Source organism: Paenibacillus solisilvae (assembly GCF_042656405.1).
Lineage (GTDB): Bacteria > Bacillota > Bacilli > Paenibacillales > Paenibacillaceae > Paenibacillus_Z > Paenibacillus_Z solisilvae.
In genome coordinates this window covers 1-57,671 of the sequence record NZ_JBHSOW010000041.1, presented here as the reverse complement: position 1 = coordinate 57,671, position 57,671 = coordinate 1, and the positions used below count along the sequence as shown (strand labels likewise).

At 51.8% G+C, this 57,671-nt stretch carries 46 protein-coding genes and 1 pseudogene (1 of these 47 running past the window's edge); 8 read left to right on the top strand and 39 right to left on the bottom strand.

What is annotated here, in order from left to right; genetic code table 11:
* Nucleotides 1–1,269, top strand: partial view of an MATE family efflux transporter gene (locus ACFPYJ_RS11785; RefSeq protein ID WP_379188332.1) — the 3' portion only. It extends 126 nt beyond the left edge of the window; 1,269 of the gene's 1,395 nt are visible here — the last part of the coding sequence; its start codon lies off the left edge, out of view; the stop codon is at nucleotides 1,267–1,269.
* Between the two features lie 321 nt (nucleotides 1,270–1,590).
* On the opposite strand, the gene ACFPYJ_RS11780 is transcribed toward ACFPYJ_RS11785, so the two are convergent.
* The 7 genes and pseudogenes from ACFPYJ_RS11780 to pyk form a co-directional block, all read right to left on the bottom strand.
* Nucleotides 1,591–5,190 (bottom strand): S-layer homology domain-containing protein, encoded by a 3,600-nt coding sequence (locus ACFPYJ_RS11780; protein WP_379188331.1) that lies wholly within the window; start codon nucleotides 5,188–5,190, stop codon nucleotides 1,591–1,593.
* 104 nt (nucleotides 5,191–5,294) lie between these two features.
* Nucleotides 5,295–5,813: a phage tail protein gene (locus ACFPYJ_RS11775; protein ID WP_379188330.1), complete on the bottom strand. Its 519-nt coding sequence runs from the start codon at nucleotides 5,811–5,813 to the stop codon at nucleotides 5,295–5,297.
* A gap of 11 nt (nucleotides 5,814–5,824) precedes the next feature.
* The gene (locus tag ACFPYJ_RS11770; protein WP_379188329.1) at nucleotides 5,825–6,322 is read right to left on the bottom strand and encodes a phage tail protein; all 498 of its coding nucleotides are present in this window, start codon (nucleotides 6,320–6,322) and stop codon (nucleotides 5,825–5,827) included.
* A gap of 30 nt (nucleotides 6,323–6,352) precedes the next feature.
* Entirely contained in the window at nucleotides 6,353–6,874 is a 522-nt protein-coding gene (locus ACFPYJ_RS11765; RefSeq protein ID WP_379188328.1) for a phage tail protein, read from the bottom strand.
* A 14-nt stretch (nucleotides 6,875–6,888) separates the two neighbouring features.
* Entirely contained in the window at nucleotides 6,889–7,371 is a 483-nt protein-coding gene (locus ACFPYJ_RS11760) for a GNAT family N-acetyltransferase (RefSeq protein WP_379188327.1), read from the bottom strand.
* A gap of 611 nt (nucleotides 7,372–7,982) precedes the next feature.
* Nucleotides 7,983–9,965: an ABC-F family ATP-binding cassette domain-containing protein gene (locus ACFPYJ_RS11755; RefSeq protein WP_379188325.1), complete on the bottom strand. Its 1,983-nt coding sequence runs from the start codon at nucleotides 9,963–9,965 to the stop codon at nucleotides 7,983–7,985.
* Between the two features lie 113 nt (nucleotides 9,966–10,078).
* Nucleotides 10,079–11,095 (bottom strand): annotated as a pseudogene (gene pyk, locus ACFPYJ_RS11750) (pyruvate kinase); the annotation flags it as partial.
* Nucleotides 11,096–11,216: 121 nt separating this feature from the next.
* Between pyk and ACFPYJ_RS11745 the strand changes: the two are divergent.
* Nucleotides 11,217–12,005 (top strand): AraC family transcriptional regulator, encoded by a 789-nt coding sequence (locus ACFPYJ_RS11745; RefSeq protein ID WP_379188324.1) that lies wholly within the window; start codon nucleotides 11,217–11,219, stop codon nucleotides 12,003–12,005.
* A 78-nt stretch (nucleotides 12,006–12,083) separates the two neighbouring features.
* On the opposite strand, the gene ACFPYJ_RS11740 is transcribed toward ACFPYJ_RS11745, so the two are convergent.
* The 9 genes from ACFPYJ_RS11740 to ACFPYJ_RS11700 all read right to left on the bottom strand — a co-directional run bounded on the left by ACFPYJ_RS11740 (nucleotide 12,084) and on the right by ACFPYJ_RS11700 (nucleotide 28,041).
* The gene (locus ACFPYJ_RS11740; protein WP_379188323.1) at nucleotides 12,084–14,681 is read right to left on the bottom strand and encodes a Calx-beta domain-containing protein; all 2,598 of its coding nucleotides are present in this window, start codon (nucleotides 14,679–14,681) and stop codon (nucleotides 12,084–12,086) included.
* Between the two features lie 642 nt (nucleotides 14,682–15,323).
* Nucleotides 15,324–17,003, bottom strand: coding sequence for a GMC oxidoreductase (locus ACFPYJ_RS11735; RefSeq protein ID WP_379188322.1), 1,680 nt, complete (start codon nucleotides 17,001–17,003; stop codon nucleotides 15,324–15,326).
* Nucleotides 17,004–17,196: 193 nt separating this feature from the next.
* Nucleotides 17,197–18,879, bottom strand: coding sequence for an extracellular solute-binding protein (locus tag ACFPYJ_RS11730; RefSeq protein WP_379188321.1), 1,683 nt, complete (start codon nucleotides 18,877–18,879; stop codon nucleotides 17,197–17,199).
* A 67-nt stretch (nucleotides 18,880–18,946) separates the two neighbouring features.
* Entirely contained in the window at nucleotides 18,947–19,840 is an 894-nt protein-coding gene (locus ACFPYJ_RS11725) for a carbohydrate ABC transporter permease (protein WP_379188320.1), read from the bottom strand.
* Nucleotides 19,841–19,853: 13 nt separating this feature from the next.
* A complete protein-coding gene (locus ACFPYJ_RS11720) occupies nucleotides 19,854–20,768 on the bottom strand; it encodes an ABC transporter permease (protein WP_379188319.1) in 915 nt (304 codons plus the stop codon).
* A gap of 81 nt (nucleotides 20,769–20,849) precedes the next feature.
* Nucleotides 20,850–23,873 carry an alpha-mannosidase gene (locus ACFPYJ_RS11715; RefSeq protein WP_379188318.1) on the bottom strand — a complete coding sequence of 1,008 codons (3,024 nt, stop codon included), beginning with the start codon at nucleotides 23,871–23,873 and terminating at the stop codon, nucleotides 20,850–20,852.
* Between the two features lie 225 nt (nucleotides 23,874–24,098).
* Nucleotides 24,099–25,256: a substrate-binding domain-containing protein gene (locus ACFPYJ_RS11710; RefSeq protein ID WP_379188317.1), complete on the bottom strand. Its 1,158-nt coding sequence runs from the start codon at nucleotides 25,254–25,256 to the stop codon at nucleotides 24,099–24,101.
* A 244-nt stretch (nucleotides 25,257–25,500) separates the two neighbouring features.
* Nucleotides 25,501–27,231, bottom strand: coding sequence for a stalk domain-containing protein (locus ACFPYJ_RS11705; RefSeq protein ID WP_379188316.1), 1,731 nt, complete (start codon nucleotides 27,229–27,231; stop codon nucleotides 25,501–25,503).
* 165 nt (nucleotides 27,232–27,396) lie between these two features.
* Nucleotides 27,397–28,041, bottom strand: a complete 645-nt coding sequence (locus ACFPYJ_RS11700) for an SOS response-associated peptidase (RefSeq protein ID WP_379188315.1) — start codon at nucleotides 28,039–28,041, stop codon at nucleotides 27,397–27,399.
* A 390-nt stretch (nucleotides 28,042–28,431) separates the two neighbouring features.
* On the opposite strand from ACFPYJ_RS11700, the gene ACFPYJ_RS11695 reads away from it, so the two are divergent.
* Entirely contained in the window at nucleotides 28,432–29,202 is a 771-nt protein-coding gene (locus ACFPYJ_RS11695; RefSeq protein ID WP_379188314.1) for a fibronectin type III domain-containing protein, read from the top strand.
* Nucleotides 29,203–30,283: 1,081 nt separating this feature from the next.
* Here the strand turns inward: ACFPYJ_RS11695 and ACFPYJ_RS11690 are convergent.
* The 10 genes from ACFPYJ_RS11690 to ACFPYJ_RS11645 all read right to left on the bottom strand — a co-directional run bounded on the left by ACFPYJ_RS11690 (nucleotide 30,284) and on the right by ACFPYJ_RS11645 (nucleotide 43,989).
* Nucleotides 30,284–31,012 (bottom strand): response regulator, encoded by a 729-nt coding sequence (locus ACFPYJ_RS11690; protein ID WP_379188371.1) that lies wholly within the window; start codon nucleotides 31,010–31,012, stop codon nucleotides 30,284–30,286.
* Between the two features lie 169 nt (nucleotides 31,013–31,181).
* The gene (locus ACFPYJ_RS11685; RefSeq protein WP_379188313.1) at nucleotides 31,182–31,616 is read right to left on the bottom strand and encodes a hypothetical protein; all 435 of its coding nucleotides are present in this window, start codon (nucleotides 31,614–31,616) and stop codon (nucleotides 31,182–31,184) included.
* A 466-nt stretch (nucleotides 31,617–32,082) separates the two neighbouring features.
* Nucleotides 32,083–32,271 carry a hypothetical protein gene (locus ACFPYJ_RS11680; protein ID WP_379188312.1) on the bottom strand — a complete coding sequence of 63 codons (189 nt, stop codon included), beginning with the start codon at nucleotides 32,269–32,271 and terminating at the stop codon, nucleotides 32,083–32,085.
* 227 nt (nucleotides 32,272–32,498) lie between these two features.
* Nucleotides 32,499–32,705 (bottom strand): hypothetical protein, encoded by a 207-nt coding sequence (locus ACFPYJ_RS11675; protein ID WP_379188311.1) that lies wholly within the window; start codon nucleotides 32,703–32,705, stop codon nucleotides 32,499–32,501.
* 116 nt (nucleotides 32,706–32,821) lie between these two features.
* On the bottom strand, nucleotides 32,822–33,256 hold the full coding sequence (locus tag ACFPYJ_RS11670; protein ID WP_379188310.1) for a PaaI family thioesterase: 435 nt from the start codon (nucleotides 33,254–33,256) through the stop codon (nucleotides 32,822–32,824).
* Nucleotides 33,253–34,998, bottom strand: coding sequence for a long-chain-fatty-acid--CoA ligase (locus ACFPYJ_RS11665; RefSeq protein ID WP_379188309.1), 1,746 nt, complete (start codon nucleotides 34,996–34,998; stop codon nucleotides 33,253–33,255). Before ACFPYJ_RS11665 ends, ACFPYJ_RS11670 begins: the two co-directional genes overlap by 4 nt.
* A gap of 93 nt (nucleotides 34,999–35,091) precedes the next feature.
* Complete coding sequence (locus ACFPYJ_RS11660) at nucleotides 35,092–36,876, bottom strand: acyl-CoA dehydrogenase family protein (protein WP_379188308.1); 1,785 nt, start codon at nucleotides 36,874–36,876, stop codon at nucleotides 35,092–35,094.
* Nucleotides 36,877–37,913: 1,037 nt separating this feature from the next.
* On the bottom strand, nucleotides 37,914–39,110 hold the full coding sequence (locus tag ACFPYJ_RS11655) for an acetyl-CoA C-acyltransferase (RefSeq protein WP_379188307.1): 1,197 nt from the start codon (nucleotides 39,108–39,110) through the stop codon (nucleotides 37,914–37,916).
* A 91-nt stretch (nucleotides 39,111–39,201) separates the two neighbouring features.
* Entirely contained in the window at nucleotides 39,202–41,622 is a 2,421-nt protein-coding gene (locus ACFPYJ_RS11650; RefSeq protein WP_379188306.1) for a 3-hydroxyacyl-CoA dehydrogenase/enoyl-CoA hydratase family protein, read from the bottom strand.
* A 6-nt stretch (nucleotides 41,623–41,628) separates the two neighbouring features.
* Nucleotides 41,629–43,989, bottom strand: a complete 2,361-nt coding sequence (locus ACFPYJ_RS11645; protein WP_417629233.1) for a (Fe-S)-binding protein — start codon at nucleotides 43,987–43,989, stop codon at nucleotides 41,629–41,631.
* 1,284 nt (nucleotides 43,990–45,273) lie between these two features.
* On the opposite strand from ACFPYJ_RS11645, the gene ACFPYJ_RS11640 reads away from it, so the two are divergent.
* Together ACFPYJ_RS11640 and ACFPYJ_RS11635 are read left to right on the top strand one after the other, a co-directional pair.
* Nucleotides 45,274–46,059, top strand: coding sequence for an electron transfer flavoprotein subunit beta/FixA family protein (locus ACFPYJ_RS11640; protein ID WP_379188304.1), 786 nt, complete (start codon nucleotides 45,274–45,276; stop codon nucleotides 46,057–46,059).
* A 35-nt stretch (nucleotides 46,060–46,094) separates the two neighbouring features.
* A complete protein-coding gene (locus ACFPYJ_RS11635) occupies nucleotides 46,095–47,102 on the top strand; it encodes an electron transfer flavoprotein subunit alpha/FixB family protein (protein WP_379188303.1) in 1,008 nt (335 codons plus the stop codon).
* A gap of 68 nt (nucleotides 47,103–47,170) precedes the next feature.
* Here the strand turns inward: ACFPYJ_RS11635 and ACFPYJ_RS11630 are convergent, their stop codons facing one another.
* The 4 genes from ACFPYJ_RS11630 to ACFPYJ_RS11615 all read right to left on the bottom strand — a co-directional run bounded on the left by ACFPYJ_RS11630 (nucleotide 47,171) and on the right by ACFPYJ_RS11615 (nucleotide 49,471).
* On the bottom strand, nucleotides 47,171–47,452 hold the full coding sequence (locus ACFPYJ_RS11630) for a Dabb family protein (protein ID WP_379188370.1): 282 nt from the start codon (nucleotides 47,450–47,452) through the stop codon (nucleotides 47,171–47,173).
* Nucleotides 47,453–47,571: 119 nt separating this feature from the next.
* Nucleotides 47,572–47,967, bottom strand: coding sequence for a hypothetical protein (locus ACFPYJ_RS11625; RefSeq protein ID WP_379188302.1), 396 nt, complete (start codon nucleotides 47,965–47,967; stop codon nucleotides 47,572–47,574).
* Nucleotides 47,968–47,997: 30 nt separating this feature from the next.
* Entirely contained in the window at nucleotides 47,998–48,222 is a 225-nt protein-coding gene (locus tag ACFPYJ_RS11620) for a hypothetical protein (RefSeq protein WP_379188301.1), read from the bottom strand.
* A 226-nt stretch (nucleotides 48,223–48,448) separates the two neighbouring features.
* On the bottom strand, nucleotides 48,449–49,471 hold the full coding sequence (locus tag ACFPYJ_RS11615) for a potassium channel family protein (RefSeq protein WP_379188300.1): 1,023 nt from the start codon (nucleotides 49,469–49,471) through the stop codon (nucleotides 48,449–48,451).
* A 130-nt stretch (nucleotides 49,472–49,601) separates the two neighbouring features.
* Between ACFPYJ_RS11615 and ACFPYJ_RS11610 the strand changes: the two genes are divergently transcribed.
* Complete coding sequence (locus tag ACFPYJ_RS11610; RefSeq protein ID WP_379188299.1) at nucleotides 49,602–50,276, top strand: PspA/IM30 family protein; 675 nt, start codon at nucleotides 49,602–49,604, stop codon at nucleotides 50,274–50,276.
* 12 nt (nucleotides 50,277–50,288) lie between these two features.
* A complete protein-coding gene (locus ACFPYJ_RS11605) occupies nucleotides 50,289–50,795 on the top strand; it encodes a DUF4178 domain-containing protein (RefSeq protein WP_379188298.1) in 507 nt (168 codons plus the stop codon).
* A gap of 80 nt (nucleotides 50,796–50,875) precedes the next feature.
* Here ACFPYJ_RS11605 and ACFPYJ_RS11600 read toward each other — a convergent pair whose 3' ends face one another.
* From ACFPYJ_RS11600 to ACFPYJ_RS11560, 9 genes are all read right to left on the bottom strand, one after another.
* On the bottom strand, nucleotides 50,876–51,268 hold the full coding sequence (locus tag ACFPYJ_RS11600; RefSeq protein WP_379188297.1) for a DUF350 domain-containing protein: 393 nt from the start codon (nucleotides 51,266–51,268) through the stop codon (nucleotides 50,876–50,878).
* On the bottom strand, nucleotides 51,265–51,885 hold the full coding sequence (locus ACFPYJ_RS11595; protein WP_379188296.1) for a signal peptide protein: 621 nt from the start codon (nucleotides 51,883–51,885) through the stop codon (nucleotides 51,265–51,267). The genes ACFPYJ_RS11600 and ACFPYJ_RS11595 overlap by 4 nt, the downstream gene beginning before the upstream one ends.
* Nucleotides 51,886–53,082 (bottom strand): glutathionylspermidine synthase family protein, encoded by a 1,197-nt coding sequence (locus ACFPYJ_RS11590; protein WP_379188295.1) that lies wholly within the window; start codon nucleotides 53,080–53,082, stop codon nucleotides 51,886–51,888.
* Nucleotides 53,079–53,744 (bottom strand): hypothetical protein, encoded by a 666-nt coding sequence (locus ACFPYJ_RS11585; protein ID WP_379188294.1) that lies wholly within the window; start codon nucleotides 53,742–53,744, stop codon nucleotides 53,079–53,081. Before ACFPYJ_RS11585 ends, ACFPYJ_RS11590 begins: the two co-directional genes overlap by 4 nt.
* Before the next feature lie 20 nt (nucleotides 53,745–53,764).
* The gene (locus ACFPYJ_RS11580) at nucleotides 53,765–53,980 is read right to left on the bottom strand and encodes a hypothetical protein (RefSeq protein WP_379188293.1); all 216 of its coding nucleotides are present in this window, start codon (nucleotides 53,978–53,980) and stop codon (nucleotides 53,765–53,767) included.
* A gap of 192 nt (nucleotides 53,981–54,172) precedes the next feature.
* On the bottom strand, nucleotides 54,173–54,943 hold the full coding sequence (locus ACFPYJ_RS11575) for a glycerophosphodiester phosphodiesterase family protein (protein WP_379188292.1): 771 nt from the start codon (nucleotides 54,941–54,943) through the stop codon (nucleotides 54,173–54,175).
* Between the two features lie 29 nt (nucleotides 54,944–54,972).
* A complete protein-coding gene (locus ACFPYJ_RS11570; RefSeq protein ID WP_379188290.1) occupies nucleotides 54,973–55,167 on the bottom strand; it encodes a hypothetical protein in 195 nt (64 codons plus the stop codon).
* Nucleotides 55,148–55,561 carry a GNAT family N-acetyltransferase gene (locus tag ACFPYJ_RS11565; RefSeq protein WP_379188289.1) on the bottom strand — a complete coding sequence of 138 codons (414 nt, stop codon included), beginning with the start codon at nucleotides 55,559–55,561 and terminating at the stop codon, nucleotides 55,148–55,150. Before ACFPYJ_RS11565 ends, ACFPYJ_RS11570 begins: the two co-directional genes overlap by 20 nt.
* Nucleotides 55,552–56,121 carry a histidine phosphatase family protein gene (locus ACFPYJ_RS11560; protein WP_379188288.1) on the bottom strand — a complete coding sequence of 190 codons (570 nt, stop codon included), beginning with the start codon at nucleotides 56,119–56,121 and terminating at the stop codon, nucleotides 55,552–55,554. Before ACFPYJ_RS11560 ends, ACFPYJ_RS11565 begins: the two co-directional genes overlap by 10 nt.
* A gap of 126 nt (nucleotides 56,122–56,247) precedes the next feature.
* Here ACFPYJ_RS11560 and ACFPYJ_RS11555 point away from each other — a divergent pair, with 126 nt between their 5' ends.
* Nucleotides 56,248–57,078: a PPK2 family polyphosphate kinase gene (locus tag ACFPYJ_RS11555; protein WP_379188287.1), complete on the top strand. Its 831-nt coding sequence runs from the start codon at nucleotides 56,248–56,250 to the stop codon at nucleotides 57,076–57,078.
* Nucleotides 57,079–57,671 lie beyond the last annotated feature (593 nt).

Below are 57,671 nucleotides of genomic sequence, written 5' to 3'. Positions count from 1 at the left end.
GACGCGGTTGCGGTGGTAGGCTTTTCCAACCAGCTCTTTAATGCGTTAACTACCTTGTTTATAACCATTGCCGGCGGTGCCGGTATTCTGATCGCGCAGAAGCTCGGGTCCAAACGCTCCGAGGAAGCGCGTACGATTGCAATCATCGCGGTAAAAGTCAGCGGGATGATCGGCTTGGCACTGAGTGTCCTGCTTTATCTGGAACCGCATTTCATCGCACGGCTGCTTAATTTGCCTGAACGGCTGCTTCCGCTCTCGGATACGTATATCTCGATCGCTGGTGGCGGAATGGTCCTGACAGCGCTTATGGCTGCACTCAGCACCGTTATCCGCAATACAGGCAATACTCGAGGGCCTATGTACACGGCAGTCGGCATCAACATCGTCCACGTACTGCTCAATTATGCTTTTATCTTCGGAGCATTCGGCTTCCCGCAATGGGGATTAACGGGTGTGTCCATCTCTACGTTAGTCAGCCGGCTGCTCGCCGTTATTTTGTTATTCTACATGTTCATCCACTCGTTTGAACGCAAGGTTGGAATCGCGGATATCCGGCTCAAAGACCGTAAGCTGTTCAAGGAGGTTCTGCGCATTGGGTGGCCGCTTGGCGTCAATATGTCCTGCTGGGTATTCTCGCAGCTGGCGATCTATACGTTTCTGGCTGTGCTTGGAACGAAGGAGCTGGCTGCTCGAACCTATATGAATACGCTGGAATCCTTTTGCTTCATGCTCGGATATGCTTTTGCCCTCGCCGTGCAGATTCAAATCGCGCATCTTTATGGCGCCAAGAGAACCAAAGAAGCCTATCAGAGCGCCTATAAGGCACTGGGTATCGGACTTATCGTCGTATCCTTTAATGCCCTGCTGCTGTTTCTACTCGGCAAGCAGCTGCTCGGACTGTTCACAGACGACAAGGAAATTGTCGCGATGGGGATATCGCTGCTCGCTCTCAACTTCCTCCTCCAGCCCGGCAAAATGCTGAATATGGCCCTCGGCAATGCCCTTAATGCGGTCGGGGATACCCGCTATATGATGATCATCTCCATCGTATCAATGGGAATCGTCGCAACTGGCTGCTCGTATGTACTCGGCATTCATCTCGGATGGGGATTGATCGGCATTTACTGCTGTATGATTGCCGACGAATATGTTCGGGGCATTCTGATTCTCTTCAGGTGGAAGGAAAGGAAGTATCTCAGGAAAGTGGAGGATGGTTCGCCGGTTAACCATTTGGATGCTCCACGGGGCGGGGTTCGTTTGGAGGTTTAGTTTGGATTCCTGCCTAGGGAGATTAAGAGATGAAGTGATTAAGAGAGTAGAAGATGAAGTGCATAAAAGATTAAGAGCAAGAATGTCCGGGGCTGTGCGTGGGCTCCAATCGCTGTTGAAGTCGTGTTCTTATCCGAATTTATCATAAGGGTAGAACTCGACTTCAAAGGCGATACGTAAACTTTCCGCTCCACACTCATCCCCTCCCATTCCCAAATACAAACGCTTAAGATCATCCAATCAAAACTTATTGTGATAGCAGAAAGAAGGGCTGTATCCCGGTGAATATTTCGGGATACAGCCCTTTTGATTAAAGGAAAATTAAATCAATTTCGCTTGCTGCAGGAACAGTTGAATGATTGCTGCGGTTTCCGCTCTGGTGATCGTTTTTCCAGGCATCGCATAACCATTGTACCCTTGGATGATTCCGAATTTAACCGTCAGCGCGGCTGCCAATCTTGACGCTGGTTTGAATTGACCGGCGTCTTTAAATACACTAAGCTTGCCGCTTATTTCCTGCTCGGAGATTTCCAGATTCATCCCGGCTAATTTCATGGCTTTGTAGATTATAATCATCGCTTCTTCTCGGGTCAGCTTCTGATTCGGTTTGAAGGTATTGTCTGTATTCCCTTCAACCAGACCGTATGCTGCAGCGATGGAGACGGCATCATAGAACCAATCTTTCTCGTGCACATCCTTGAACTGGGCAGGCTGATCATTGGCATGCAGGCCTAATGCCCTGACAACAATCGTTGTAAATTCCGCGCGTGTGACCTCTTTATTCGGCTGGAACTGCTTCTCATTCACACCTTGCAGAATCAGTCTTGCAGCCATGTCTTCGATGCTGCTGCGCGCCCAATGGTTCGTAATATCAATAAAAGATTTTTCATTATAGATAACCGTGTAAATGCCGTTAGTCAGACTCCGGATGACAGCATAATATTTGCCATCCTTTTGAATAATCCGGGTAGGTACAGCAGTGACTTTACCATTCTCCGCCACAACTACACCCGTCGTAATTTTCTTCGGATCCATATCGTCCAGGATCGTTATCGTTCGCTGCGCGAAGGAATTGAATTTATTAATTTCAACGGTTTTGTCATTGTAAGCCGCTGTGATGCTGAAATTCACCGCCGGTGCGACTAAGGTGATTTTACCCGCTTGATTGCGGATGAAATCCACTTTATCGTCCGGTAATTTAGTCATTTCAATACTTATCTTTTTGATATCCTGCAGGTGGATGTTAGGGCCGAGATTCTTCAGTACTTGGTTCAGATTAAACTGGTTCGCAGAAATCGTATAAGAAGCATTCTCGTTTTGAACTTGAATAGAAGCATTCTTATTATTCAGAGTTTGAATAATGCTTCCATTTAGCTCAACAATTACAACGTCAGCAGTATTGTTAACCCGTATAATTATTTCCGGCTTATTCGATGTATTCTGGAGCTCCTTCGTTAATTTGTTTTCATCTATGGTGATTGTTGTTACAAGATTGCCGTCAGTTGTCTTAGTCGAACAAGAAGCAATTTGATCATGAACAACCCCATTAATGATTAATTCTACACAATCGTCAGATCCATCTGAGCCTGGATTAGGATCAGTTACCGGACCCGGATTAGGATATACGATTCTAAAGGCGATGGTTGCTTCGTTAGTCGCTGGATCTGTAACAACAAGCTTATACTCCCCGCCTGTGCTGATGGTAGTTCCCGAAGTAAAGGGGGAACCATTCAGCGTTGCCGTGCCTTCGTTAAAAGTGACGGTTGTATTAGTGGAGTAGCTCTCCCCGTCAACAACACCTGTCACCACAGGCTTCGTCTTATCGATCGTGAAGGAAACGGTGGTGCTGTTTCCTGCCGCATCAATTACGATTAACTCGTAATCGTCCTCAGCTGTGATCGTCGTGCCTGATGTGAATGCTGCGCCGTTCAGGGTCGCCGTTCCTTCGCTATAGGTGACGGTCTTATCGGAATTGTAGCTGGCACCGTCTGTTACTCCCGATACCGTCGGAGCCGTCTTATCGATGGTGAAATGCACAGTCGTGCTGTTGCCCGCTCCATCCGTTACGATAAGCGTGTGCGGTGTCTCCGCACTCACCGTTGTCCCGGATGTGAACGCATTGCCATCCAAGGTCGCGGTGCCTTCGTTGAAGGTAATGGACTTGTCGCTGTTATACACTCCGCCTTCAACTACCCCTGTCACCACAGGATTCGACTTATCAATCGTGAAAGATACGGTCGTGCTGTTGCCTGCCGCATCAGCCACAACAAGCGTATAGTCGTCTTCAACTGTAATCGTAGTGCCTGAACTAAAAGCTGTACCGTTCAGCGTCGCCGTCCCATCACTATAAGTAACGGTCTTATCGGCATTGTAGCTGGCACCGTCTGTTACTCCCGTTACCATTGGGGCCGTCTTATCGATGGTGAAATGCACAGTCGTGCTGTTGCCCGCTCCATCCGTTACGATAAGCGTGTGCGGTGTCTCTGCACTCACCATTGTCCCGGACGTGAACGCATTGCCATCCAAGGCCGCGGTGCCTTCGTTAAAGGTGACGGTCTTGTCGCTGTTATACACTCCGCCTTCAACTACGCCTGTCACCACAGGATTCGTTTTATCAACGGTGAAGCCTACGGTCATGCTGTTACCTGCCGCATCAGTCACAACAAGCGTATAGCCGTCCTCAACTGTAATCGTAGTGCCTGAACTAAAAGCTGTACCGTTCAGCGTCGCCGTCCCATCGCTAAAAGTAACCGTCTTATCGGAATTGTAGCTGGCACCGTCTGTTACTCCCGTTACCGTCGGGGCTGTCTTATCAATCGTGAAGTGAACCGTCGTGCTGTTGCCTGCCGCATCCGTCACGACAAGTGTATGCGGATCCGGCGCCTCTGCACTAACCGATGTTCCAGACGTGAACGCATTGCCATCCAAGGTCGCGGTACCTTCGTTAAAGGTGACGGTCTTATTGACGGTATATAACCCGCCTTCAGCAACACCCGATACTAGAGGTGCAGCTGTATCCAATGTAATCGTGTCACTATAAACCGGAGAGGCCGCTAAAGAAGGATCCCGGAGCTGATAATATACCGTTTTAGCGCCATCACCGCTGCTAAGTGTCCAAGACTTCGTGGAATTGTAGGGCTCCCAGCTGGACCAAGTCTTGTTATCGTTGGAAACTTGCATCTCCATGGCGTCGCCGTCAGGATCATTTCCTGCAAGATTCAAAGTCACTGCTGTTGAATTCGCAGCTGCCGCAGCACTATTAATTGAAATTGAGCCGGTTGGAGGTTGGTTGACTGTGTAGGTAATAACTAGTTTGGGACGATAAAGTACGTTCGACTCTTCTTTCAAACCGCCGATGATTCTTGAATCATCCAGCGACTCATTTCCCGTGATCACAAAAGTAACGTTCCGATCGCTTGCATTTGTATGATCTTCAACGAGACTTGTAACGTCGAACAATAAATTTTGCCCTCCGATTATCTCACTGTCTTCTTTGCGGACGTTCTCGGCATTGCTCCAGCTTGGGAAGGTCGAATCGGTGTCCAGCATGGCGTTATCTGATGAACCCCAGACATCTAAGTGAAAGCTGTTTCCCGCCGGATTTTCTTTTGTAATCACATGAATCTGCAGTTCATATTTAATTACCGTTCCGGGAATTGGACCGCTTGAGTCGAGATTGAAACGAATAGCCCCGCGTGAAATATAGTGTACGCCGCCATATAAATCCCTTCCTGCATAAAATCGCCCGGCTGTATCGTTATCTAAGACACCAAACTCTTCATCGTACATTAAGTCTGCCTGAGCATCCAAGGCCAGAGTCACTGGGGGGGCGGCGCTTACTCGCTGGCTCAACCAAGAATGAGGGAATAATCCGATTAGCAGAGCAGCAATTAGAATGATTGCTATCTTTCTTAGACTCATTACAAACCTCCCATTTCATAGGAATACTGAGATTAAAAACAACAATGACCTGAGGTCCATATTGGAGTCAGGTCATGAAGGCTGGAAGCGACGTGCAAAAGGTGTTATTGTCTTGGCGGGTATATCCCAGTAAGCGAAATTATATAATTTACCCCTACATAAGGCTGCATGTTATTATGCGGCTGGCTTCCGCCCGAGACTTGAACAGCCTGCGGGCTCATCGAATGATCCGGAGCTGCACTGTATATTTGCGGTCCTCTGAGGCCTGCCGTGTTCGTCCAAATTGCGTTTGTAGGATCGGCTGCACCTTGTGAAGACTGAGCATTAGGCACATGGGTATGGGCAGGAATTTCATTAATATTCAGTACAACCGAGGAGCCTCCACCGCTCTCCCCTACGGTTCTGGCTGTCAAACCCGGTCCTTCTCCTTGGTGCAGTGGAGCGCGGCCCTGTAAATCCGGCAGAGCAAAGGTAACCCTTCCATCTCCGCCATATTGAGTTCCCAGTAAAGAAAATAACGCTGTATTTTGCGCGATCGATAGCAATTGTCCATTGCATAACGCCCAGTTCCTGGGGGCAAAGCTGCCTGCGAATAATCGAATCTCTCCAATATAGGAATCCATTAGCTTACCTCCTAGTTCCGCGAAGGGAATATTCCGGTTAATGCAATACAATAATTTAAAGCAAGGTAGGGCTGCATATTCGGGTGAGCCTGGCTTCCTCCCGCATTCGATAAAGCATTAGGACTCATTGATGTATTCGGACTGGCCGTATATGAATTCTCCTGTGCAGGTCCCCATACATTCCCCGCCGGCTTGTTAGAAGTAGAGCTGCTCGTATTGGCCATGACTTGATGGTTATGCTGAGGCATTTCGTTGGCAGTTAAGGTATGCGCCTCTTCCCCTGCCGCTTGGCCGAGCGAGACGCCATTCCCAGGATGCACTGCCGCTCTTCCTCTAAGGTCAGGCAAACAGAAAGTCGTTATGCCATCCCCCCCGTATGTCGTTCCTAATATCGAGAACAAAGCCTGGTTGGTATTAATAGGCAGTAATTGTCCGCTGCATGCTGCCCAGCCTCTAGGTTCAAATCCGAATGCAAAAGCTTGGATTTCACCCAAGAACGGTTCTGACATCCTAACCCCTCCTTTATTTGATTACCTTAATTAGTTCTGGGATGGGAAAATTCCCGCTGTAGCGATAATGAAGCTGATCGTCAGGAAAGGCATCATATTATCATGCGGTTGACTTCCACCCGCCGGTGCAACTGCAGCAGGGCTCATCGTTCCATTCGGCACACCTGCGACATATTGTTTCCCGCCTTCACTTAAGCCCCATACCTGATTAAGCGGGGTTGTGGAATCACTTGTGCTTGAATTTGCGGATACACCGTGGGTATGAACCGGCATTTGCTGCGGAATCAAAATAGTCGTCTCGGAGCCGGATAATTGACCTAATGTGTAACTCGTGCCTGTTGTGTGGTTCGTTCCTGCATGAAGAGGAATTCTCCCTCTCAAATCAGGCAGCGCGAAGGTATTTACCCCGTCCCCTCCGTAAGTGGTGCCCAGCAAGGTGAATAAAACATCATTTTCACTAATAGACAGAAGACTTCCATCACAAAAAGCCCATCCTTGCGGTGCAAAATTACCGGCGAACATACGAATTTCGCCTATGTAACATTCACTCATCTCTTATTCCCCTTTCATAGACCAATCGTTGAATGCAGAGGCTTCCAAACCATTTTCCAATAGAAATCCAGGGATTCGGACAGCTGGAACCCAAGCCGTTCATACAAACGTCTTGCTGGATTATATGGGGTGACATGGAGTTCTATGATTTGTTGGTTCATTAAAGCTTCTTGCTGCAGATTCTTAAGGATGGAGGTCCCGATTCCACGATTACGAAATGGCGGAAGGAGCGAAATGTCAATCAGGTGAATTTTCTCCGCCGCCTTGTTGAGCATCATACGCCCCGCATCTGTCCCCTCATAAGAGAGGATCAGATTCTCTGAATCCGGAAACTGGAGCTGATAGGAATTTGTTTGCATGCGCCATTGCATAGAGAGAAAGGCCTTACAATCTTTGTCTTCCCACCCCCAGGCTGAGACCTCTTCCAATCTTGTAGAAGAATAGACTTCACATAAAAACAAATCATCTTCCCTTGCGGCTGTCCTGGTTTCCATCATAGGCCAAAATACCTCGAATACATTTGATATATGAAAATTTTACCATATAAATTTGGTTAAATATAGCAGAAAAATGCCGACTCACGTTAAAAATGGTTAATCGGAAATTTGATTGCTGTTGACGGTTATTCTTATTGAATTTATGAGGTCTGGGGAAAAGATATGGGCTGTTCCAAATCTTAACGAAAATGGGGCAAACCCGTATTGCACTTGTGTGAACGACTTGCAGCGTGTTCGGCATTCGCGGTTTCATTCTGCATTGTTCGCAGCTCCCGGCACGTGGCAGGCCGATAGGTATCGGCAGCCAACCGCATGACGCATGCGCATCTATTTATACTGGATTTTTACAGCTATTTCGGGCTTTAGATGTAAGAACGAGCGCTATACTGGAAATTTCCAGTTATAAATGCCTAATTGGGCTTCAAAAGGCTCATTTGGGGCGATATAGCTGTATGGAATGCAGTATAGAGACCGTTTTAATCGGATGGAAGTCTTTTAACTGTACGAATTCCAGTATAGGCTGGGGTATAACAGGTATCTGATGCTAAAAAGCAAAGGGTCTGTCCCAAAGCCTTTATGGCTTTTGGGACAGACCCTTATAAATGATGAAATTATTTCTTCTTGCTTGCCGCAATTTGCTCGGCCAGTTCATTGAGGAACGCCCAGCGGTCCATGTAGTTCTCCAGAATTGCTTCGAGCTCTTGCTGCTCGTTGATGAGCTGCTGCAGCAGTGCGGAATCACTGCTGGCTGCTTCCATTCGTTGATGAATGGCCTGCAGGGCATCTTCAGTCTTCGCGATGTCCTCGTCGATGGTGTCGAATTCCTTCTGCTCTTTGTAGGTCATTTTCATCTGACGGGCAGGCTCGGAAGCAGTAGCTGCTTCCGAAGACAGACCCGCTGAGTCAGCAGCCTGGGAGGGCTTATTCGCTGCAGGAGCGGATACCGTACGTGCTGCGCTTGCGTTCAAGCCGCTGTTGTCGCCGGGGCGCAAGCCTTGCGCTGCGGCATATTCTTCATAATCTGTGAAGTTGCCGACATGCTGTGTAATAACGCCATCGCCTTCGAAGGCCAAGATCCGCTCCATCGTGCGGTCCAGGAAATATCGATCATGGGAGACGACGAAGACGACACCCGGAAAATCATCCAAATAATCCTCCAGCACCGTCAGCGTTGTAATATCCAGATCATTCGTCGGCTCATCGAGCAGCAGGACATTCGGCGCTTCCATCAGGACGCGCAGCAGCTGCAGCCGGCGTTTCTCTCCGCCGGATAGCTTAGCAATGGGTGTCCACTGCTGTGCAGGAGGGAACAAGAAACGCTCCAGCATCTGTGCAGCTGTTATCGTCGTGCCATCTCCCGTTGTCACCCGCTCCGCGCTCTCACGGATGTAGTCAATCACGCGAAGAGTATCATCCATCTCCTCCCGCTCCTGCGAGAACACGCCAAGCTTCACGGTTAACCCGAGTGAAACTTCACCTGAGTCCGGCGTAAGCTTGCCTGCAATCAGCTTGAGCAGCGTTGACTTGCCTAGCCCGTTGCGGCCAACGATGCCGACCCGATCCTCAGGAACGGCAATATAGCTGAAATCCCGAATGACGGTATTTCCCTCGAAGGATTTATTCAAATCCGTTATCTCTACAATCTTCCTGCCAAGCCGTGATGAGGCTACGGAGACATCCATCTTATCGGCTGCTTTGCTTGGCGCGCTCGCCTGAAGCGCTTCGAAGCGCTGAATCCGCGCCTGCTGCTTGGTCGAACGCGCTTTGGCGCCGCGCCTCATCCAGGCCAGCTCATTGCGCAGCAGGTTTTTGCGTTTGGACTCGGAAGCCGCCTCGCGTTCCTCCCGGTCGAGCTTCAGCTCGAGAAAACGGCTGTAATTCGCCGTGTAGAAGAAAGCCCGGCCGCGGTCGAGCTCCAGCGTCCGGTTGCTGACCCGGTCGAGGAAATACCTGTCATGCGTAATCATGAGCAGTGCGCCCTTGCGCTTCTGCAGCATCTGCTCAAGCCATGCAACCGACTCATTGTCGATATGGTTGGTAGGCTCATCCAGCAGCAGGACATCGGAAGGCTGGATGAGCGCTGCCGCCATCGCCACCCGCTTGCGCTGGCCGCCGGACAAGGTGCCGAGCAACGCATCGAACCGGGCAATACCCAGCTTCATCAGCGCCGTCTTGGCTTCGCTCTCCAGCCCCCATGCTTCCAGCTCATCCATACGCTGGTTAGCCCGCACGAGCTGATCCTGCATCGCCGCATCGTTCGGCAGCAGCTCCAGCGCCTGCAGCGCATCCGCATAAGCCCGAACCGCGCGCATCTGCGCCGATTCGCCGCTTAGCACATGTTCGATTACCGTCATTTCGGGATCGAAATGCGGATTCTGCGACAGCATCTGCACCGTCACGCCTCCAGCAACAAGAATAGAGCCCGAATCAGGGGGCTCTATTCCTGCAACGACGTTCATGAACGTCGATTTACCGGTGCCGTTCACGCCGATAATACCGATTTTGTCGCCCATCTCAACGCCGAACGACACGTCCTCGAATAATATTTTCTCGCCGAACGTCTTTGAAATATGATCAACCGTTAATACGTGCATGTCTATTCCCGCCTAACTTTAGCAGATCTCAGGGTCGTGCCGTTCACTTCCAAGCACGCTGGCCTCTACTAACTTTAAACGATAAGCTAAGCTTCAATCAAATCTTTCTTTCGAAAAGCATCCGTAGTCTGCTCAGCGCGGGCTGCGATTGCCGCCATCGTACGGACCGCCTCAATCGGATAAAGACCCGCTGCCGTCTCCCCTGACAGCATAACAGCGTCTGTTCCATCCCATACCGCATTGGCAACATCGCAGGTTTCTGCGCGTGTAGGCCGCGGCTGGCTTTGCATGGATTCCAGCATTTGAGTTGCGGTTACGACGAATTTACCGGCACGATTACAAGCGGCAATCATCGTTTTCTGAGCGAACGGCACATCCTCAAGCGGAATTTCTACGCCCAGATCGCCGCGCGCCACCATGATTCCATCAGATGCTTCAATAATCGCTGTAAGCTCGTCCATGCCTTCCTGATTCTCAATCTTCGACATCACATGAATGCCGCCCGCTCCAAGCTCTGCAAGCATTTGCTTCACTTCGAGCACATCCTCGGCGCGGCGTACAAATGACATCGCGATGATCTCAACGCCATGCTCCACACCAAACTTAATATGCAGCTTATCCTTCTCCGTTACGCCTGGAAGGCTGGTCTGAATACCTGGAAGGTTAACGCCTTTACGGGATTTAATAACGCCGCCATTCTTAATGACGCAAACGACGTCTTGGCCTTCAATTCGCACAACCTGAAGCTCGATCAGACCGTCGTCGATCATAATACGCGAGCCTGCGCTCACATCCTGCGCCAAGTCATAGGAAACGGAAATCCGTTTCTCGTTACCGATGATTTGTTCCGTCGTAAGCGTCAGAAATTCGCCGCTCTTGAGCAAATAAGAAGGGGCATCAATTAAGCCCGTACGAATCTCCGGTCCTTTAATATCCAGCATAATCTGAATAGGCATATTCAGTTTGCCTGCCACGCTGCGCACCATATCGATACGCTGTGCATGATCCTCAAGATCTCCATGGGCAAGATTCAACCGCGCGATGTTCATGCCAGCACGCATCATTTCTTCCAAAATTTCAACAGACAAACATGCCGGTCCCATTGTACAGACGATAGATGTCTTTTTCATATCCGTTCACTCCTCAGCCTGATAACTTCCCTATACTTATTGTAAAAGAAGGTTTGCGGAAGTGCGATGCACTATAGTACAGTGATTGTATTATAGTACGATCGGAACAGGGGAGTGTCATATGTTCAACATTTTTGATATTCGGCAGGAACGCGGAATTCTGGGACAGGACAGCCGGACGCTGGGTGCGGACTGCTATTCGCTAATCTGGGTGCGTTTCGGTCAGTGCAGCTTCACCTACAGAGGCAAAACAATTGTATGCCGCAAGAACGAGCTCCTCTTCATACCGCCAGGCATACCTGCAGCCGAGCTGAGGGGCAGCGGAGGAATCCGCGAGAGCATGATGGTCCGCTTCAGCCCGTCCGGGGCATTCACGACCGGCTCTCTGCCTCTGTTGGCGCGGAAGGAGCCCTTACGCTGGGTCACGCATATGCCCGAGCTGCTGCTCGAGAAGCTGCTTATCATCGTCGATCAGTGGACCGAACGCGACCGCTACTTCTCGATCATGTGCGCCGCCCTTCTCACAGAGCTCATTGTGACGATCAACCGGGAGGTGGATGAGGGAGAGAAAGCCCCATCTTCCATTCAGCACATCGAGCGCATGAAGCATTATATCGAGGAGCATTACCGCAGCAAAATAACGAAAAACGAGCTTGGCTCCTGCATCCGAGTCAGTCCGAATTACGCCGCTGCCCTCTTCCGCAAAGTAACAGGACTCACGATCAGCGAATACGTGCATCTCAAGCGGATGAAAACCGCGAATTACATGCTGCGTCATTCCAAGCTCAGCGTCCAGGATATCTCGAACCATCTCGGTTACAGCGATTCGTCCTATTTTAACCGGGTGTTCAAGCGGCTTGTCGGCAAGCTGCCTTCCGAGGTCAGCGCGGAGCGGACTAACCGGGAGTAGGCAAATGACCATATCAGCAGAAGAGACGGCTCCAAAAGTAGAAGATCTACTTAAGGAGCCGCCGCTTGTCGTTGATCGTTAATGCCGTGAACTAAGCTTGATATGATCCGCATCCAGAATGCTGACGGCCGCCGAGGCTTGCGCGCCCAGAACGGCGCCGCCGGCCGGATTCGACAGCTGCATGCTGAAGGATTCGTTCAGCTCTTTCAGCTTGTCATCAAAGAGCTTGATCTTGATTGTCTTACTCGTCTCGCCTTTGGCGAACGTCAGCTTGCCTGAGGCGGAGGTAAAGTCGGCTGCCGCTTTGGCGCTGCCTGAAACCGTCGCATAATTGACGGTAACCGCTTCTTCCGCGCTGCCCGTGCGGATTACTTTGACCGTAACCCATCCTGATTCTTCAATCCCATAGTAGGTGGACGCGCTGAGCTGCAGATGGATTGCCGGATCATTATCCGTTATCGTCACATTTGCGCTGCTCAAGCTGCCGACCGACGCGCCGCCTGTCGGGTTAAACAGCGAGACGGAGAATTGTTCGTCACCTTCATACTCGCTGTCATCGTAAACCGGCACCTCGATCGTTTTCGCCGTTTCTCCTTCGGCAAAGACGAGCGTTCCGCCCGTACCGCCAAAATCCGCGCCCTCGGATGCGCTGCCGCCGCCGATGCCATAATCGACCGTCACTTCGCCGCCCGCTCCGTTTGTACGGTTTACGGTCAGCATTGCGTAGCCTTCCCCTTCACCAACCGAATAGGAAGCCGATTCCAGATTAAATTCGCCCGGCGGATCGGGAATCCACTCGTCGTCATCCCCAATCGTCACCGCTGCGGCCCACCGGGTACCCAGCGTTGCACCGTTCGTCGGATTACTCAGCATGACGGCGAAGCTTTCTTCGCCTTCCATTTCGGTATCATTAATAATTGGAATGCTGATCGTTCCGTATCGCTGCTCGGGTGTGAAAGTCAGCGTTCCGTAAACCGGTTCAAAATCGATGCCTCCTGAAGCAGATCCGCCCTCGAGGGCATAATCGACCGTGACCTCGCCATCGGTACCATTATTTCGTTCAACCGTTATATGGATTTGGCCGTTTTCGTCGCCCTCATTAACATAGTAGGAATCCCCTACAAACTCGAACTGCCCCGGATGTCCCGGCACATACGTATCGTTATCCTCGATCGTAACGACTGAGCTGCCGACAGTGCCAATCGCCGCTCCTCCCCTCGGATTGGACAGCGTAAGCGTGAAGTTCTCATCGCCTTCATATTCACTGTCGTCAATAATCGGCAGTTGAATGTTCTTCCACGTTTCACCGTCTCCGAATACGAGCGTACCTCCAGTGCCCGTATAATCGGAGCCTTCGGACGCGCTGCTGTCGCCGACGCTGTAGTCCACCGTCACTTCACCGCTCGAACCGCCTGAACGGCTGACCGTAAACTGGGCCGTACCGACGCCTTCATTCACGAGCGGAGTAGGTGTATTCAGCTCCAGCACCCCTGGCAGCGGAGTCCAAGGTTCATCATCGGCAATCGTGACATTTGCCTCGGAGTCAGCCCCCAGCGTCGCGCCGTTTCTCGGATTGCTTAAAGTAATGGAGAATTTCTCATCACCTTCACTTTCAGAGTCGTCGTAAATATAGGCATAGATCGTTTTTTCTGTTTCTCCCGGGGCAAAATACAAATCTCCGTCATACGCGTCGTAGTCGCTGCCCTTTACGGCCGTAAAGTCTGCAAACGCATAATCGACCGCCGTCCATCCATCCGATCCGCCGCTGCGCTTGATTGTAACTTGGATCATGCCGGAGCCGTCGTTCTCGTCGATGCTGTAATTGACGTTTCCAAATTCAAGCACGCCCGGATAACGCGGAACATCGGGGTCGTTATCCGCAATCGTTACGGTTGCGCTGCCATTCCCGATCGTCGCATCGCCTGTCGGATTGGACAATGTCATCGTAAAATTCTCATCGCCTTCATACATATCTTCGTTGACAATCGGCACTTCAATATCCGCCCAAGTTTCGCCTTCGGCAAACTGCAGCTTGCCGCTGACTCCGCCGAAGTCCGTCCCTTGAGCTGCACTTCCGCTGCTCGTGCTGTAATCAACCGTCACTGCGCCTGCCGAGCCGCCTGTACGGCTGACCGATAACAAAACAGAGCCTGCTCCTTCATTAACGGTGTAATTAGCTGCAAACAGGGACAGCTGACCCGGCGGGTCCGGAATCCAGTTATCATTATCCAAGATGTTTACATCCGCGTACGCGGAAGCACTGACCGTCGCCCCCCCGGTCGGATTACTCAGCGCGATGGAGAAGCCCTCATCGCCTTCCGTATCAAAATCATCGTTTATACCGATGTAGATCGTCTTTGACGTCTCTCCGTCCGCGAAAGCCAGCGTTCCAAAGTCGCTGTAATAATCCCCTCCGCCGTAGGCCGAGCCGTCCATAGTCGCATAATCGACGGTAACTTCGCCTGACGAGCCGCCTGTGCGGTTGACCGTCAGCATAACGGAGCTGTCCGCTTCTCCAATTGAATAATAAGTGCTGTCAAACGAAAATTCACCGGCCGCCGCATCCGCATGCGCCAATGAGCCGAATGCCGGCAGAACAAGGACGGATGCAAGCAGAAGGGATGCTATCTTTCTTGCCGGTTTTGCCGGTTTTCGTATGGATCTTAAGCCTGACATTTGCTAATTCCTCCCTATCATTTAGGATACAATTTGTATCAGAATAGCTATTCTATTTAAACATTCCCACCCCGCTTATAGGGAAACTGTAAGCAAATGGCAGGTCTTTCTTCCTTCCTTTGTTACTCGTGCATGTTAGGTTATCCGGATGAACGGGCTGGAAAGGGCTGGGGGTCAATAATCTTGGAGAAAAGACGTTGCAAGCGGAAGTGATGCGGGCCCGCTTCACGAAGAGGAGAATGGAGTTTTCAACTGGCTGTATGTTCCATTGTAAGGAACGACACCCTTCTATGACCAGTGACCGTCGTCATGAAGGCGGTCATGTATCCGGTCATTGTATGTTCCGCGGCTTTCATATGGTTTTCAACTCCTAATTAGACAAATATATCCAAGTAAATTTTAACTTAAATGACTGCCGCATGTATAGTGACCAGCGTCATTAATCAGGCAAATATACGGGGTTTTTCGCGCGTTACCTGCTCTGTGCTAAGAATCCGGATGCCTCTTAAGAAATCATCTTAACGGTACAAAAAGAGGCTCTCCGGCGTCTTTACGACCCGAAAAGCCTCTTGTCTTTGGCATAACAGGCATTCCGTTCATGCCGCATTCTTCCTTCCCTCTAGTTAATTCCTCGAAAGTCGTTCAGCATCCGACAACTCTGTGCTGCCGAATAATATGATCCGCCGTTCGAATGGCAAATGCAATCGTTGTTAAAGTCGGATTTTCGGCACCAATGTAAGGCAGAGCACTGTTATCGGCTACATAGAGTCCGGATGCCCCGCGGATTTGCCCATATCCGTCAGCGACCGACGTATACGGGTCATCACCGATTCGGCATGTGCCTGAATCATGATTCAAATCTCCGAGCGGGGTGAGGCAAACGGGCGGTTTACCGCCTTGAGAAATCAAACCTATGCCCGCATCTTTGGCAATTAGCTTAATACCGTCCGCCATTTGGCGAATGACCTTCCAATCGTTTTCACTCAAGGAATAATGAACCTGAATTTCAGGGACCCCATACTCGTCTCTTTTATTCGGATTCAAGGTAATCCGATTGTCATATCTGGGTTCGACCTTTCCGTATCCATAGAAGTTGACCAGGGTTTCGCTCGTAAACGGCCTTTCAATGGTAACAGGATACCAATAAAAGCCTTCCGGTCCGGTCATCAGCACGGAGTACGGAGAATCCTGTTTTTGTGGAATCATGATGTTCAGGGGTCCCCTGTTGAGTGGGAAATCGGTGGTGCTTATACTTCCTGAAGCTTGGACATACGATTGATTGGTCAAGTAGTGTCCCAGCGCCCGGTGTTGATATCCTGAATAAAGCAGCAAGCGCGGCGTTTCAAACGTACTCGCGCATATGACAACCGTTTTGGCCTTCAGGGTATAAGCCGTTTTATCCGGGGATACGGCCTTAACCCCGGTGACTTTCCCGTTTTCATGGATGATCTGAACGGCACGTGCGTTGATGGCCAGATCGAACGGCCTTTGATTCAGCGCTCTGGCGAGCAGTGAAATGGAGCTTGTAAACATGTCGGTATGAATCTGACCTAACGATTGAGGAACGATATCCGCTGCGACCGGAAGGGGAGCCGCCTTGGAGTAGCCCCGCATCCACAACCGTTCCAATAAATTCTCCGTGAACGTGGCCCCTTCTGCAAAAGATGCGGTGACGTTCATGACTTCTTCAGCCACACCGTAATAGCTTTCCATTTCCTGCACCGGTACAGGCCATTTCGCCAAATCCCACTCCTTCATCCGAGGCGTAAATGCATACCAAAATAACGTTCTGCCTCCCAATGCAAAAAGCTGTCTTGCTTCTGGATATTCGGGAATAGAACCCGGCAATGGCTTGGATAAGTAACTAAAATAAGCGGTCAGCCGCTCCTGGTTAATCGTCGACAGATTTCGCGCATGCGTCGGAATCACCTGGTCCCCACGCTCAATGATACCAATCCGTTTCCCTTCCTTTTTCCATTTATCGCATAATCTCCAAAGGACAGCTCCTCCTCCGGCCCCGGTGCCGATGATCAGAACATCATATTCCTGTTCAGCCATCTGTTCCAGCGGAGTGAGAGGAATCCAGTTATTGAGCGGCTGTACCGGAGCGGCCGGGCAAGTCGGAATCGCATCATTTGGTTCAGGCCTCGATTGGGTGCCGATATCCAATTCAACTGCGGGAAGATATACCGGTTTACCGGTAATATCCTGGTCGGGATGTTCAATATGCGGATTGAGCAGCATGAGGTTCTCAATAGATACGCGATTTATACCCGCAATGATTCTGGGCGTTTCATGCTCGTTAGAAACCCATATCTTCAATACATCACTCCTCATCCGGCTTGGAGGAACAATTAACATCTCTAAGTATTGCAACCTATTTATACTGTAATGCTGAATCAAACTGTTTTATGACTCATCGTCTTAACGCCCTCTTCACTTGCTCCTGCATAGAACAAGAGGCTCTCCGGCGTCTTTACGACCCGAAAAGCCTCTTGTCTATCTAATCCTGCTATTAGTTCGCCATTTGCAGCTTCACGATTTCTTTACCCTTCAGGTTATCATTCGCGTATTTGATCGCTTCCGGATAGCCGGTGTTGTTCATTTGCTCGCGAAGATCATTAATAACCTTCAAAGCCGCTTCATCGGATTTAGCAAAAACAGCTGTTTTCCATACATCACCAATTTGATCCATGGACGGCTTCAACGACTCCCACTGCGGAGACTTACTGATTACATCTCCAGGGTAGTAAGCCGATATGACGCTGATTCCGTTCGGACGGAGAATTTTACGCGCTTTCTCCATCATGGCAGTACGGGCTGGGTCGGCCCAAATATCTCCTCCACCCAAGGAAACCGTACGGTCCTGACCTGACATCGATTCGAAGCCAATGCCCATGCCTTCGTTTTTCTTCAGCTTGCCAGTAGTATCCGCAGTGAATTTGTCAGCCCAGTCCTTCTTGGCAGTTGGTTTGCCGTCAACTTCATCCCAGTGTACGCCTTTGACGCCGTAACGAACGAGCAGTGTGCCTTCATCGGAGGCCAAGTAATCCAGCAGACGAAGCGCTGCATCGACGTTCTTCGCTTTCTTCGTGATTGCGGTAACGTTATTGCCTTGAATACCCAGATCAACAGGACGGTTCGCTTCTGCGCCGGCACGCTCCAATGGACCTACCGGAACATAATCGCTGCCCGGATGAGCTTTCACATATTCCTTGGAAGCATCCAGAATAGCTGGATAGTGAGCGGCAAGCACGGCGATGCGGCCTTGCGTGATTTTTTCTTTGGCGATCGGATCAGTCTGCGTGAACGTTTCCGGATCCAGCAAGCCGTCGGAGATCAGCTTGCGGTAATACAGGGTGTAATCCTCGTACGCTTTATTGAAGAAGACATGCTCGAATGTGCCGTCGCCTTTGTCGACATAATCTGCGCCGTAGAACATCGTATTGCCGATTCCGACTGCCCAGCCGTTGCTGAAGCCGCCAAGCGGCATGACAGGCATTCCATTTTCTTTCAGGCCGGCATCTTTAATTTTCTTCAGGAAATTATACAAGTCATCTTTGGTCACGACCGATTGCGGGTCGACTCCGATCTTATCGGCAATATCTTTGCGGACGTAGAAGCCGTACAACCAGTCGGTTGCATCCTTTTCTGTCGCAGGCTGATTCTGATACATCAAATATTTCTTGCCGTCAATCCCGCCAATTGCTTTATCGTACAAGGCAGGCGGCACATTTTCTTTGGCAATCGCTTTGGCCAGATTCGGATATTTGTCCAGCTTATCCGTCAAATCAACCAATTGGCCTTCTTTTCCCGCTTTAATGATGCCGTCAAGCTCGCCGCCCCATGCCGGGCCGGTATAGATATCAGGAAGATCCTGCGTCGTGAATATCGTGTTGATCTTCTCGACTTCGCTGCCTTTCGTATACTCCCATTTCACCGTAACGCCTGTTTTCTCTTTAATAACCTTGGCTACTGGAGTCATGTCTATGTCTGCTCCGGTAGAACCATTCCAGTTATGAAGGACAGAAACCGTTACTTCGTCAGTGGCATTCGTGCCGCCGTTGTTGGTTGTCGTACCGGTATTTCCGGATGTGTTTCTGTTATTGCCTGTGTTGCTGCTGCAGCCGATGACCATCCCTGCGACCAAACTGATTGCGAGCAAAGCTTTAGCGCTTCCATAAGTTTTGATCTTCATACGAACCCTCCTGATTGTGTAATCATTTATGATAAAGTCCCAAGCTGGAACGTTTATCCTTGGCTCATTAGCCTTTTACAGAACCGATCATAGTGCCTTTAACGAAATAACGCTGAAGGAACGGATAGATACACAGAATTGGAAAGACCGTAATAACCAGCAGTGCCATCCGCAGCGATTCAGGCGTAGCGCCCACATTCACGTTTATCGTCTGCCCGCCCTGCTGCTGTGCCCGCGTCATGGATGATGAGAGCGCTTCCGCTTCACTCAACAATTGCTGAAGAAGGGTCTGAACGGGAATCAGATTCTTATCCGATACGTAATAGGCACCGGTAAACCAGTCGTTCCAATGCTGGACCCCGATAAATAGGGCGATCGTAGCCAGTACGGGACCGGATAAGGGAAGTATGATTTTCAAGAAGATCTGGAAATCGCCGTAACCATCGATATACGCCGACTCCTCCAGCTCTTCCGGAATGCCTTGGAAGAACGTACGGATGATGACGATATGAATGAAATTAAACAGCATCGGGATAATATACACCCAGAAGCTATTAATGAGGTGAAGCTTCTGCAGGGTGATGAAAAAAGGTATAAATCCGGCGCTGAAGATCGTCGGCAGAAAGATATAGAAGGTGAAGAACGTCCGGCCTGGCAGTGTTTTCTTTGACAGGGCGTAGGCCATCAGCGTGCACAAGGCGACATGTAAAAACGTACCCAGAAGCGTACGGGCGATCGTGATTTTGTACGCCTGCCAAATCAATGGATTATCGAATACTTCCACATAGTTATCGAACGTAAACTGCCGGGGCCAGAAGTATAAAGCGCCCAGCATCGAATCCTTACCATCGTTAAGAGAATAAACAACGATATAAATGAATGGGTAGACCATTGTAAATGCGATTAACGCCAGAACTGTGTAATTAAACAGGTTAAATAGTGAAAAATGTTTTTTCCTCACCTCACATCACTCCTTAGAACAGCGACACATCGCTGATTTTGCGGGCTATCCGATTCGCCGTTACGATCAGGATCAGGGCGATAAAGCTTTGGAACAAACCAACTGCGGCGGCATAACTGAGTCGACCCTGCGAAATCCCCGAGCTGATTACATGCACATCGAGAACGCTGCCGATGGCTGTCGTTGCAGGTCCATTCAGAAGCAGCATCTGCTCGTAGCCTGCACCCATGAGACTTCCAGTAGCTAGAATGAACAAGATAACGGCGATGTTGCGAATACCCGGAAGCGTGACATGCCACATTTGACGGAAACGGCCTGCACCGTCGATCTTAGCGGCTTCATACAGCTGCTGATCGATACCGGCGATTGCCGCCATATATATAATCGAGCTCCAGCCGATGTTTTTCCATATATCCGAGCCAAGCACAACCTGGTAGAACCACGACGTATTATTCAGGAACTGTATCGGCTCTGTGCCAAATACCGAAGTGATCGCATCATTAACCGGTCCGCCGTAAGGCGTCAATAAACGCTGCATCAGCGTAATAACAACTATCCAGGATACGAAGTAGGGCAGATATGATAGCGTTTGCACAACTTTCTTAAATTTACGGTTATTCACTTCATTGAGTAGAATAGCGAGAATAATCGGCATCGGAAACCCGATGATCAGCTTCATTAGACTGATAATGATAGTATTGCGAATTATCGTGCCTGACTGATAGTAATCAAAAAATTGGTGAAAATATTTGAGACCGGCCCAAGGGCTTCCAGTAAATCCACCCATGAAATTAAAGTCACGAAAGGCTACCTGTATGCCATAGAGCGGGACATACGAGAAGAGAAAGAACCAGACGATGCCCGGCAGCATGAACAGGTAAAACACCTTATGCTTCCAAAGCCGCTTCCACAGAAATGATGATGCCATGAGCACTACCTCCTTTTGGGACATGAGCGCCGTGGGAGAGGAAGGTGGGGAATACCCTCATCCTCTCCTTACGCGCTTGCTTTACAGGGATGGTTTAGTCAGTCTAACCGTTACAATTTCGAACGGTGTGAACGTCAAAGGTATGAAGCCGTTCTCCAGTTGAAGCTTCTCAAGCTTCGTCTCCATCAAATCAGCCAGCCATGCTTCCTCCAAGCCGAATCCGGTTTGCAGGTTCGCGTGAAGCCTTGTGCCGGCAGTCTCGTATAAACGGATGATCAGATCATCATTATCCTCCGCCTGCTTCACGGACTCGATCATGATGTTCGGATGATCCAGCTGCAGGAACGAATAAGCTTCCGGTAATGCAGCAGCACCTTTACGGCTTAATCCGTCCGCAGGAATCACAGCGGTCCGAAGCGGAACATTCAGCTCATTACCCCGTTTGTAAACCTCGGCCTCCACATGGTTGCCTTGATGCGGATACAGCGAGTAGGTAAAGCTGTGCTCCGCCCGGTCTGCTTCAGGGTCAGGGTAGGTGGAGCTGCGAAGCAGGTTCAAATCCAGTTCGTTTCCTTCGGCGCGATGGCCATATTTACTGTCGTTAAGCAAAGCCACACCGTAGTTCGGTTCCGAAATATCGATCCATTGATGGGCGCAGATTTCGTCTTTGGCATAATCCCACATCGTATTGCGGTGCGTAGGACGTTTGAGATAGCCGAACTGGATTTCACTGCTTGCATGATCGGCATGAACGGCCACCGGGAACGAAGTCCGGAGCATTTTGTCCGACTCCTTCCAATCCACATGCGTCACGAAGTCGATACGGCGGCTGCCTCGGGTCAAGAGGACCTTCTGGGTCAGAAGCGACTCCCCGAAGCAGTACGTATGGACGAATCCTGCAGTGGGCCCGTCGATAAATTCAGCCGTTTCGACCAGCTGCAGGCTCATACCGCCTGTTTGCCGGTAATCCTGCTGGAAATCCCAAGCGTCGCCGGGATCGTGATAGACAACCAGGTCGTTTGCTTTCTGACCCGATGCAATGACCTCGCGCTGCTGTTCTTTATCCAAGATCGAGACAATTCCGCCGTCTTCTCCAAATGTCACCTGCAGCAGGTCATTTGCAAGCGTGCGGCTGCCTGCCGATACGGTAAGCTCTGATTCGGATTTCGCAGATAATTTTCCTTCATCTGTCAGCAGGGTGTACCCCATCGGAGGCACCTTGACCGATTTCCATCCGCCTTCGGTTTGAATCCACTCTTCCCGCTCCCAAGGGAGGGAATTGAATACCGCTGAAGCAGCGTTCAAGCTCTTTGAAACCGCGCCGTAAGTCTCCTTGATCATCAGCTCAACGGTATTCAGCAGAATTTCATACCTGGCAAGCGACTCGTCATACACCCGTTTGATGGATGATCCCGGGAGGATATCATGGAATTGGTACAGCAGCACTTCTTTCCAGATTTCCTCCAATGCTTCTGCAGGATAGACCAGCTCATTGCTTGCCGCAGCCCATACAGCGGCAAATTCAAGCTCCCGCAGCGCTTTTTCCAGCTTCCTGTTGTACCATTTGTTGCGGGCCTGGCTCGTTAATGTGCCTTGATGTTTCTCCAGATAGAGCTCGCCGCGCCAGGTTTGGTAACGATCGGCCCCAACGCTTAGCTTCTCGAAGAATACGGATGAAGGCTCTTGTACAACCGGAGACAAACCAAGCAAATTCTTCTCACGCGACAGCCGCTCCAGATGCTCCTCGCCCGGTCCGCCGCCGCCGTCGCCGATTCCGAACAGCATGAGGGCATGATCCGCTACATTCTTGTCCAAATAATCCTGCTCGGCCTTCATGATGGATCTCGGTGCCGCCGGGCTGTTATACGTATCCTCAGGCGGCATATGCGTTAGCACGCGCGAGCCGTCAATGCCCTCCCAGTGATAGGTGTGATGAGGATGACGATTATAGGTGCTCCAGGAAAGCTTCTGCGTCATCATGTAATCAACGCCGGATTTCTTCAGAATTTGCGGAAGACTTGCCGTGTAGCCGAATACATCTGGCATCCAAAGCGTCTTCATCTCTTGCCCGAACTCTTCCAGGAAATACCGCTTTCCATACAGAATTTGTCTGACCAGCGATTCTCCGCCCGGCACGTTCGTGTCGGACTCCACCCACATGGCCCCCTGCGGTTCCCAGCGTCCTTCTTGTATGCGGTCCTTAACCTTCGCATACAGCTTCGGATAATGCTGTTTCATCCAATCGTAGAGCTGCGGCTGGCTTGCGCCGAATACATAATCCGGGTAGCGCTCCATCATTCTTAGAGCTGTAGAGAATGTGCGGGCGCCTTTACGGATCGTCTCCCGAATCGGCCATAACCAGGCCAGATCGATATGTGCATGGCCGATAGCGCTAATGCTCATCACGGAGTCTCCGCCTTGTTTAGCCAGCTGCGCATCAAGTATAACACCGGCCTGTGCAACCTTCTCCTCCGAGAACGTTGTCAACAACAGGGAAACATCCTGCAGCGCCCGGAAAATCCGCTCCTTGCGCGCAGATCCGGCCGGAAGCTGTTCAGCCGTCTCGAGCAGCACTTCCGCATCATAATACAGCTTATGGATATCCTCGCGGCAAGCAGCGATAACCGCTTCCTTCAAAGTCCCGCTCCGGTAACGGCCGAAGAGGTCATTACAACCTGCATCGCCCCATAGATCGATCGTTTCCCCACCGGCGGATGAATCGCTGACATCCACCACCCGTTTACCCGGCAGACCCAGAGAGTAATCAAACTCCGAGTTAATATTAGTCAGGCCCTGTACCGGTGTTCCTTCTTCATCAACGAGGCATAATTCGCCGTTCACATCGATCAGCAGCACAATTTTACGCGCCTTCTCTTGAGCGGGAACCTTACCGCTAAAATGGAACCAGGCACAATCCCACAGCTGCCCCCACCGGTCACCGGCAGCCAGTTCAATTCTGCTGCCTGACTGGCGCTCTTCATAGCCGACCGGCTCCTGTGTTACCCAGGCGATTACCTTTAACTCCGTCAGGGGAATATAAATGTGATCCTTCAATCTATCAAGCATGGATTTTAAGTGTCCGGGTTTCACCGTTTCGTATGGCATGTTGCATCTCCTTTTCCAACGTTCCTGCTGCAGCTATAGGCTTGTAACCGAATGATGCACGCTTCATATTCTGCATCTATACGATTCGATATAATCAGGAAGCACTCTTCTTAATAAGTACTATAATATATATTATTTACATATTCAATATGTATTTACTAAAACATAAAAAAAAAGACCTTTTCCTAGGAAAAGATCTTCTGCTTATTCACTTATAATTGGTGCTTAACGGCAGGGCCCTGACGTTTGCCGGATGATAAGCTCAGGTTTAATCAATACATTATTAAACTTGTCTTCGCCATTCAGAATAATATTCAGCAGCTTGTTGGCCGCTTGATAGCCCATTTCATATTCAAACTGTTTTATATGGGTAAATGTACTAAATTCCTCTACAATGGAGGTCGGATCATCGAAGCTGACGATCGACACATCCTCAGGAACGCGCAGACCGGCTTGATGTGCCAATTGAAAAATCTGCACACCCAGTCTGCTGTTAAGTGTAATATAAGCCGTCGCCATCTTATTGCGGATATACCTGAATAAAGGGTGTGCCTCTACCCCCTCTAAGCTCTCCATACGGAAATCCGTAATCATATGCGCCGGATTAATGAGCGCCCCCTTGTTCTTCAACGCATCCATATAGCCTTCGATCCGGTCCTGCACCGTAACGGTTTGAATAGGAGAATCCGAGCAAATGGCAATTTCCCGGTGTCCGAGCTCCCAGAGGTGATCCACAGCCAGACTCGTTCCAAGGCGGCCGTCAGCCGCGATATAATGCGTCTCCACGCCGGGAAGATAACGGTCTATTAATACCAATGGATAGCCGGAGAATTTCATGCTCAGAATCTCTTCGTTGTACCGTTCTTCATCCACAGGGAATATCAGAATTCCCTCCGCGCCCATTTCCTTCAAGGTCTTGATGGCTTCCTTCTCGATCTCCACCTCGCCGCTTGAGATAAGAATCATCTGACGGTAGCCCTTCTCTTCAAGCCCCTTCTGAATGCCCTTAATAAGCCTGGCGGCAAAATAGTCATCAATGGAAGGCATAATCATCCCGATAATGCCTGTCCGGATAGTTGTATCCGGCCGCTCTTCAACATGAAGAGCGGCCGAGCTTTGGGGAGCAGGAACAGCAGAGGACGGCATTTCTTCCGTTTCCCGAACGCTCACGAAGCTGCCCCTGCCCGGGACGCGGGTGATGATTTTCTCATTCGCCAAGCCGGAGAGAGCGTTAACGACCGTGATTTTGCTAACATTAAAGAGATCCATCAATTCCTTCTCCGTCGGGATGCGTTCCCCGCCCTTCAGCCCTTCCGTGTCAATAAGCGTCCGAATATAATCCTGAATCTTTTGATATAATGGTATTCGATCTGTTGTATTCATTTCTATCACCAAGTCCAATCCGATATATTGATTTGTTATATATAATATATATTATTAACGAATCTCATGCAATCAAATCCCGCAAGACTTTGATCGTTTATCGAAAATACCCTTCTATTCCCCTCTAAAATAAGCGCTTCTAACAGCTCTAGTTGTTTATCTTCATATGGCCCTACGTATCATTCCGCATAAAAAAAGCCCTGAGCTCCATTCTTGCATGCTCAGGACTTCATTCATTCATTTATTATTTCTTCGTTACAACCGCTACCGTCCGCGAGCCCGTATTCCAGGTGATTTCCACACCCAGCAAGGTTCCAAAGTCTCGAATCGGCACGTATAGGCTTCCATTAATCATTGCGGGGGCATAGGTTAATGGGGTTTGCTTTCCGGCCGCTTCCGCATATGGGGCCCCTTCCCCAATAGTGAATATCCGCTCCCCGTAGGTTACGGTTGTCTGCTTGGTCTGCGCATGATAAGCAGCCTTGGCGCCAATCGCCTCCGTCAAGAAACGCAGCGGTACGAACATCCGGTTATTCGTCGTCATCATACCTGGCTCAAACTTACGTTCCACTCCATTTATCGTCAGCTTCGCGGAGGCTTTGCTGTATGTGCCGGACGCATTGTCTGCAGCGGCCGGCTTGCGCAGCTCCGCCGGAAGCCCGAATGCGTACAGCTTGCCGTCGGCCTGCGCAATCAGCGTATTTCCCGATACCTGGAACGGACCATAATTACGGGCAGAGGTTTTAAACCGGAACAGCGCTTTGCTGGTCACCACATTATAAGCGAATATATCGCCGTCCGTCTGGCCTGCATATAAACCGGAATCAATAAGATCCAGGCGGCTGACCGGATTATCCAGGCCGGTATAATCCACTCGCATATGATCAACGACTTTACGGGCATAGAACCCCTGGTTATCCCCGCTTTTGAAGAACAGCTTTCCATTATAAGGACCCGCAATCCATTTCACTGAATCATCCAGGAGCTCAGGATTTAGGGCGGAAGGATCCGCATCGTAATTGAACTTAAGCAGCCCTCTGCCCGGAATAGAAGCATAGACATCATGCCCATCCATGATCACCTTCTGAGGATATTGCGTTATCGGGTCGATACCTTCCAGTACCGGGATAAAGGACTTTCCGGCTGTTATTTTGCCTGTTGCCAGATCGACTTCGTCGATATCGACAACAAATTTGCTTCCATCATTTTTGGGCCATGTATTCTGAAAATACAGCTTGTTTCCATCTATCTTTAGCGGGCCTTCATGGCTGCCAGCAAGCCTCCACAAGGTCTTGCCACTCTGTGCATCAATGGCATACGCCGTGCTGACGGTTATCGCTCCCGATTCAAAGGTTCCCGCCAAAATAACAGATCCCACCCGCTCTATCTGCTGGTAATACGTCGCACTCGTGTTCTTCCAATTTTCCTTGCCGGTCGTGGAATTGACCGCAATCAACCCAAGCGTGCTTGTCAGATATAAGGATGCCCCGTCCACCATGAGATTCGAGATGAGCGGCTGGCCCTGCTGCGGCTGGCCCTTCACCTGATAAATACGCGAGCCTTTCCCTGTTGCCGCGGATACCCGGTAGACACTGCCGTCTGATGAATAAACATAGAGAATCGTCCCGTCCCTTTTCACTGCGTTCGCATTCAGCTTGCTGCCAAACGACCAAAGGATCTTCCCTGTGGCGCTCTGCTGCGCAATTAAAGAACCATTCTTTACATAATATAAGCTTCCGCTGTCAACAACTACGCTTGGCTGCTGCCCGATTTCATTAAGAGCCTGACCGATATCCGACGTCCAGCGCGGCTTCGCAAGCGGGACATTGCTCTCCGAGCTGAAGCTTACACCGTCATAGCTGGACAGGCTTGTATTGACTTGTGCCCCTGCATGCTGCGCAGTTCCTGCAAAGGTGATCAATACCCCTGCGCTCAGCAGCCGAAGGGCGGCTGCTTTCTTCCATCTACTCGTCATTAAAACGCCTCCAATCCATCTCAATAGGAATGTACACGGTTTCTGACGAATGATTTTCCAGAAAAGTTACAGATGTTAAATATCCGGGAGAACCGTACAAGATATCCGGCTTTCTCCACAGCAAAAAAAAGCGCCAGATGGCGCTTTCTCTCCGTCCACAATCTCCTATATCCACTCCGGACGCGGCATATCGAATTCCACCCGGTCTCCCTTCGTCGATGGCAGAAGGACCGTGACCATACGCAGCTCATCCATCGGACGAAGCATCGCCTTCAGCTCAAAGGGCAGCTTCGATTCCGGCTTCAGCCAAGCGTCGATATCCTCAGGCTCCAGAATGGCCGGCATCCTGGATTCGAACGGAGCGATAAGCAGATTCGCAGGCGTCATTAACAAGGTGCAGGTTCTGACTTCTTCGCCTGAGGCTGATTTGAAGACGTCATAGAGTCCGGCGATGCCGAATGTGCCCGTGCGCATCGTCACTTTCATCCGTTCCGTCACTTTGCCCTCCGTCCGCGTGACATAGAATCCGCTGCATGGAATCACGCAGCGCTGCTTCTTAATGATTCGCTCGAAAATCGGCTTTTGCAGCAGCTCGGCGCTGTCCATGCGGAAGGAGTCTTTTGCCCAGAACGGCACTAACCCCCAGCGGTATTCATCCAAAATGCGGGTTTCTTTGTGCTCGAGAATAATCGAGACGGTTTCATGTGTGTTGATTTCTTGACGATTAGAGCGGTAGGACAGGACTTGTTCGATTCCAAACCGGTCGGTTATCTCGGAAGAATCAGCTGTAACGGATAGCGCTTGGCACATAGCAGGGATCACCTCGTAAGTTATTGGTTTTGAGTTATTATTTGCCACTCCGGCCAAAAACATGTGCCATTTACTCCAGAAAGATACATCTGGTTTATATATCTTTCGTTAGATGGTGAGCGAATCGGATTTTGTTACGATATTGGCGAAAGAGGAAACCAGCATGAATGGGGTGTGATCGGACGTACCCGGGTGAACCGGCGCACAGCCTTCACCTTGACAGCAGGAGCAGGCAGAAGAACCATTCGGAATCCATACATTTCAGATTGGAAAGGAAGTTAACCATGTTTAAGCCAGCCATAAGACGGTGGAATACATCCATTGCCATCCTCCTCATCATAGCCATCATCGTCACCTTATTACCGGTACGTGCATCTGCCGGAGCTGTTAATGAGGAACAAGCAGGCGATGTCCAGCCTGCAGATTCAGACGGCAAAGCGGCGGAAAATCCCGCTGCTTCAGAGCAGCCGGCTCCGCCTGCTGATATTCCAGCGGAGGAAGCAGCTGCTCCATCAGTCGGACAGCGATAATCCAAACGGGCAAACTTCAGCTCTATTGACAATTGCTGCACCGATTCTCGCACCGCTTGCGCCTTACACCAATCAGCCGCTCAGCCGCATAGCCGGAACGGCGGAGCCGGATGCGAGAATTACGGTCTACCGGACGGATAAACAGAATGTGAAAATCGTAGCCGGTCAGATCACAGCCGACGCTCAAGGAAGCTTCAGCATCGATTCTCCATTAGCTGCGGACGGCCTCTATAAATTCACGGCCACCGCCCTCAAGGATGCACAGTCAAGTCCGGAATCCGCTCCGGTGTCGGTCACACTAGACCGCGTCAATCCGGCAGCCCCGCAGAAATCGACCTGGCTGTCGGGCGGCTCAGGAGAGATCACGCTGCAGTGGAAATCCGTCGAGCTCCCAGGGCAATTGAAATTCGAGGTCTACCGCAATGATGAATTAGTCGCCACGACGGCCGAGGAAGAATTCCTTGATGAAGGTTTAGCGCCGCAAAGCCTCGTCACCTACAAGCTGATCAGCTACCGGAGAGTCCTTACATCCTGTCGGCCCTATTTTATTGAATCAAAACGCCCAGTTTGTTGTTTTCTTAGCCAACACAGGGTGCTTTGGGGCAGACACGTCTTACACTTGTGTGAATGACTTGTCGCGTGTTCGGCATTCGCGGCTTACTTTCTGCATCGCGGCGTGCAGCTCCCAGCGTGCGGTGGAGCGACACGTGTTGGCAGTCAATCACATGACGCGTGCGCATCTATACTGGATTTTTTTCAGCTATATCGAGCTTCCTTACTATTCTGCATCGCACAACAACTCCAGCGTGCGGTGGTGCGACACGTTTTGGCAGTCAATCACATGACGTGTGCGCATCTATACTGGATTTTTACAGCTATATCGGGCTTCCTTACTATTCTGCACCGCACTACAACTCCAGCTTGCGGTGGTGCGACACGTTTTGGCAGTCAATCACATGACGCGTGCGCATCTATACTGGATTTTTACAGCTATATCGGGCTTCAGATGTTCAAACGAGCGCTATACTGGAAATTTCCAGTTATAAATGACTAATTGAGCACTATAAGGCTCTTATGGGGCGATTTAACTGTATGAAATGCAGTATAGAAGCATCTACAAGCGGAAAGCACTCTTTTAACTGTACGAAATGCAGTATAGGCCAAGGTGCAGCAGTATCTTTCTCTGCACTCTGCACACAGCACACAGCACCCCGCGCAGTTTTCAGCGCGCACCGGGCGACGACAGGTGATGGCTGTCAACCAATTTGCCACGGATAGGAAGGGAAGAGCAATTGATATCGGGGCTTCCCCATAAGTCATCAAGGATGACACATGGATAGTCCCCTTTCATTCCTTGAAAGCAGACTCGATTTGCACAAGCACTGACGGATCTAGCAGGCTACCGCCGCGAGAGCGCAAGCACTGCGCAAGCACTGCGCAAGCACTGCACAAGCACTGCGCAAGCACTGCTCAAGCACTGCGCAAGCACTGCGCAAGCACTGCGCAAGCACTGCGCAAGCACTGCGCAAGCACTGCTCAAGCACTGCACAAGCACTGCGCAAGCACTGCGCAAGCACTGCACAAGCACTGCGCAAGCACTGCGCAAGCACTGCACAAGCACTGCTCAAGCACTATGCAAGCATTGCACTGGCACTATGCAAGCATTGCACTGGCACTACGCAAGCATTGCACTGGCACTACGCAAGCGAATATTATTCCCATTGCTGTTGTTGCAGGATTTCTTGAACCCACTCTTCGGCAATGTTCAATACCGCGTACAGCTGCAGGTCAATATCGCCTGATGCGCGCAGGGATCCGGTTCTCGCAGCAGGCTCATGGCTGCTATGTGTTTGTGAGCCTAGTGCCGCAGATAGCTCCGGGTCCTGCTCAAGACTGATCGCCGTAACAACATACTGCCTGCATTCCAGCTGGAGGTCATAACCTCGGGCTTTCTCTACAATTTGGCTGATGGGCAGCTTGCGTGAGAGCAAGGAGATCAGAAAGGTTTCACGCAGCACAGGCAAGCTGGTCAGGTAATGCTTCCGCAGCTGCTCCATATCTTCACGTCCGGTGATCTCTACATCAAGACGCTCCTTCACCTTAAGAAGCACCTGTATAATTTGCTCAGCTTCGAACGGCTTCAAAATATATTCATCCACGTCGAGCTTGATTGCCCTCTGTGCATATTCAAATTCATCATAGCCGGAGATCAGTACAATTCTCACGGAAGGATGCTCCCGCCGAATCCAATCCGACAAGGAAAGCCCGTCCATGAACGGCATGCTGATATCAGTCAGAACAACATCAGGCGACAGCCGGTCAACGAGCTCCATCGCCTCCCGCCCATTCTCCGCTGTACCTTCGACTGCAAACCCATGCTTCTCCCAGTCGATTTCACTGAGAAGTCCTTCCCTTACATCCGCTTCATCATCAACAAGCAGCAGTTTATATATGAAAGCGCCCCCTTAATATGCTGACCTTACCATACTCGAATTTGTTTTCAAACAATCACGAACGCGCTCCTGCCTTCAACAAAAAAACCGGGGTTACCCCCGGCTCTGTGGTGAATATATGCAAGGAGGATCTCAAGCGATCCACTATGAGCAGCCTTTACTTGCGAAGTCTCTTTATTGTTAAGACAGTGATTACTGCCAAGATGAGAAATCCTGCTATATATGGCCAAATCTCTTGCCAGCTGCGGCTGTAGGCAGCATATTGGTCGCTATAAACCGCTTTAATATATTGGCCTTCCCGTTCTTTAACGGCAATGGCTTCCTTTGTATCGACATCAATGATTTTATAATATTCCGTTCCTTTCGGATACCGGTTGGAGAAGTTCCCTGAATACGTGCCCTCTTCGTCAGAATAGAAAGTAACCTTGCCTATTCGTTCTCCGATTTGCTTGGCATCCATCCGACTATCCGTAACCGTATACGAGCTCCCTTTATTGACGACAAACGAACGGGCCCAATCTGCAGAAGCTGTTCCACTCAACAAGGCGCATCCAATGAGAATAATGAACATCATACTCAGTCGTTTCTTCATCTGCAGCCCCCCTCATACACTAGACTTACTCCGATCCGGGAAAGTTGCAGAAAATCCAATCACCCAAAAGAATGGAAGGCTCCCGTCAACCCGGCAGCCCTCTCGATTGACTTTGGCGGCCCCCGCGGATCTTTAAACCATCATCTGGTTGACCGCTTTAATATAACGCGCCCTAACGATGACGAAATACGCCATCTTGAGGACGGGTCCTCTCGCATATGGAATGTTGATAACCGATACTGCCAAACGCCTGATTCCAATGTGCATTCCCTTCCCAAAAGCTGCTATCGATTTACCTTAAAGCTGCCTTACATCTTCGTTAAGGTTATGTTCGCTGCTTGCAGCGAACATGTTCTTACCTGACAAAAAACCTACATTGGCGGAGGCTCTGCTGATTTTATCCGGTCTGAACAAACAAAAAAGCCTTGTCCCTAATAATCGGGCAAGGCAAGATATTTAATCGTTATTAGCTTACGGAAGAACGCAGTCTCCCCATCTCGTGATCGACGAGCATAATCAGCTCATCTTCATACCCACCCATAATTCTGTACTTACGGATGTAATCCTTGACGAATTTCCGAGAGTCTTTGGGTTGAAAAATTCGAGTTAATTCCCTGAGGCTTTCTTTGACTTCATTGTGGCTGCGTTTCGCCATGAAATCCCCTCCATATCATCGGTTGGTGGTTCTAACAATCCATGTACGAGAGTGCACGCGGCGATGAAATTATCCGCGGCTGGTACCCATCATCTGTATCGAACGTTCCGGCTGATTTACGGCGAACTCATGGTCGGTATGAAATCAAATTGTTTCATTTATCAATCAATTATAACATTTCTGACAACGATATAAAAGCGAACACCGCCTATAATTTCCTACAAGGTCTAATTTGTGTCATTATTTGTCGAGTTTAACCCTGCCGATGTCTGCTCACTGGAAGAAAAAAGCTCCATAATCGGAGGCTCCTCTTGATCCGGACGGGTGGCTGACCACGCACTGCTTTTATACATCCGCAAATAAGCGATAACACCGACAATTGCGACGATAATGCCAAAAACAATCACTACAGTCGTAATCCACGGATTCACCACACTTACGCTCTCCTTTCACCCGGGCATCTTTTTTCCATATATAGGCTAATTATAGGGGATATGGAGAACGCTTTCAATGCGGTGGACTTCCTCTACAAAAATGTAACATATTACAATTACTTTACTATTCTATACGAACCGCTTCCCCATGCCAAAAGCTCGCCATCATCGCCGTAAATCCGGCTTTGAGTCGTGAGTGTTCGCTTCGACCGGTGGATGAGCTCCGCATCGCAGGTCAATATGCCGACTCCGCTGCTTTTCAAATAATGAATGTTCATGTAAGCTGTCACGGTCTTCTCATCCGGACAAAGCTGCAAAACGACAAGCCCCATTGCATTATCCAGCAGCGATGCCAGCACACCGCCGTGGATGAGGTTAAGCAAATTCAGATGATGCGGCTGAGCATCCAGCGAAATTGTGACTTTTTCTTGCTCCAAATGGACAATTTCACAGCCTAAGTAACCCCAAAACGTAGATTTGGCCGCTTCCGCCAGCTGCAATAACGCCTCTGCTTGTGAATTCATCTGCCGGTTTGACCTTTCTTCCGTCATGGTTTCTCCTCCTTAGGGCCCTTTGGCTCCTCCTTATCTTTCTCTTTGGCTGCCTCCTCCTCCTGAAGCTTGCGGCGAAGCACCTTACCGATCATCGACATTGGAAGCTCATCCCGAAACTCATACAGATGGGGCACCTTATACGCGGCAAGGCGTGCCCGGCACCAGATATCCAGCTGCTCCCGGGAAACATTCCATTCCTTGCGCAGCACAATGAACGCTTTGACCGTCTCCCCCCGATAAGAATCCTTCACGCCGAGGACAGATGCCTCGCGGATCGCCGGATGCTCGTAGAGCACCTCCTCAATCTCCCGCGGATACACATTATAGCCTCCGGCAATGATCACATCCTTCATCCGGTCAACAATCGTGAAGAAGCCGTCCTGATCCATTACAGCCAAATCTCCCGTACGAAGCCAGCCGTCCTGCAGCACAGCTTCCGTTTCCTCCGGCCGGTTCCAGTACCCGATCATGACCTGCGGGCCGCGGATTTGAAGCTCTCCGACTTTCCCTGAGGGAAGGGCATCCCCTGTCTCCAGGTCAATGATCCGCGCCTGCGTACCGGGCAGCGGAATACCGACGGATCCGATTTTGCGTTTGGTCCAAATGGGGTTCGCATGGGCAACGGGAGCCGCTTCGGTTAGACCGTAGCCTTCAATTAGCCGTCCGCCTGTCAGAGCCTCGAACTTCGTCTGAACGTCGAGAGGCAGCGGCGCCGAACCGCTAACACAAATGTTTATGGAGGATAGATCGTATTTATTCACATCGGGATGATTCAGCAGGGCGATATACATGGTCGGGGCCCCGGGAAAGACAGTCGGTTTCTGCTTGCGAATCGCTTGAAGAACGGCTTTCACCTCAAAACGCGGAAGCAGGATAAGCGTCCCTGCCCGCATGACCGACTGATTCATAAGCACCGTCAGGCCGAAGACATGAAACAAGGGCAGTGCAGCCAGGAAACGCTCCGCCCCATCCTTCATTTTGTAGCACCAGGCAGCCATCTGCATCGTATTGGCGACCAGATTCCGGTGCGTGAGAATGACGCCCTTGGGCAGACCGGTTGTGCCCCCGGTATACTGCAGCAGAGCGGCATCCTTAGCCGGATCGATGGCAACCTCAGCAGGCAGGGCAGGTCCTTTTGCAAGAAAGGTATGGAGTGACAAGACGCCATGAGGGCCATAGGGAACAGCCGGATTATGGCCGGCACGGCGTTGTTTAATGGGATAAAGCAAATTTTTCGGAAAAGGGAGCGCATCCTGCACGGTGGTGACAATGACCTGCTGAAGCATCGGCAGCGGACCCTGCTCCGGGGAATCCCCTCTCACTCTGGCCAGTTTCGGATAGAGCAGATCGAGTGTAATAATCGCGCGCGCACCGCAATCGCGAAGCTGATGCTCCAATTCGCGCTCGACATACAGCGGATTCGTCATGACAACCACACCGCCTGCAAGCAGCACCCCGTAATAAGCGATAACAGCCTGCGGACAGTTCGGCAGCATAATCGCAACACGATCGCCCTTGCCTATACCGGTCGTCTGCAGTCCGCCGGCCATCCGGTGAGCGGAGGCAAGCAGCTGGCGGTAAGTCGTTTTTTTGCCGAAGAAGAGCAGCGCTTCATGATCCGGGAAACGCGCTGCGGATTGAAGCAAGAAATCCGCAGCGTTGTGGTTCGGAACATCAACTGAGGGAGCAACCTCTAGCGGGTAATGGCGATGCCAAGGACTATCCTTCGCTTGTTCCATCTCCTCAACTCCTCTTATGCCCGGTGGGCCATGTTCCTTCAGCCGCAAGAGGCGTCTTTACTGCCGCCTGGCTGCCAATAACAGCCGCATCTGCTACAAGGTGTACTGCTCGCTGCGGATTATGCGCGAGGCGACGTTCCGCTTGAGGGCCACCGTGTCTACTGCGGGCGAGCGGGTCAGCTTCTTGAGAATTGATAATTGGGTTTGCAGCGAATCGCCTTCTTCAATGGCGGAGAGCGCTGTTCTGGCATAACGCTCCACTCTCTCCATCGCTTCCTGCACGAAAATAACGGTCATTTCGATGGCATTTTGCGTCTTCGCGTTTGAAGCCGATGAATCATTCAGAAGCATTTTACGCGTTCGAAGACTGGCGCTTTCCATGGCGAAAATCTGGATCATCATATCGGCCAGCAGAGCCAGAACCTCCTGCTGCTGCTCGAGTGCAAGGCCGTACTTCTGAACGGCTAAACCGCCGACGGCAAGGAAGATTTTCTTGCTCTGCTGAATGCGGAAGGTCTCCTTGGCCAGCGGCTCGTCGAAGGAAGGCAGCGGCAGCGGCTGCAGCAATTCAGCCTGCAAGGAGCGGGCTTTGCGCAGCAGCGGGAGCTCGCCTTTGAGCGCCTTCTTCATCAGCGTTCCTGGAATAAGCAGCCGGTTGATCTCATTGGTGCCTTCAAAAATACGATTGATGCGGCAATCGCGGTAAATCCGTTCTATTTTGTACTCGCGGATATAGCCGTAGCCTCCATGAATCTGAACGCCCTCATCGGCAACGAAAGCGAGCGCTTCGGTTGCGAATACTTTGAGAATGGAGCATTCCAGCGCATATTCGCTGATCGCTTTGGCTGCGTCCGAACCCGCGTTCCCCGCCTCCGCTTCGACATTTCGCAGCATGTCATCGAACCATCCCGCGGTGCGGTAAACCATGCTCTCCATCACATAAGTCACGATGTTCATATCCGCGAGCTTCGCTCCAATGAGCGGAAACGAGGAGATCGCCCGGCCAAACTGCTTCCGCGTGCTGCCATATTTCGCGGCGAGGGCAATCGTTTCTTTGGCACTGCCCACACAGGCGGCAGCCAGTTTGAAGCGGCCGATGTTCAGGATATTAAAGGCGATGAGATGCCCTTTGCCGACTTGGCCAAGGACGTTCTCTACCGGCACCGGTGTATCGTCAAAATATATCGGACAAGTCGATGAGCCCTTGATGCCCATCTTGTGCTCCTCGGGTCCAATGCTGAAGCCGGGCAAGCCGCGCTCCACGATGAAGGCCGTGAAATGCTCGCCATCCACTTTCGCATAGACGATAAACACATCGGCAAAGCCTGCGTTCGTTATATAAATCTTGGAGCCGCTGAGGACGTAATGCTTGCCGTCCGGCGACAGCCTAGCCGTCGTTCTCGCACCCAGAGCGTCCGAGCCGGATGCCGGCTCAGTCAGGCAATACGCTGCAATCTTCTGGCCCGTGGCAAGATCCGGCAGGTACCGCTGCTTCTGCTCGGGCGTTCCGAAGAACACGATCGGCAGCGTGCCGATTCCTACATGGGCGCCGATGGACAGCGCGAAAGAGGAGGCTTCGGCAAGCGTCTCTGCGAGCAGTGTCGAGCTCACTTTGTCAAGGCCCAGCCCTCCATAGGCTTCCGGAACGTCAGCGCCGAGCAGACCAAGCTCTCCCGCACTTCGCATTAACTCTACGGTCAATTCATAATTCAGCGACTCGATCTCGGCATCGCGGGGGCGAATTTCACCCGCCAGGAAGGCCCGTGCCGCGCTCTCAATCATCCGCTGTTCTTCGGTAAAATCCTCTGGCGTAACCATAGCTTCCGGCGACATATCCTCAACCACAAACCGGCCGCCCCATCGTTGTGTTTGTGTCATGTTTTGTTTGTCCTCCTCGGCTCCGGTTTTGCGATTTGTGCTCCCGTGGTACTCCGTACCAAAGTCGCACAAATTCGCAAAACCTTCGCAGCAGTAAAAGAATAATTGCGGCTAGCGCTGCCTGGTACTTTGTGTACCAGACTCGCTCAGGCGTGCACTGGGAAACACAACTAAACATTGGCGACTAGGGCTGCTTGGTACTTTGTACCAGAGTCGCTCTTGTGCGCCGTAAAACCACTGAAAAACATTGGCGATTCGCGCTCCGTGGTGCCGTGCACCAAAGTCGCTCTAATGCGCCGAACCACTGAAAAACATTGGCGATTCACGCTCCGTGGTGCTGTGCACCAAAGTCGCTCTAATGCGCCGAACCACTGCTAAACATTGGCGATTTGCACTCCGTGGTGCTGTGCACCAAAGTCGCTCTAATGCGCCGAACCACTGAAAAACATTGGCGATTCACGCTCCGTGGTGCTGTGCACCAAAGTCGCTCTAATGCGCCGAACCACTGCTAAACATTGGCGATTCGCGCTCCGTGGTGCTGTGCACCAAAGTCGCTCTAATGCGCCACAACCACAACTAAACACTGGCGACTAGGGCTGCTTGGTACTATGTACCAGAGTCGCTCTTGTGCGCCGCAATCACTGCCAACATTGGCGATTCACACTCCGTGGTGCCGTGCACCAAAGTCGCTCTAATGCGCCGAACCACTGAAAAACATTGGCGATTCACGCTCCGTGGTGCTGTGCACCAAAGTCGCTCTAATGCGCCGCAACCACAACTAAACATTGGCGACTAGCGCTGCTTGGTACTATGTACCAGAGTCGCTCTTGTGCGCCGTAAAACCACTGAAAAACATTGGCGATTCACGCTCCGTGGTGCCGTGCACCAAAGTCGCTCTAATGCGCCGAAACACTGGCGACTAGGGCTGCTTGGTACTATGTGCCAGAGTCGTTCTTGTGCGCCGCAATCACTGCCAACATTGGCGATTCACACTCCGTGTTACTTCGTACCTGAGGCGCTCAACCGCTGATGACTTGTTACAAGACTTCAATGACGCCGGCGGCGCCCATGCCGCCGCCTACGCACATGGAGACTACGCCCGTGCCGCCGCCGCGGCGCTGAAGTTCATGGATGAGAGAGACAGTCAGCTTCGCTCCCGTACAGCCAAGCGGATGGCCGAGGGCGATCGCGCCGCCGTTTACGTTTACCCGCGACGGATCGATTTGGAGCTCGTTGATGATCGGGAGACATTGGGCCGCGAAGGCTTCATTGATCTCAAATAAATCAACCTGATCCTGCGGGATGCCTGCCCGCTTCAATGCTTTGGGAATGGCTTCGATCGGCCCGATTCCCATCACCTCGGGCGCTACGCCGGCTACGCTGAAGGAACGGAAGACGGCGAGCGGCTTTATCCCCAGTTCTTCGGCGCGCGCCCGGCTCATAACGATAACCGCCGCCGCACCGTCGCTCATCTGCGAGGTGTTGCCTGCCGTGACGGTTCCCTCTCTGGCAAAGGAAGGCTTGAGCTTCGCCAGAATATCAGTCGTCGTATCGGGTCGGACGCCCTCGTCGGTATCAAATACAAAATTGCGCGCCCAAGGTCTGCCGTTGTCATCGACACCCTCGCGGCTTACCTGCAGCGGAACGATTTCACCTTTAAACCTTCCGGATGCGATGGCCTCCGCGGCTTTGCTGTGGCTGCTCGCGGCAAAAGCATCCTGAGCCTCCCGGCTAATCCCATAACGTCTGGCCACTTCCTCCGCCGTGTGGCCCATTCCCATGTACACCTCCGGCATAGCGTCTGCAATGCCAGGATGAGGGGACAGCTTGAACCCCGACATCGGCACATGACTCATGGTCTCGACGCCTCCCGCAAGCACAACATCTGCTTCGCCAAGGCGAATTCGTTCCGCTGCATAAGCGATTGCCTGCAATCCTGAAGCACAGAACCGGTTAACCGTTACAGCCGGTGTCGTAACCGGAAACCCTGCATACAGCGTCATGATACGGGCAAAGTTAAGCCCCTGCTCGCCCTCCGGCATCGCACAGCCAATAATGACATCTTCGATCTCTTCCTGCCTAAGTCCCGGAACGCGCCCGATCGCAGCTCGAAATACCGCCCGGCCAAGGTCCTCGGCGCGCGTATCGGCAAGGCTTCCTTTCTTAGCCTTGCCGACGGCCGTTCGAACCGCCGCTACGATGACGGCATCGCGTTGATTGTTTGCTGCAGCCATGAGCGATCACCTCCTTATTTGGTTTGGTTATACAATAATTGTCTTCTGGACGAAGCCGCTGATTGAAGCATGACTTTCATTCTCCACTTTACTAGTTGCGCAGCGGCTTCCCGGTAGCGAGCATATGCTGCATGCGTGCCTGTGTCAGCGGTTCACCGATCAGGCTTAGGAATGCTTCACGCTCCAAATCAAGCAGATACTGCTCGCTGACCTCCGCCCCCGGCGGTGCATCTCCTCCAGCCAAGACATGCGCCAGCTTCCGGCCGATGCGCACATCATGCGCACTGATCTGTCCGCTCAGGCGTATCGCCTCCACGCCAAGCTGCAGCACCGCGCGCCCTTCGCGCCCCGCCACGCGGATACGAGCCTCGGCCGGAGGCGGGATGTATCCGGCCCGGTCAAGCTCAAGCGCAAGTCGCTTTGCCTCCGCGATACGCGACTCACCGCGAATGATCGCCACATCCTGCGGGCGCCTGAAGCCAATGCGCTGTACGTCATAACCGCTTGTCGAAGTCTTGGCCATTGCAATCGACTCGAACAGGGTGTTCAGCTGCGGCTGAATCTCCCCGCCTGCCGCAGTTCGGTCCGCCGCGAGCGCCGCGGCCTCCTTGCAGCCGCCGCCGGCCGGAATTAATCCGACCCCGGTCTCGACAAGCCCGTAGTAGGTTTCCGCCGTGAATACAATCCGGTCGGCCGGCAAGCAGGCCTCAACGCCTCCGCCGAGCGTCATCCGGTGAGGTGCTGCAACGACCGGCCGGTCGAGCTTTTTGAGCTGCAGCATACTGCTTTGAAACAGCCGGATAATGTCGTCGATTTCATCGAAATCGCCATTCTGCGCTTCCATTAACAGCATGAATAAATTGGCTCCGACGCAGAAGTGGCGGCCTTCGTTGGCAATGACCAGCCCCCGCCAGTTACGGCTGACCTCCTCGGCGCTTTGCCGGATTGCCGATAGGATGTCTCCGCCTATCGCATTGTTGGGGGAATGAAATTCCAAACAAACGATGTCCCCGCCGATGTCGATCAACGACGCACCCGTATTCCCAAGCACCTTCTTGCCGGCGTTCTTAAGCGCCGATAGAGAAAGGGTGTCCGGCTGGGTCTCCTGCTCCACATATTCGCCGCGATACGAATAATAACGCCGGTCCCCCTCTGTTCGATAAAAGGAGGTGTTGCCCGCCGCAAGCCATGCTTCAACCCATTCCGGCACGGCATCGCCCTCAGCTTTCATCCGTTTCACGGAGCGTTCCAGACCAATCGCATCCCAGAGCTCAAAGGGTCCAAGCTCCCAGTTAAAGCCCCATACGAGCGCGCGGTCGATAGCGAGCGGAGTATCCGCAATGACGCCAAGCTGCTTAGCAGAATAGAGCAGGGTAGCCTTGAGCGTAGTCCAAGCAAATTTCGCATAGCGATCATTCACATCGGTGAACAGCAGCGCCTTAATTTTTGCTTCGGCACCCTTGGCTGCCTTGGCGGCTTCAATGACCGGCGAGGCCGCGCTACGCTTCGGCGCGTAGGTCATCGTCTGCAGGTCCAGCGTCTCAATATCGCTGCCGCCGCCCGGACGTTTTATTTTGCGATAAAAGCCCTGCCCGCTCTTCTCGCCCAGCCACTTTCGACCCAGAAGCGCCGTAAGCTCCGGAGGTCTCGCAAAAGCCTGCTGATCCTCGGCATCCTCGCTTCGCTCCCGAACGTTATCGACGACATGCAGAAGGGTGTCGATTCCAACCATATCCATCATGCGAAAGGTCGCCGTCTTCGGCCTGCCCATCGCCGGCCCCGTCAGCGCATCAACCTCATCGACGGTTAAGCCGTGCTGCCGCATCGCCTCAATGGTCAAGATCATCCCGTAACAGCCAATTCGGTTGGCGATAAAATTCGGTGTATCCTTGGCAAGGACGACACCTTTCCCAAGCTGCTGCTCACAGACGGAGGTAAGCCTTGCCAGCACCCCCGCATCGGTATCGGGCCCGGGCACCACCTCCACCAGCTTCATATGCCGGGGCGGATTAAAGAAATGAGCCGCTGCAAAATGTTTTCGGAAAGCATCGCTCCGCCCCTCCGCCATCGCCGCAACCGAAAGCCCGGATGTGTTCGTCGACACTATTGTCCCCGGCTTCCATACGGATTCGATCCGGGCAAGCACCTGACGCTTCACATCCAGCCGCTCCACTACAACTTCTACAATCCAGTCAACCTGGCTCAGCTTCGCCAAATCATCCTCCAGATTGCCCGCTGTAATACGCTTCGCAAACGCTGCCTCATACAGCGCCGGAGGCTGCTGCACCGCCAATCGGGCGAGGCTTCCTAAGGCCGCACGGTTACGGACCTTAGCATCTTCGAGCGTCAGCCCCTGCTTCATCTCTTCCGCTGTGAGTGAATCCGCAGCGACATCAAGCAGCAGAACCTGCAGGCCCGCATTTGCCAGATGAGCAGCAATGCCAGCCCCCATAACCCCAGAGCCGATGACGGCCGCGCGGCGAACCGGCTTAAATGGCGTTATTGCTCCCACAAACGCTCACTCCTTCTCCAATAAGGTAGATTCATTTCGGCCAAATACACTTTCCGCCAGCAGCTCGGCAACGTCTCTTGCCTGTACGGCATCTTCCGCTTCAAGGAGCTTCACCCCATCCTCCATCATCGTCAGGCAGTAAGGGCAGGCCGAGCCAATCACGGTTGGAGCGGCTGCCAGCGCCTGGGATACTCTGGCTTCATTCACGCGCATCCCGCTCCGCTCCTCCATCCACATGAGGCCGCCGCCTGCTCCGCAGCACATCCCATTCTGACGGGACCGCTCCATCTCCAGCAGTTTAACGCCCGGGATAGAACGCAGCAGATTACGGGGCGCATCATAAATGCCGTTATAGCGGCCAAGGTAGCAGGAATCATGATAGACTACGCGCTCCTCTACCCGGTGAACCGGCTGCAGCTTTCCTTCGGCTACGAGCCGGTCAAGCAAAGTCGTGTGATGCTCCACCGTAACGGCAGAAGCATCGAGGCCAAAATCGGGATATTCATTCTTCAGCGCATTGAAGGTATGCGGGCAAATGGTGACAATTCGCCGTATCCCGTAGCGCTGGAGGGTCGCGATATTCTCCGCACATAAGGTTTGAAACAGCAGCTCATTGCCCATCCTTCTCGCCGTATCCCCGGAATTGCGCTCCTCTGCGCCAAGAACCGCGAACAGCACACCCGCCTGCTGCAGCAATCGGACCAGAGCAAACAAGACACGCCGGCTTCGCTGATCATAGGCCCCCATGGTTCCTGCCCACAGCAGCAGCTCCGGTTTCTCGCCCAGGCGCGCCGCGTCCTTCATCGTTCGAATGGATGTTATCGGTTCATCGGGACGAAGCAGTGCCGTTGAGGCCTCATAAGCAGACAGCCATGCTGCGCGTTCTGCCCGCGGCAGCCCCCAGGGATTGCCCTGGCGTTCAATATTTTGCAGAGCACGCTGACCCTCTGCCGGCAAGCGTCCTTCGGTTAAGACGAGATACCGCCGCATATCGATGATTTTGTCAACATGCTCATTGCCAACCGGACATTGCTCCTCACAGCTGCGGCAGGTTGTACATGCCCAAAGCTCAGATTCCGTCATCACATCGCCGATTAGCGCTGCATCGTAGATGGAGGTATCCTGCCGCAGCTGCCAAGCATGCTTCTGGGCCGTCATCGTAGGTTCGATCGACGTCTGCTCCTCCTCCGATCCATCAGCTGAATGATGGTTCACCCATACCGGCATAGCACCGCCCATCACATGTGCGCCCTCCTGCTGCGAACCGCCGGAAAAGGCCGGAACCCATGGTGACCGAGATGTAATTGCTGCACCCTTCTCTGTCAAATGGTCACGCAGCTTCATGATCAAATGCATCGGTGAGAGCAGCTTGCCGGTATTCGATGCCGGGCATACATTCGTGCAGCGACCGCATTCCACGCAGGCGTAGAGATCGATCAGCTGCTTCCGGGTAAACTGCTCAATAGCACCGACGCCAAAGAATTCCGCATTCTCATCCTCCAGATCAAGCGGAGCAAGCTTGCCGGGCGGCAAGCGGCGGCGAAGCCAGAGATTGACCGGTGCAGTGAAGATATGAAAATGCTTCGACTGCGGCACATAGACGAGAAAAGCAAGCAGAATGGCATAATGCAGCCACCAGCATATTTCATATCCGACTTCAGCGGCACCCCCCGGCACCCCTAACTCCCGCATGCCTTCGGCTATTCCGGAGGAGAATGGCGCGTAATTCACATACAGCGAATCTGCCTGTGTCTGGGAATCGGATATGGACCCGGCAGTCAGCAGCTGCGCTTTGTAGATTGCGAACCGGTAGAGCACCTCCCAGGCGCCCGGAATGGCGGACTGCCCTGTGATCAAATAGGGCGATTGCGATGAACCTCCAAGCCCTAATATCGTTATGTTGTTGACCGCTGTATTCTTCGGATGGAGGAAGATCGGTGAATCTTGGCTGTTATGTTGTGCGGCAGCTGGAGCAGGCTGTGCGTTTGAACCTTCTTTCAAATGATCGAATGCCTGCGTGAACAACACCGTGATCATCAGCCCGCCGATAAACCAGAGCACAATGGACGGTTTCCACCCCCGCTTCAGTCTCGCCAGCTTTTCCACATACCTGCGGATGCCTGCGTAGATGATGGCAAGCAGCACGAGGACGACGGTTATTTCTTGGATTCGGATGAAGTCCTGATAGGCGGGCAAAGGAAGGGCATTTCCGCTAAGCCCCTTCCAGATGATGTCTGCGGCACCGAACTGCAGTACGATAAAGCCATAAAAGAGCACCAAATGCAGGATGCCGCTGCGAATATCCTTCAGCAGCTTCCGATGCCCGAAGACATGAACCAGCCATCCCAAGGCTCTGCGGACATTCATATCTCGTGTGGACAGTGTGACGATCCGGCGGATATGCTCCATATTCGGCCGTTTGGCGGAGGCGGGAGCCGAGGAGAGGTGTAGAAATTCATCGCTGTCCTCTTCATCCAGTTCCGGATCGTGATGCGAACCTGCGGATCTTCCATTGCCGGTATCCGTGCTTCGGCCAAGCCGGATATAGCCTACCCGTCTGCTGACCGCCATGCCAAACATAATCAAGGCCGCCGCCGTCATCCCTGCAAAAATAATCCATTGCGCCAGCTGTGCAATCTGATGTGCATCTAACGACTCCACGCAAATCCCCCTATCTACGCCGAAATGAGACCTTATGGATGGAGAGCAGCCTCGGGAAATGAAGCTGTTTCCTTAGGGACAAGCCGATAAGCGCTTACAAAAATGCGCAGTGGTTAAGTATATGTCCGCGCTTGCGTGAACATGCGAACAGGCGATGGATGGGGTCTATTTTTGGGGGAGTGGACATATTTATGGTGAGGGGCACCGGGCTCCGGTTTTGGGGTTTTGCTCCCGTGGTGCTCCGCACCAAAGTCGCCAAACCCTCAAAACCTCCGCGGCAGGTTTTTAGTGCGTGCAGAACAAACCGGGTTGTTTCCGGTTTGGGAGCTCTTGCTCTTGTGGCGCTTCGGCACCAAAGTCGCTTAAACCCTCAATACCTCCGTGGTCGGTTTTTAAGTGCGTGCAAACCGGGATTGGCTCCGGGTTTGAGGCTTTTTGCTCCCGTGGGGCTCCGGTTTTGGGGTTTTGCTCCCGTGGTGCTCCGCACCAAAGTCGCCAAACCCTCAAAACCTCCGCGGCAGGTTTTTAGTGCGTGCAAACCGGATTGCCTCCGGTTTGGGAGCTCTTGCTCTTATGGCGCTTCGGCACCAAAGTCGCTTAAATCCTCAACAACTCCGTGGTCGGTTTTTAAGTGCGTGCAAACCGGGATTGGCTCTGGTTTTGAGGCTTTTTGCTCCCGTGGTGCTCCGCACCAAAGTCGCTCAAACCTCAAATCCTCCGCGGTACGGTTTTTAGTGCGCTTTAACCCGGATTAGCTCCGGGTTTGAGGCTTTTTGTTCTCATGGTGCTTCGCACCAAAGTCGGTTAAACCGTCATACTGACGTGGGAGTTTTAACTCAAATTCTGCAGATCTTCCCTTTCAATCTGCTCGTAAACTCGCTAATCGTTATTCCCATATGTTTAGGTTTTGAACTCTCTGTGCTTGGCATCATCATCAATCTACCCCTTAGTGCCGGAGCTGATCTTCGGCGCAGCATTGGAGGTGTTAACGTGAATATTGTGGTTTTACTTAAGCAGACGTTTGATACGGAGGAAAAAGTCGAGCTGGTAAACGGGGCTGTTGCGGAGCAAAGCGTGAAATTCATTATTAATCCCTATGACGAATACGCGCTTGAAGAGGCGCTTCGTATACGCGAGGCGCATGGCGGGAACGTGACCGTTCTCTCCTGCGGACCGGAGAGAGCTGCCGAAGCTTTGCGGACGGCGCTGGCGATGGGTGCAGACGAAGCGGTGCTGCTCTCCAATGAAGGGCTGCCGGAGGATGGTCACGCGATTGCGGCTGCACTCGCTGCTGTTGTTGATCAGCTTCAGCCAAACCTCTTGTTGGCCGGGCTGTTTGCCATTGACCGGGGTGCCGGAAGCGTTGCGCTTCAAATCGCTGAGAGGCTGGGACTGCCTCATGCAGCAGCCGCGGTGAAGCTGGAAATTCAAACCGGCGGTGCAAATGGCGGGAGCACTGCCGTTGTGGAACGGGATACGGAGTGGGGCGTGGAAACGGTAGAAATACCCCTTCCTGCACTGGTGACTGCCCAGCAAGGACTGAATGAACCGCGCTATCCTTCCCTGCCCGGCATTATGAAGGCCAAGCGCAAACCGCTGCGGCAAGTATCCGTTGCTGAGCTCCAGCTCGCAGAGAGCGACTTGGCGCCGCGGACGGAGCGGGTTTCCTTGGCCGCACCGCCAGCGCGGGCAGCAGGCAAGAAGCTCGCCGGCACGCCGAGCGAACAGGCCGCAGCGCTCGCGGAGCTGCTGCAGAGCGAAGCGAAGCTGTTCTGAAGCGGATATCTCATTCGAAGGAGGACTGAGAAGAGATGAGCGATACTCTCAATCGGACCGCACTCGTGTATGCCGAGTGCGCGGACGGGAAGCTGCGGCGCGTTGCGCTGGAAGCGCTTGGCGCCGCCCGGCGGTTAGCCGGGGACGGCGCTGTGCACGCCGTCCTTGCCGGCAGCGGGCCGGCGGCCGCGCTGGCCGAGGCGGCCGCCGAGCTCGCCGCCCGGGGGGCAGGGGTCGTCCACGTCATCGACGACCCCGCCCTTGCGCGCTTCGCGCCGGAGGCATTCGCCGCCGCAATCGGCGCGGCCGCGGCCGCGGTGCAGCCGAGCATCATTGTGCTCGGCCACACCGCAGCGGGGCGCGAGCTCGCGCCCCGCGTGGCCGCCGCGCTGCATGGCGGCCACGTCGCGGATGTCACCGCCATCGAAATTACCGATGGCGGCGGCGACGCGATCTTCACCCGCCCGCTCTACGCCGGCAAGGCGTTCGAGCGGCTGCGCTTTCTCCCGGGCGCACCGTGGATTGTAACGGTGCGCCCCAACAATCTGCCCGTCGCGGAGCCGGTTCCATCCGGCAGCGAAGGCACGATATCGGCGCTGCCCTACACCGCGCCGGCCTTATGGACCACCGTCCGCAGCATCGTTGGCAAAGCCAGCGGACGGGCGGATCTCGCCGAGGCGGACATCATCGTCGCCGGCGGCCGAGGCGTTCGCAGCGCGGAGGGCTTCGCGCCCCTCGAAGCGCTCGCCCAGGTGCTGGGCGGCGCAGTCGGCGCCTCGCGCGGTGCTTGCGATGCCGGCTACTGCGATTACGCCCTGCAAATCGGGCAGACCGGCAAGACGGTGACCCCCAAGCTCTACATCGCCTGCGGGATTAGCGGAGCCATCCAGCACCTTGCAGGGATGAGTCAGTCCCGTGTCATCGTAGCGATCAACAAAGACCCCGACGCCCCCATTTTCGGCGTAGCCGATTATGGAATCGTCGGGGATCTATTCGAGGTCGTGCCCCGGCTGACCGAGCAGTTCCAGCGTATTCTTGCTTAATCACATTAATTAGGGCAGCTGAGCAACGGAGCTTTGAAACCGTCCCCAGCCGCCCTTTTCCTTTTGGATTAATGGCCTTTAAAATCAATCTCCAAGAACCGGCTTACTTCCGGAACCCAGCGTCCCTCGACGAAATCGACGTGTACAGGGTGAACATTATAAGCGTCATACTCCGCTTGATCCGCGAATTCCATCGAGAATCCGTAGTCATAATCATTTTTGGGACTCACCTGATCGAACACCTTGAAGTTCTTGACCACTGGAATCGATGTCAATAACCGCTGACCATCCGCCAGGAATTGATTGGCTTCCGCAGAACCCACGGCATGCTTTAAACAGAAAATAACCATATGCTGTATCGATGTGCTCACTAAGTCAACCTCCATTATACTTTTGCTTATTTTGTTTACTTCTTGTCTTGCCTGACATTCAGGCTCTATTTCTTCCTGCACTTCATCTTACATGCCCGTCATGCCCGTCCTACTATTCTCAGTTTAGCGGTCTTCCCGCGATCATTCAACACATAAAATAATAAACCTAGAATCGGCAGCAGACCCAGGAGCCCGTATCCGGCCGCTTTCCCTTGTCTCTTGCAATCCTGATAGATTGCGTATACCGCCAAGAAGGTCAGTACGCCCAGATCGATCGTCATCACATGCACAAACTGCGAACTGCTGTATGCCTCAGAATAGGCGGCGGGATCCCCTGCTGCCAAACCCTGGATCGTCAGCCCGGCTGCGAGCAGCATGAGCACAACGAATGTTATTCTACTCACCAGCAGCCGCAGCAGCAAACGCGGTATACGGCGGCTTCGCCCTTGCGCCCCGAACGGATGAAGCCAATAATAAGGCAGCAGCGCAAACACTCCGAATCCGAAGGACAGCAGTACAAACGGTCAGGCAGGAATTTCCCGGTCATCCGTCGGCAGCAGCAGACAGGCAAAGGCCAGCGGATAAATACCGAGCAGATAGAAAACCATCATGATCGATGGGTCAACCTTATCCATTTGGAAGGTAAATATGTTCCCCAGAAGAGGATCATCCATCCCACGCTCTCCCGGCGCAAGCAGAAAAGCGTAGATCACGAATAGAATCCAGATCGATAACAGTACCAAGCGCATCCACAATCACTCCTTTGTCCGGCAGAGCCGCCCTTAGCGATTGACCTTGAGCAGGCTCTATATAAGGTTAATAGACTTAAATAACGCCTATTAAACCCCGCATGGACAAATAATGAACCTTCGTGCAGCTGACTTCTATTATGTATCGCCGTCCCACTGTACGCTGGGAGCAGCCGGCGGTGCAGACGCAGAAATGCTCCGCCTGCTTCCCTATCGGCAGAGCCGATTACTTGGATTTACCAGTCAGACTGAGGAACGTCTCTTCATCTGCGACAGCATACAGCCTCGCGTCACTTGGAATAGCCGTCGTCAATTTGCGGTTGATCCCGAGGTCGCCCCGATCCGAGATGAGCGTCGCTCCCCTGAGAAGGAGATCCTGAAAGGCATCCCCGTATGTCTTCCACTCCTGTTTTACAGGAATCTCATAGATGTCATCGCCATGCTGACGGCTGAGCAGCTGGTTGAACACCTCTGAATTTCCTTGTTGAAGCGCAGCCCGCACCGCTAACCTTGAAATGGCATCATGGGAGAGAACAAATTCATTCACCTTTACATGCTGGAAGTTCTGGACATGCTGATCCTGCGTAATCTCCACCGTGGTGTGGATATTGGGAGCGAATCTCTCGATGCTTGAAGCGATAAGCAGCGTCTTCCCATCAACCAGTGCCGGCTCGTCGATCCGAGCATCCGCAAAGATAATCGCTGCCCTGGCTTCCTTCAGTTTCGCCCTTTCCAGAACATCCTGCAAAGACGGATCACCGCTGATAAAATGCACTTGATCCTGATGCGCAAGCGGATGCCTGTCTGATTCATCAATCAGCACAATGCTCGGCGCCGGTGAATAAGATAGAATTTCTTCAACCGCATATTGTGCCTTCTTGCTCCAATTGATGATGATAATATGGTCTTTGCCTTGGAACTTCAATTGACCTGCCTCCTTCTTTCTCTGTATATCTGCAACGGAATCGATAATTTTCCCTATGACGACGCTCAGCAGACCGATACCGAAGATATAGAGGAAAATCGTAAAGAGTTTTCCGATCACAGTCTTCGCGAAGAAATCCCCATAGCCAACCGTAGCCATTGTCGTCAAGACCCAGTACAGGGCATTAAACCACGTCTGAAAGGTAGAAGGCTCCAGCCAGTAAGCGATGCTGGCGCTTCCCAGAATGAAGATCAGTATAACTGAGCCGAGCGCCATTTTTCTTAAACGCACGGCTTTCAGCACCAGTCTCATAAAAAAATACAAATTATTCTCTCCTTCCTATTGGATTCTAGTACTTTCTATAATAGGATATTTTTATGGACCGCAGCGAAACCGAAACCGAATCGGTCACCACGCGTATTGATGTGTAAACTAATAATCAGGAGGCAACAAAATGTCCATATTTAAACGTCTTAGAGACCTGACCCTCTCCAATGTGTACGCCCTAATCGAGAAAGCTGAAGATCCGATCAAATTGACGGATCAGTATATCCGGGATATGACCGAGGATCTGGAAGATGCGGAGAAAGCAGTCGCTTCCCAAATCGCGCTGGAGAAGAAATTCAAACAGCTTTACGAAGAACAGGCTGCGCTCGTTCAGAAACGGACAGAGCAGGCTCATACGGCAGCGAAAGCACAAAACATCGATTTGGCCCGCCGCGCCCTTGAAGAGAAGAACAGCGCAGAGCAGAAGATGAATGAATACCAAGCCTCATATTCGCAAAATCAGCTGCTTGCCAACAACCTTCGCGAGAAGCTCAGCGATATGCGCAAGCAATTAACCGACATCAAGAACAAACGCGAAACGTTAAGCGCCCGTTACCAAGCGGCTAAAACGCAGACTGAAATCAACAAAGCCTTAAATGGTTTCGGAGCGGATTCCGCTTCTGCGGGACTGAAGCGCATGGAAGAGAAAATGCTTCAAATGGAAGCACAGGCCGAAGCAAGCAACGAGCTTTATAACTCCAAAGGCAAATCGCTCGACGACGAATTCGCTGAACTCGGGAAGAACGATAAAGTTGAAGATGAGCTGGCTGCCCTGCTCAAGCAATACGATAAAACAAACTAGGATGTCTAATCGATGAGTCTATTTAAACGGATTAAGAATATGATGAGCAAGCCGGAGCCTGCTGCAGCGCCGCGCAGCATTCTGACTCTTGGCCCTGGCGATGTATGCGACGTTTCGCTTGTCACCTACCAGGTAATCGGACGTACGCAGAATGCGCGCCGCAGAAGCGTTGTTCTGACGTTGCAGGATGGGGCTTCAATCAGCTACCTGCTGATTGAAGAACGCGAGCAAACCGTATACTCCCTCTACAAACCGATTGATGGACGGCTTGATTCCATCGAAGAAGTCCCGATGACGCTCGAAATGGATGACCGGGTCTTCCATTTGGAGGAGCAGTATTCCGGGTTCATCGTCACCGTCGGCAAAACTCCGTTCATGAGCGGCGGCGAGCAATCGGTTTGGCAGTATCAGTCCGATGATATGAAGCTGCTGCGCATTGAATGGCTGGATGGCAGGTTTATGCTGTATGAGGGCGAAGATGTGCTGCCCGCTGACGTACAAGTGATTAGAGGCAGTTAAGGAAGAACAGCTGCCTTCCCCGAAAATAGAGGCTTCCGTACCGGGCAATCGGTATGGAAGCCTCTTTGACTTATGTATGATCAGATAATAAGACTGCTGATTGCAAAGCTTGTGCCGATGAAAACACAGCATAATAGAATGCCTACCGCTACATTGCCCTTTTGCAGATGCTCCGATATTTTGAGTCCCGGCGTTACAAGCTCGAAGATCCAATACGCGGCAACGAGAATGACATACCCGACAACGAACCACAGCATCATAAACCAGATCGAGGTATTCGTATAAGCGGCAACGCCAAGCACAATGGCCGTCGCGAGGAACTTCCCGCCGAGTGCGAGCCCCACGGCAGTATTGCCCTTCTTTAGCTCCTCCAGATCCTTAAACGGAGTCATCAAACTGAAGATAAACATGCCAAGCAGCTGCAGTACGATAATAACGGCAACACTTACTACGATATTAATAACGATTGTCATTTAGCCCACCCCCGGAATTTTGCATAAACTGAATCATAGTCTCCGAAGTCATGCACTTCTTCGAGCAAGACTTTTACTTTCTTTTGTTTCTCTAACGCCGTATAACGTTCATCACTGATCGGCTGCTTGATCCGATTGCCCGAAGGTAAGGTGAGAACAGCGAAATTACGGGTTTTTCCCTGATTGGTGGTCTTGTATACCCCGACTAAATCCACTTCCGACTCCAGGGAGATTTTCAAATTAGACAGATCCGCCTGCGCGCTCTTTTGATCTTTATAGGATTTCAGCGTGTTCCATGAGGAGAGCTGAATTTGGTTGCGGTTATTGGCATCCGTCGTCATCTCGGCGTCCATATACTGCAGTGTCCACACGGCATCACCCGTGGCGTAATTGCCGTCATTGGGAACCAGGGTGTTATCCGGGAGAATCGTCATGTCGCTGCCGATGATATCGCCAACTTTACCTTCCACGACCCGGTAATCCCAAGGTACCCGGGAGATATCTGAATCCGGGGACGCGCTTGTGCTCGTGCTGAACACAGAAGGCTGGTTCGATGCGCATGCGCTTAGGAATAAAGCGAGCATGGCGGCGCAGAACAAATACTTAATAGCTTTCATTTATAACACTCCTACCGCGATAAAATGGCTTGAATTACCGGTTATTTGCCCGCCTGCTCTTCCGAGCAGTCCGCATGGCTTTCCGTTAATAACGAACATCCCCGTAAGCAGATGCAGCTCACCGGCAGCCGTTTCGATACGTGCCAAGTCGGCTCTCTTCTGATAGACCAAGGGAAAGAAGGAACTGGTATCGAAGCCTTCATCGTCCTCTATCTCAAGCTTACCTCCGTCATCGAACAGCTTGACGGAGCCGCCCTCGCGTCCAAACATCGATTTGGATACAAAGTCTCCTTCGAATACCGGCTTATTATACGTAGGAAGCATGTAGCGTTCGATGGCCTCCCGCTCCTCTGCATCAAACAGCAGGCCCAGCTCATATAAGCCCCATGCCGCAGCTTGAAGTCCTTTGGACTGCAGCAGAATGCTGTGCAGCGGGTTGAACAGCTGTACATTTCCTGTTTCCATAGCATAGGCAAGCGCTTCGCCCCCGTCGTCATAGGCCATCCATTCTTTCGGATATAGCGCGAACAAGCGGTGAATGATGCGGTCGTCCTGCTCTTTTACAATTCCTTCATCTACCCAAAGGTCCAAGCAATCCACGCATTTGACATTCAGCCTGCTGTGTTTGACCAAGGCTTCAATCGTGCCGGAATCCTCCAAATGGGTCCCATAAGCGATACAGGCCGCCGTATCCGGTTGATCTTCCGCCCAGGCAGCAGCAACTAAATCCGCCATCTCTGCATTCGGGGAATCAAGATCGGCAAGCCCGCACAGCCATGGCGTTACAACCGCAGATTCCACGTAGCCCGTTGGCGTGTCTGCGTTGAGCTCCAGCATCTTGATCTGATCCTCTTGCGTGATCGAGAAATCAAATCTGGCATAACGGCTGATAAGTCCTTGGGGCGGCAGCGGCAGCTGATCAATTAAGTCCCATAATAAATGCGGAATTCCGATTAAATCATACAAATCCCTCTTGCCGATTACATAGCGTACAGTCTTATCCAGAATGAGCCAGAGCTGTCCGGAGGCCCGCTCAAGCTCCTCGTATATATCCCGGCGCAGCCCTACGATTTGGTCGATCCAATAGCTTTCATCTTCCAGGTCGGCCCAAGTAAACCCCATCTCCCTCAGCTGCTCCACTCTGCCGGCCCGGTCCGGGTCCGGCTCTCCAAGCACCTGGAATACGCCGGTCGTCATCCCCCGAAACCTCCGGATGAACGTGAGCTGCTGGATGAAGAGGACTTCGATGAAGATGACGAAGAACTGAATCCGCTCGAATTGCCGCCAATTCCGCCCGGCTTAGACGAAGTCGATCGTCTAGTGATGGAACCCGTCGAACTGGATGTTTTGGGAGCTACAGCCGATCCTGCAACCGGTTTGCTCTGGAAAGCTCCGCTGGAGTAGGTCTTCGGCTTATATCGGGTGCTGCTGTTCGGGTAATAGGATGGATGTGAAGAAGACCATGATCTGGATGAATAGGAATATCCGTTGTTGAACAGCAGATGATAAAGTAGGAGATCATCCCATCCGAAGCCGGATGAGGTATTAATAATCGTTGTTCCTCCGGAACCGGTGCCTGTTGTACCTTCAGTCTGCGTGGAGGCTGCCGGCGTTTCCCCGTCTTCGCTAATGGGAAGACTCCAATCGATAGCGGGATCATAGTACTGCTTCACTTCTTCTGTGGACCATTTCACCAGCTTCGGACCGCTTTCATCCGCAGCGCTCCCCGTCCCCGGTATGAGAGCGACATTCGCCAATAATGCGATGCCGAGCGAGGTCGATAGAATGCGCAGCGGCTTTCCATCTTTGGTAAAAAGCTTATTCCTAAGCTGTTCTTCCGGCTTATCTTCCTGTTGCATATCCAAATCTCCCATCTCGATCAGTCGTTATTCATCGGAACAACCAATAGTTCCAGCTTCCCAGTGTCCACATTCAATTTACCTTCAATAGTTTGGTACTCCTGCCCGCTAACATGCAAATAATTCACATGCTGCAAAGAGGCGATCATGTTGGCGTCCCATGTCCGTTCATCTATCAGCTTCAATTCGCCATTCGGCTGTTTCTCATACATAATGACGATCATCCCGTTATTCACGATGTTTGCATTCCTCTCTACAATAAATTACTCTCTGCATACGAAAATATGAATGTATCGTTTCAAATTACTGTCATTATACACTAGAATTTGTGATACTAGTGCATGAAATTATATCGGGCTCCCCGGCTGCCTGGCAATAGAAATAAGCTCCCCCTATATTACTGGAGAAGCTCTTTTTTCATACCTATCTTATTGCAGATCCTTGCCGGCTGCCTCGAAAGCCTCAATCGCAGGACGCGGATCATTGCAGGTCAGCAGCGTAACTCCGCATTCCAGCGCATAAGAGACCTGCTCGCTTGTATCCGGACAATAACACCAGGCAAGAAGCCCTCTGTTCCGGGCAGCCTGCACCTTGTCCGCGGTTAACGCATTCATGGGAAATGCAATCGCCCACATTTTGGAGTAGGTGCCTTGCTCGCCGGGTTCGAAATTCGACATCGCCTCCCTCTCGAAGCCCTGTGTCCTCACTTGATACTCATCATGAAGATAAGCCAGGATGGAAGCGTCGAAGCTGGTGAATACGCACCGCGCAAGATAACCGCAGGTCTTCAACGTCTCAATCGCAAGGTCCGCCACTTGCTTCGCATGCTTGCTCGGCTTGATTTCAACATTCAGCAGAAGACCCGGGTATTCGCCCAAAAACTCACAGAGCTCTTCGAGAGTCGGTATGCGCAGCCCTTCAAACTCCGCTCCAAGCCAGCTGCCTGCATCGAGCTGCTTAAGCTCTGCCAGCGTGAAGCCGCTAACCGGACCCTCGCCGTCCGTCGTACGGTTTACGGTCTCATCATGAATGACAACGACCGCGTTATCCTTGGTTAGGCGAAGATCAAACTCCAGCATATCTACGCCCAAGTCCAGCGCCTTCTCAAACGCGAGCAGCGTATTCTCCGGATAGACAGCCTTGAATCCCCGATGTCCGGCAACGATTAATGACGATGAATCGGCAAGAAGATCGATCATGATTCGTTCATCCTTTCCCAGCGGCTCTCTTAACCAGCCAAAATACGTTCCGCTTGTTTCTTGAAATTCTCCAACGAAGATTGAATATCCTTGCCGTCATACATGGTCGCTTCAATAACGGAGTTAAATTCTTTCGCGATCTCCGGCCAAGCAACGGATTTATTCGTATCCACCGCATACTGAAGCTGATCAACCGCCTCTATTTTATTTGGAGTAAATCGCAATCCCTTCTCGTTTCAGCCATCCGGAACGCTTCCAGAATCGATTGCCGATTTCGTTGTCTGCGACAACGAATAAATGACATTTCATAATACCAGCCTGCTGCAGCTGCTTCAAGCTCAGCTCCACCAGCTTACTCCCAATGCCCAGCCCACGCATCTCGGGGTTAACCGCAGCATGGTAAATGAATCCCCTACGGCCGTCATGCCCGCATAGAATCGTCCCCTGCAGCATCCCACCCACCGTACAAACGAAGCTCAAATCAGGATTGCGCTCCAGATAGCTTGCAATTGCGGACTTCGAATCCGCCTCGCTAAGAACCATTCCCTCTGTCTTGGACCATAGTGCGAATGAAGCCTCGTAGTCATCAATCGTCATTTGCCTATAGTTTATTTCCACAGCCGTTCAACCCCCGCGAGCACATTCCCTTGGAAATCCAATCGATAGATATCCGGCATTGTTGTGCTTTCCCAGAATGTAAAATCATATGCCTTGTCATACTGATTGAGGATTATTGTCAACATATTCCCATGTGTACCCATCACGATCGTTTGCCCCCGATACTGCTCGAGCAGATCTTTGATGACCGGCATCGCCCGTTCTGCTGCCTGCCTTGTCGTCTCCCCGCCGGGGTAGGCAAAATCCGGATCAGAGAAGGATCGCTTGATGGCTGCGAGCCGCTCCTCGTTAGGCACTTCCTGTTCAGGGCTTGTGATCAGCCGCTCACGCAGTCCTTCAAAGGTTAGAATCTCAAGCCCCCGCTCATCTGCGATGCCCTGAACGGTCATTATTGCTCTCCCAAAAGGACTTGAAACCACGACATCTACGCGGATTTCATTCATGATTGCCGTAACTTGGCGAACGGCTTCTTGTCCTTGTTCCGTTAATCCCCGAGTTCGTTCCGCTCCTGATACATAAAGAGATTCAGCATGGCGAATCATAAATAATTGCGTTGTCATCGCGGTATCCTCCTCAACGTAAATGATTATAATCCATTTCTTGACTTAACAGAACCGCTGGTTCAAGCTAAACAAATACGGGGATTCACTCTTTAGATACTCTTTAATTGGAGGCGTGGTGCAGCGATGCTCAAACATTATCGGCTGGACAATAAACGAAGTGTTTCATTGGACGGGTACGATCCGGAGGATACCGCTGATTTCAAGGAAAAGGAAGAGGTTCAAGAACTCTTCGATAAGCTGAAAGAGCAGCTTCAGGATGAACAGGAGAAGCTGTATGCCAGTAAAACCAATGGCGTCCTGATCCTATTCCAGGGTATGGATTGCAGCGGCAAAGACGGCGTTATCAAGAAGGTGCTCGCCGGACTGAATCCGCAGGGTTTTCGGGCGGAGAGCTTCAAGCAGCCGACGAGCGACGAGGCGGCCCACGACTTCTTATGGCGGACCCATAAGGTAACACCTCCTAAAGGATTCATCACGGCCTTCAACCGATCCTATTACGAGGAAGTTCTGATCACAAAGGTTCATAAGCTGATCGATCAGAAGGAAACGGACAAGCGCCTGAAGCATATTCAACATTTTGAGAAGCTGCTTACGGACAGTGGAATTCTGCTCATCAAGATATTCCTGCATATATCACCGGATTTCCAGCTGGGTAAAATCAAAGAACGCATGGAAAACCCCGAGAAGCTGTGGAAGTTCGATCCGGGCGATCTGGAAGAGCGCCGTTATTGGAAAGATTACATGAAGGCTTATCAGGATGCGTTCAAATCAACGGCGACCAGCCGAAATCCCTGGTATGTCGTCCCGTCGAACAACCGCTGGTTTCGCGATTATCTGACGCTGAAGATCGTTACAGCGGCCATTAAAGAACTTAATTTGACCTATCCGGAGGTCGATATGACGAAGTTCGGCTCCCTTCACGAGACTGACACCGAAGGTGGCAGCGGCCAGTAACGACGACCTTAGTCTGTCCGATCCGGAGCGTCGATGAGGAAGTTCAGCGCGCTTAACGAGGCCGACAACGAGGATAGCAGCGGCCAGTAACGAGTATGCAGCTAGCTTGTTTGCAGATGAAATGGTAACTTCTACATCTATTGCTGTCACCAACCGATTCGATTTCACTCCCAAGAATTAGAGCAGCCTCAGACTGAATCTCAATCTGAGGCTGCTCTAATTACTTTAACTAACCAATATATTTAAGCGATTATGTTAGCTGCAGCTGCTCACATCCTCTTGTGCTCGGGTATCTGCACCACTCGCGCTGATTAACCGCTCGATTCCAATGGTCACTTGCAGGAGGACACAGAAACAATGACGCCACTTCTGCTTAGATGCGCAGCAGCAGCCCCCTTGTGAGACTTCTATGCGCCTCCATTTTAGGCAAATCCTCGGACCTATACTGGATTTTATACAGTTGTTTTACCCGCCGTGGCTCATGTTCGAAGCTATACTGGTTTTTTCCAGTTAAATTCACCGGATTTGAGCTTATGTCAATATAGTAGACACAACTTTATGAAACCTGGAGTTGCTCGTAATAGCTTTTTTCG

Coding starts and splice junctions, on each gene's coding strand:
- ACFPYJ_RS11780 (WP_379188331.1), bottom strand. CDS start 5,190: ATGAGTCTAAGAAAGATAGCAATCATTCTAATTGCTGCTCTGCTAATC.
- ACFPYJ_RS11715 (WP_379188318.1), bottom strand. CDS start 23,873: ATGCCATACGAAACGGTGAAACCCGGACACTTAAAATCCATGCTTGAT.
- ACFPYJ_RS11710 (WP_379188317.1), bottom strand. CDS start 25,256: ATGAATACAACAGATCGAATACCATTATATCAAAAGATTCAGGATTAT.
- ACFPYJ_RS11590 (WP_379188295.1), bottom strand. CDS start 53,082: ATGACGACCGGCGTATTCCAGGTGCTTGGAGAGCCGGACCCGGACCGG.
- ACFPYJ_RS11600 (WP_379188297.1), bottom strand. CDS start 51,268: ATGACAATCGTTATTAATATCGTAGTAAGTGTTGCCGTTATTATCGTA.
- ACFPYJ_RS11605 (WP_379188298.1), top strand. CDS start 50,289: ATGAGTCTATTTAAACGGATTAAGAATATGATGAGCAAGCCGGAGCCT.
- ACFPYJ_RS11755 (WP_379188325.1), bottom strand. CDS start 9,965: ATGCACGTATTAACGGTTGATCATATTTCAAAGACGTTCGGCGAGAAA.
- ACFPYJ_RS11760 (WP_379188327.1), bottom strand. CDS start 7,371: ATGATGGAAACCAGGACAGCCGCAAGGGAAGATGATTTGTTTTTATGT.
- ACFPYJ_RS11585 (WP_379188294.1), bottom strand. CDS start 53,744: ATGCAACAGGAAGATAAGCCGGAAGAACAGCTTAGGAATAAGCTTTTT.
- ACFPYJ_RS11700 (WP_379188315.1), bottom strand. CDS start 28,041: ATGTGCCAAGCGCTATCCGTTACAGCTGATTCTTCCGAGATAACCGAC.
- ACFPYJ_RS11575 (WP_379188292.1), bottom strand. CDS start 54,943: ATGATCGATCTTCTTGCCGATTCATCGTCATTAATCGTTGCCGGACAT.
- ACFPYJ_RS11680 (WP_379188312.1), bottom strand. CDS start 32,271: ATGGCGAAACGCAGCCACAATGAAGTCAAAGAAAGCCTCAGGGAATTA.
- ACFPYJ_RS11745 (WP_379188324.1), top strand. CDS start 11,217: ATGTTCAACATTTTTGATATTCGGCAGGAACGCGGAATTCTGGGACAG.
- ACFPYJ_RS11770 (WP_379188329.1), bottom strand. CDS start 6,322: ATGTCAGAACCGTTCTTGGGTGAAATCCAAGCTTTTGCATTCGGATTT.
- ACFPYJ_RS11660 (WP_379188308.1), bottom strand. CDS start 36,876: ATGACACAAACACAACGATGGGGCGGCCGGTTTGTGGTTGAGGATATG.
- ACFPYJ_RS11720 (WP_379188319.1), bottom strand. CDS start 20,768: ATGGCATCATCATTTCTGTGGAAGCGGCTTTGGAAGCATAAGGTGTTT.
- ACFPYJ_RS11655 (WP_379188307.1), bottom strand. CDS start 39,110: ATGGCTGCAGCAAACAATCAACGCGATGCCGTCATCGTAGCGGCGGTT.
- ACFPYJ_RS11740 (WP_379188323.1), bottom strand. CDS start 14,681: ATGTCAGGCTTAAGATCCATACGAAAACCGGCAAAACCGGCAAGAAAG.
- ACFPYJ_RS11705 (WP_379188316.1), bottom strand. CDS start 27,231: ATGACGAGTAGATGGAAGAAAGCAGCCGCCCTTCGGCTGCTGAGCGCA.
- ACFPYJ_RS11765 (WP_379188328.1), bottom strand. CDS start 6,874: ATGAGTGAATGTTACATAGGCGAAATTCGTATGTTCGCCGGTAATTTT.
- ACFPYJ_RS11730 (WP_379188321.1), bottom strand. CDS start 18,879: ATGAAGATCAAAACTTATGGAAGCGCTAAAGCTTTGCTCGCAATCAGT.
- ACFPYJ_RS11560 (WP_379188288.1), bottom strand. CDS start 56,121: ATGACAACGCAATTATTTATGATTCGCCATGCTGAATCTCTTTATGTA.
- ACFPYJ_RS11665 (WP_379188309.1), bottom strand. CDS start 34,998: ATGGAACAAGCGAAGGATAGTCCTTGGCATCGCCATTACCCGCTAGAG.
- ACFPYJ_RS11630 (WP_379188370.1), bottom strand. CDS start 47,452: ATGGTTATTTTCTGTTTAAAGCATGCCGTGGGTTCTGCGGAAGCCAAT.
- ACFPYJ_RS11645 (WP_417629233.1), bottom strand. CDS start 43,989: ATGAATGTCCGCAGAGCCTTGGGATGGCTGGTTCATGTCTTCGGGCAT.
- ACFPYJ_RS11610 (WP_379188299.1), top strand. CDS start 49,602: ATGTCCATATTTAAACGTCTTAGAGACCTGACCCTCTCCAATGTGTAC.
- ACFPYJ_RS11635 (WP_379188303.1), top strand. CDS start 46,095: ATGAGCGATACTCTCAATCGGACCGCACTCGTGTATGCCGAGTGCGCG.
- ACFPYJ_RS11555 (WP_379188287.1), top strand. CDS start 56,248: ATGCTCAAACATTATCGGCTGGACAATAAACGAAGTGTTTCATTGGAC.
- ACFPYJ_RS11620 (WP_379188301.1), bottom strand. CDS start 48,222: ATGCGCTTGGTACTGTTATCGATCTGGATTCTATTCGTGATCTACGCT.
- ACFPYJ_RS11775 (WP_379188330.1), bottom strand. CDS start 5,813: ATGGATTCCTATATTGGAGAGATTCGATTATTCGCAGGCAGCTTTGCC.
- ACFPYJ_RS11595 (WP_379188296.1), bottom strand. CDS start 51,885: ATGAAAGCTATTAAGTATTTGTTCTGCGCCGCCATGCTCGCTTTATTC.
- ACFPYJ_RS11695 (WP_379188314.1), top strand. CDS start 28,432: ATGAGGAACAAGCAGGCGATGTCCAGCCTGCAGATTCAGACGGCAAAG.
- ACFPYJ_RS11685 (WP_379188313.1), bottom strand. CDS start 31,616: ATGAAGAAACGACTGAGTATGATGTTCATTATTCTCATTGGATGCGCC.
- ACFPYJ_RS11670 (WP_379188310.1), bottom strand. CDS start 33,256: ATGACGGAAGAAAGGTCAAACCGGCAGATGAATTCACAAGCAGAGGCG.